We start from the raw sequence: 48,851 nt of genomic DNA, 5'->3' as shown, positions 1-48,851 counted from the left end.
AACGTAGGAGCGAGCGCAGCTCGCGATGCGCCGCGCGGGCGGCGCTCGGTCCCCCAGGCGCCGAATACCTACAGCCAGGCCCATCGCGACAAAGCCCCTGCCGATCGCTCGACAGGGGCCCTGATGTTCGCCAACGACCGGTTACAGGCCGGCAGCGTCACGCAGCGACTGGGCGCGGTCGGTGCGTTCCCAGGTGAAGGTGGTGAAGGTGTCGTCGCCAACAGTCTTCTGCTGCGGGGTGCGGCCGAAGTGGCCGTAGGCAGCGGTTTCCTGGTACATGGGGTGCAGCAGGTCGAGCATGGTGGTGATGGCATACGGGCGCAGGTCGAAGCACTCGCGCACCAGCTGGATGATCTTGTCGTCCGACACCTTGCCGGTACCGAAGGTGTTGATCGAGATCGACGTCGGTTGCGCCACGCCGATGGCATAGGACACCTGAATCTCGCAGCGCTCGGCCAGCCCGGCCGCCACGATGTTCTTGGCCACGTAGCGGCCGGCGTAGGCGGCGGAACGGTCGACCTTGGACGGGTCCTTGCCGGAGAACGCGCCACCACCGTGGCGGGCCATGCCGCCATAGGAGTCGACGATGATCTTGCGCCCGGTCAGGCCACAGTCACCCACCGGGCCACCGATGATGAAGTTGCCGGTGGGGTTGATGTGGTATTGGGTACCTTTGTGCAGCAGTTCGGCCGGCAGGGTGTGCTTGACGATCAGCTCCATCACCGCTTCCTGCAGGTCTTTCTGCGACACCTCAGGGTTGTGCTGGGTCGACAGCACCACGGCGTCGATGCCCACTACCTTGCCGTTTTCGTAGCGGCAGGTGACCTGGGACTTGGCGTCCGGGCGCAGCCAGGGCAGCAGGCCAGACTTGCGCGCTTCGGCCTGGCGTTCTACCAGACGGTGCGAGAAGCAGATAGGCGCCGGCATCAGCACCTCGGTTTCATTGCTGGCATAGCCGAACATCAGGCCCTGGTCGCCAGCACCCTGGTCTTCAGGCTTGGAGCGGTCCACGCCCTGGGCGATGTCCACCGACTGCTTGCCGATGATGTTCATCACCGCGCAGGTGGCACCGTCGAAGCCCACGTCGGAGCTGTTGTAGCCGATGTCGATGATGACCTTGCGCACCAGGTCCTCGAGGTCGACCCAGGCCGAGGTGGTCACTTCGCCGGCGATGATCGCCACGCCGGTTTTAACCAGCGTTTCACAGGCTACGCGGGCGTATTTGTCCTGGGCGATGATCGCGTCCAGAACGGCGTCCGAAATCTGGTCGGCGATCTTGTCCGGATGCCCTTCGGACACGGACTCGGAAGTGAAAAGGGAGTATTCGCTCATCTCGAGGGTTCCTGAAATTTACCGATGGTGTATGTCGCCAGCCGTCCGCTGGAAATGACGAACCTGGATCTGGAAACCGTTGCGCAGGCCTACGTACAGGCTGTCTGCGTGGGCCAGCCCGGCCGCATGGGCCCAGCGGGCCAGGTCGTCCTGTTCGAAGCCAAGCCACAGGTCGCCGCAGGCTTCGCGCGCCCACCCCTGGTCATGGCTGCACAGCTCGGTGACCAGCAGGCTGCCGCCTGCCTTCACCCGCTTGGCCAGCTGGCGCAATGCCAGGGCCGGGTCGCTGAAGTGGTGCAGCACCATGTTCAGCACAACGCAGTCGGCGGCCACATCCGTTGCACACAGTGCATCGCCCAACTGCAGGTTTACGTTGCCCAGCCCGTCGCGCTGGCACACCTGGCGCGCCAGTTCGAGCATGGTCGGGCTGTTGTCCAGTGCCGTGACCTGGGCGAAGCGCCGAGCCAGGTCGGGGAGAAACCCGCCATCGCCGGGGCCGACTTCCAGGGCGCTGGCACCGGGTTGGAAGTGCAGCTTGTCGAGCAGCGCCAGGAGGCTCTCGCGGTATTGCGGCAGGCCTGCGATCAGGTCTTGCTGGGCACGGAATTTTTCTTCCACGCGCAGGAAAAAGTCCTGGCTGGTGGCGGCGCGGCGCTGCTGCACCTGGGCAATGCGCGCTTGAACATCGGCGGGCAGGGCCAGGTCATCGACCTCGTCGAGCAGCGCCGCATGCAGGCGCCCGCCCAGGCGCAGGCTGTCGGGCAGGGCGCGGCGATAGAAGATGGCATTGCCCTCGCGGCGAGTGGCCACCAGGTCGGCCTGGGCCAGCACCTTGAGGTGGTGGCTCATGCCCGACTGGCCTATGCCGAAGATCTGCGCCAGTTCCAGCACGCCGAAGGAGTCGTTGGCCAGTGCCCGCAGCACATTCAGGCGCAGCTCATCGCCACTGGCCTTGCACAGGGCGGCCAGTGTTTCGCGTTGTTCCGGTATGGCGTGGGCGGGGGCATTCATGGTGCGGCAGTCTAGACAGGCAGCGCTGCCCTAGCAAGGCCAATATCAAAAAGTTTTGATATTGGGGGTGAGCGGCAAGCTGCAAGCTGCAAGCGGCAAGCTTGAGAGCGGGCTGAATCGGGCTCTGCTTCATCGCTTGCAGCTTAAAGCTTGCCGCTTGAAGCTCAAAGCGTGCCGCTTGCAGCTTTAAAGTTTGCCCCAAGCCCCCACAGTGGGCGAAAATGGCTGCCTTTCTTGTGTCACTCCCTATTCAAGCCCCCAGGAGATCAGCGATGCCCAGCCGTCGTGAACGTGCCAACGCCATTCGTGCCCTCAGCATGGATGCCGTGCAAAAGGCCAACAGCGGCCACCCAGGTGCCCCCATGGGCATGGCGGATATCGCCGAAGTACTTTGGCGCGACTACCTCAAGCACAACCCGAGCAACCCCAAGTTCGCCGACCGTGACCGCTTCGTGCTGTCCAACGGCCATGGCTCGATGCTTGTCTATTCGCTGCTGCACCTGACCGGCTACGACCTGTCGATCGACGACCTCAAGGGTTTCCGTCAACTGCACAGCCGCACCCCGGGTCACCCGGAATACGGCTACACCCCAGGCGTTGAAACCACCACCGGCCCACTGGGCCAGGGTATTGCCAACGCCGTAGGCTTCGCCCTGGCTGAAAAAGTCATGGCCGCGCAGTTCAACCGTGACGGCCACACCATCGTTGACCACAACACCTATGTGTTCATGGGCGACGGCTGCATGATGGAAGGCATCTCCCACGAAGTGGCGTCGCTGGCCGGCACCCTGGGCCTGAACAAGCTCATCGCCTTCTATGATGACAACGGTATTTCCATCGACGGCGAAGTGCACGGCTGGTTCACCGACAACACCCCGGCCCGTTTCGAAGCCTACAACTGGCAGGTGATCCGCAACGTCAACGGCCACGATGCCGAAGAAATCAAGATGGCCATCGAGACGGCGCGCAAAAGCGACCGCCCGACCCTCATCTGCTGCAAGACCACAATCGGCTTCGGTTCGCCGAACAAGCAGGGCAAGGAAGAATCCCACGGTGCGCCGCTGGGCAACGACGAAATCGCCCTGACCCGCCAGGCCCTGAACTGGAACCACGGCCCGTTCGAAATCCCGGCCGACATTTATGCCGAGTGGGACGCCAAGGCCAATGGTGCCAAGGTGGAAGCCGAGTGGAACCAGCGCTTCGACGCCTACGCCAAGGCCTACCCGGAGCTGGCCGCCGAATTCAAGCGCCGCAGCGCCGGCGAACTGCCAGCCGACTTCAGCGAGAAGGCCCAGGCCTACGTCAACGAAGTGGCGGCCAAGGGTGAAACCATCGCCAGCCGCAAGGCCAGCCAGAATGCACTGAATGCCTTCGGCCCGCTGCTGCCGGAATTCCTCGGCGGCTCGGCTGACCTGGCCGGCTCCAACCTGACCCTGTGGAAGGGTTGCAAAGGTGTGGAAGCGGCCGATGCCAGCGGCAACTACGTGTTCTACGGCGTACGCGAGTTCGGCATGACTGCCATCATGAACGGCGTAGCCCTGCACGGCGGCCTGGTGCCTTACGGCGCCACCTTCCTGATGTTCATGGAATACGCCCGCAACGCCGTGCGCATGTCCGCACTGATGAAGCAGCGTGTTATCCACGTGTACACCCACGACTCCATCGGCCTGGGCGAAGATGGCCCGACCCACCAGCCGATCGAGCAGCTCACCAGCCTGCGCACTACCCCGAACCTGGACACCTGGCGCCCCGCCGATGCCGTGGAATCGGCAGTCAGCTGGAAAAACGCCCTGGAACGCAAGGACGGCCCATCGGCGCTGATCTTCTCGCGCCAGAACCTGCAGCACCAGGCGCGCGACGCCCAGCAGATCGCCAACATCAGCCGTGGCGGCTACGTGCTGAAGGACTGCGCCGGCGAGCCGGAAGTGATCCTGATCGCCACCGGTTCCGAAGTGGGCCTGGCTGTTCAGGCACATGCCAAGCTGACCGAACAGGGCCGCAAGGCGCGCGTGGTATCCATGCCCTGCACCAGCGTGTTCGACGCCCAGGATGCCGCCTATAAACAGTCCGTGCTGCCGCTTGAAGTGGGTGCGCGCATTGCCATCGAGGCTGCCCACGCGGACTTCTGGTACAAGTACGTGGGCCTGGAAGGCCGCGTCATCGGCATGACCACCTATGGTGAGTCGGCCCCGGCGTCGGCACTGTTCGAAGAATTCGGCTTCACCGTGGACAACATCCTGGGTACTGCCGAAGAACTGCTGGAAGACTGATGTAACGGTCTGCGGGCGGTGTCGCCTGCATTGGCGGGCAAGCCCGCCCTCACTGGGTTGCATGTGCATCCAGTGGGGGCGGGCTTGCCTGCGAATGCCACACCGCAATGCCCGCAGGCTGACGAAAACAACATTGTCTCGTGAGCCCCGAATGCCCCACCTGCGTCCCTACAAAGTTGCACTCAACGGTTACGGCCGTATCGGCCGTTGTGTTCTGCGCGCGCTGTTCGAGCGTGGGGCGCGGGCCGGTTTCGACATCGTTGCGCTCAACGACCTGGCCGATCAGGCTAGCCTCGAATACCTCACTCGCTTCGACTCCACCCATGGCCGGTTCCCCGGCGAAGTCAGGGTCGATGGCGATTGCCTGCACATCAATGGCGACTGCGTGAAGGTGATGCGCAGCGCCACGCCAGAGGGCATCGACTGGGCAGCCCTTGGCATCGACCTGGTGCTGGAATGCTCCGGCGCCTACCACACCCGGGCCGATGGCCAGCGCTTTCTGGATGCCGGCGCGCCACGCGTGTTGTTCTCGCAGCCCATGGCCAGCGAGGCCGATGTGGATGCCACGGTGGTGTACGGCATCAACCAGGCGTGCCTGACAGGCAGCGAACGCCTGGTGTCCAATGCCTCCTGCACCACCAACTGTGGCGTGCCGCTGTTGCGGGTACTGGACCAGGCGTTTGGCATCGAGTACGTGCAGATCACCACCATTCACTCGGCGATGAACGACCAGCCTGTGATCGACGCCTACCACCACGAAGACTTGCGCCGCACGCGTTCGGCCTTCCAGTCGGTGATCCCGGTGTCCACCGGTTTGGCGCGCGGTATCGAACGCCTGCTACCGGAACTTGCCGGGCGAATCCAGGCCAAAGCGGTACGCGTGCCCACGGTCAACGTGTCGTGCCTGGACATCACTCTGCACACCGCCCGCGACACCACGGCGGCCGAGGTCAACAGGGTGCTGCGCGAGGCCGCGCTGGAAGGCCCGCTCAAGGGCCTGCTGGCCTATACCGAGCTGCCGCACGCCAGTTGTGATTTCAACCATGACCCGCATTCGGCCATTGTCGATGCCAGCCAGACCCGCGTTTCCGGCCCCCGGCTGGTCAACCTGCTGGCCTGGTTCGACAACGAATGGGGGTTTGCAAACCGTATGCTCGACGTTGCCGACCACTTCCTGCACGTCGTTCACCCAACCCGCAACAAACAGCCCTGAAGGACTGCATTCATGACCGTGTTGAAGATGACCGACCTCGACCTGAAAGGTAAGCGCGTACTGATTCGCGAAGACCTCAACGTGCCTGTGAAGGACGGTGTGGTAACCAGCGACGCGCGTATCCAGGCCGCACTGCCGACCATCAAGCTGGCCCTGGAGAAGGGCGCAGCGGTCATGGTCTGCTCCCACCTGGGGCGCCCCACCGAGGGCGAGTTCTCTGCCGAGAACAGCCTCAAGCCGGTTGCAGACTACCTGAGCAAGGCCCTTGGCCGCGATGTGCCGCTGGTGGCCGATTACCTGAACGGTGTGCAGGTCGAGGCCGGTGACCTGGTGCTGTTCGAGAACGTGCGGTTCAACAAGGGCGAGAAAAAGAACGCCGACGAGCTGGCGCAGCAGTATGCTGCCCTGTGCGATGTGTTCGTCATGGACGCGTTCGGCACCGCTCACCGCGCCGAAGGCTCGACCCATGGCGTTGCCAAGTTTGCCAAGGTTGCCGCCGCCGGCCCGCTGCTGGCGGCAGAGCTGGATGCCCTGGGCAAGGCACTGAAAGCCCCGGCCAAGCCGATGGCGGCCATCGTCGCCGGCTCCAAGGTGTCCACCAAGCTGGACGTGCTGAACAGCCTGAGCACCGTATGCGACCAGCTGATCGTGGGTGGCGGCATCGCCAACACCTTCCTGGCCGCTGCCGGGCACCCGGTGGGCAAGTCGCTGTACGAGCCGGACCTGGTCGAAACCGCCAAGGCCATCGCGGCGAAGGTGAGCGTGCCGCTGCCGGTTGACGTGGTGGTCGCCAAGGAATTCGCTGAAAGCGCCGAAGCCACCGTCAAGGCCATTGCCGACGTTGCTGCCGACGACATGATCCTGGATATCGGCCCGCAGACGGCTGCCCAGTTCGCCGAACTGCTGAAGTCGTCGAAAACCGTGTTGTGGAACGGCCCGGTTGGGGTGTTCGAATTCGACCAGTTCGGCAACGGCACCCAAGTGCTGGCCAAAGCCATCGCCGACAGCGCTGCGTTCTCCATTGCCGGTGGCGGTGATACCCTGGCAGCCATCGACAAGTATGGTGTCAGCCAGGATATCTCCTACATTTCTACCGGTGGCGGCGCGTTCCTCGAGTTTGTCGAGGGCAAGGTGCTGCCAGCCGTGGCGATTCTGGAAGAGCGGGCCAAGGCCTGATGAGCTCGTCGTCTGGCAAAGGGAGTGGCCTCATGGTCAAGCAATTGCCTGTCATGCTGTTGGCTGGCCTGCTAAGCGCCTGCGCTGGCAGCCCGGCGTCGCAGGACGACCCGGCGCAGCCGCCCAAGGGCGGCTGCTACCAGTCCGAGTGGCAAGCCGAGACGGTGCCGGTGATCAGCAAGCGCGCGGGCCCCGACGGTTTGGAAAAGTACGACGAGGAACACCAGCGCAAGGCGCCAGGCTGCCCTTGATCGGCTGCCTGGCAACCTGAAGGCAGGTTTGTGGTCTTGTGAGTGGGCCCGCCCGCTTACGCGCTTTATGTGGCAGCCGGCTTGTCAACGCGACGAAGCGCGCTGACGGGGTGCAAGGTAGCCCAAACCGAGGAAACAGAATGAAAGCGTTTCTGGCCGTAACGGCCCTGGCAACCCTGGCAGGTTGCTCGCTGCTCAAGCCAGCGCAACCTGCCCCGGCAGACAACTGGACCCGCTGGGTCTGCGATACACAAACCGAAGTGCTGTGGCGCTTCGCCGACCCGCAGCAGGACCAGGTTGATGTCCGTCTGGGCGGCGGTGACCAGGTCTACCGCCTGAAGGCCGAGCCGGGTGCCTCGGGTGCGCTGTACAGTGACGGCATGCTGGCCTTCCACACCAAGGGTGATGAGGGCCTGGTGTACTGGGTGGCGACCAACGATCTGATTGGGCGGGGCTGCAAGGCACCGTGACTGGCCGGGCCGCAAGGTGGCCCACACAACTTGAACAGCAACCGCCCCTGCGGCAGGCTTGCACGAAACAACGACGCTTGTCGGGAGAGAGATACACAATGGCACTCATTAGCATGCGCCAGATGCTGGACCACGCCGCCGAGTTCGGTTACGGCGTACCGGCTTTCAACGTCAACAACCTCGAGCAGATGCGCGCCATCATGGAAGCGGCCGATAAAACCGACTCCCCGGTGATCGTGCAGGCCTCCGCCGGTGCTCGCAAGTACGCCGGTGCGCCTTTCCTGCGCCACCTGATCCTGGCGGCCATCGAAGAGTTCCCGCACATCCCGGTGTGCATGCACCAGGACCACGGCACCAGCCCCGACGTATGCCAACGCTCCATCCAGCTGGGCTTCAGCTCGGTGATGATGGACGGCTCGCTGGGCGAAGACGGCAAAACCCCGACTGACTACGAGTACAACGTTCGCGTCACCCAGCAGACCGTGGCCATGGCCCACGCCTGCGGCGTATCGGTTGAAGGCGAACTGGGCTGCCTGGGCTCGCTGGAAACCGGCATGGCCGGTGAAGAAGACGGCATCGGTGCCGAAGGCGTCCTGGACCACAGCCAGATGCTGACCGACCCGGAAGAAGCGGCCGACTTCGTCAAGAAAACCCAGGTAGACGCCCTGGCCATCGCCATCGGCACCAGCCACGGCGCCTACAAGTTCACCAAGCCGCCTACCGGTGACGTGCTGGCCATCGACCGCATCAAGGAAATCCACAAGCGCATCCCCAACACCCACCTGGTGATGCACGGTTCTTCCTCGGTACCGCAGGAGTGGCTGGCGATCATCAACCAGTACGGCGGCGACATCAAGGAAACCTACGGCGTGCCGGTCGAAGAGATCGTCGAAGGCATCAAGTACGGTGTGCGCAAGGTGAACATCGACACCGACCTGCGTTTGGCATCCACCGGTGCGATTCGTCGCCACATGGCGGTCAACCCAAGCGAATTCGACCCTCGCAAGTTCTTCGCCGAAACCGTGAAGGCCATGCGCGACGTGTGCATCGCCCGTTACGAAGCCTTCGGCACTGCCGGCCATGCCTCCAAGATCAAGCCGATCTCCCTGGAAGGCATGTTCCAGCGCTACGCCAAAGGTGAACTGGTGGCCAAGGTCAACTAAGCCACCGGCGATTGAAAAACCCGCAGCGATGCGGGTTTTTTTTGCCCTCAGAAAAGGCACGCCGCGCTTTAGGGCGCGGATTATGTCGGCGAGATGACTGCCGTTCGTCTACCTTGATCTCAACGAGTGATAGCTTTCTGATTGCAGTGCGTGCTATCGGCGTGCGTCTGGAGTACAACTGGATCAGGCGGTATTTTTGAAGTCGGTCACAAAATAGAGAAGCAGCATGGATGGCGCTCAACTCCAACACCTGTCACAGGATGGCAGCTCGATTCTTCTGGTAGTCGATGATTACCCCGAGAACCTCATCAGCATGCGGGCGCTGTTGGCCCGTCACGATTGGCAAGTGCTGACCGCCGCTTCCGGGCTGGAGGCCTTGAACGCACTGCTGGCAAACGACGTAGACCTGGTTTTGCTGGATGTCCACATGCCGGAGATGGACGGCTTTGAAGTCGCACGCCTCATGCGCAGCAACCATCGCACGCGCTTCACCCCGATCATATTCCTCACCGCCAATGAGCAGTCCCAGGAGGCGGTGCTGAAGGGCTACGCCAGCGGCGCAGTGGACTACATGTTCAAGCCGTTCGACCCCAAGATCCTCAAGCCCAAGGTGCAGGCCCTGCTCGACCAGCAACGCAACCGGCGTATGTTGCAGGGGCTGACCCGCGAGCTGGAGGCGGCGCGGGCATTCAATGCGTCCATTCTGGATAACGCTGCCGAAGGCATTCTGGTGGTGGACGAGCAAGGCATCATCCGCTTTGCCAACCCCGCCATCTGCCGCCTGCTCTCGGCGCCGGTCCAGCAACTGCAGGGGGCCTACCTGTTGGGGCTGGTGCAACTGGCCAGCGCCACATTGTGGCAGGAGTCGGAGTTCTACCAGGCCTACCTGGCCCGGCGCATCTTCCGCGTGCACGATGCCCAGCTGCGCCGGTTGGGCGGTGAGCTGCTGCCGGTCGCCTTGTCGTGCGCGCCACTGCCAGCTGACCAGCAGGCCATGGTGGTGACCGTGCTGGACATGTCGGCGGTGCACAACCTGCACCAGCAACTTGAGTATCAGGCCATCACCGACCCGCTCACCGGGCTGCTGAACCGGCGCGGGTTCTACCAGGCTGCCGAAAGCGCGTTGCTGCGCAACGAGCGCTCTGACCGGGCCAAGGCACTGATGTACATGGACCTGGACGGCTTCAAGCGCATCAATGACTCGCTCGGCCACGATGCCGGTGACCGCGTGCTGCGCTGGGTGGCGGACCAGCTCAAGGACTGCCTGGGCAATGAGGCGCTGCTGGCGCGCATGGGTGGGGACGAGTTCACTGCCTTGTTCGACGGCCTGCCTTACCCGGAGCAGGCCGGGCGCTATGCTGAACGTTTGCTCGAACGCATTTCCATCAGCCATCAGGTGGATGGGCTGGATGTGTGCCTTGGGGTCAGTATCGGCATCGCCACGTACCCGGACTGCGGGGCGAATGTAGAAGGCCTGCTGCGTGCAGGCGATGCGGCCATGTACGCGGCCAAGCAGCAGGGGCGCCAGCAATACCGCTTCTACGATGAGGAACTCAACGGGCGGGCGCGGTCGCGGCTGATGCTGGAGGACGGCGTGCGCTCGGCCATCGAGCAGCAGGACTTCACCCTGGTCTACCAGCCGCAAGTGGCGTTCGCCGATGGCCGCCTGCGTGGCTTCGAAGCCTTGCTGCGCTGGCAGCACCCCAGTGTCGGTGACGTACCCCCGGGCCTGTTCATACCCCTGCTGGAAGAAGCCCGGCTGATCAATCGGCTGGCCAGCTGGATCTACGGGCAGAGCGCGGCCCAGCGCAAGGCCTGGTACGCGCATTTTCCCGAGGAGCTGGTGCTTGGCATCAGCCTGAGCCGCGCTCAGTTTGCCGCGCCTGGGTTAGTGGACGAGCTGGAGCGGGTGATCCAGCGTTACCAGCTGCAACCGGCACACCTGGAAGTGGAAGTGGCAGAAACGTCCCTGATGTACAACATTGACGCTGCTGTTAAACAGATCGACCGGCTGCGCACGCTGGGTGTGAGGGTGGCCCTGGATGACTTTGGCGCAGGCGACTGCTCGCTGCGCATGCTGCGTGACTTGCCCATCGATACCCTCAAGCTCGATCGGCACCTGGTGGCGCGCCTGCCGGATTCGGCGGTGGATGCGGCGCTGGCGCGCAGTGTGCTGGGGCTGTGCGCCGACTACGGCATAACGGTGATCGCCGAGGGCGTGGAAACCCAAGCCCAGGCTGATTGGTTGAAGGCCAGTGGCTGCGCCTATGTGCAGGGTTTTCTGGTGGCGCACCCGATGACTGCCAGCGACGCCGGCAGCTTCCCGGCGATTTTCCCCTGGCCAGCGACGTGATTGGCTAGAATCGCCATTCGTTTCGCCAACTGTGTTGCCATGAACGCCTTACGTTACTTGCAAGCTTACCCCCCGCACCTGCAGCAGCAGGTGCGGCAGATGATCGATACTGACCGCCTGGGCGAGTACCTGCAGCGGCGCTACCCCGACCGCCACGCTGTGCAAAATGACAAGGCGTTGTACGGCTATGCCCAGGAGTTGCGCCAACGCTACCTGCGCACCGCCCCACCCCTGGACAAGGTGCTGTTCGACAACCGCCTGGACCTCACCCACCGGGCGCTGGGCCTTAACACTGCGGTGTCGCGGGTGCAGGGGGGCAAGCTCAAGGCCAAGAAGGAAATCCGCATCGCGTCGCTGTTCAAGGAAGCCGCGCCGCAGTTTCTGCGCATGATCGTGGTGCACGAGCTGGCGCACCTGCGCGAGCGCGACCATAACAAGGCCTTCTACCAGCTGTGCCAGCACATGGAGCCGGACTACCACCAACTGGAACTCGACCTGCGCATCTACCTGACGTACCGGGAACTGCCAGGCAACTGTTAAGGACCACGCAGCATGGAAGTGAGCAAGACCAAGAGCAGCTTCTACCGCCGCCTGTACGTGGCCTGGCTGATCGACAGCCAGACCGCGACCAGCGTGCCCGCCCTGATGGAGGCGACCGGCATGCCGCGGCGCACCGCCCAGGACACCATTGCCGCACTGGCCGACCTGGACATCGCCTGCGTTTTCGAACAGCAGCCAGGGGCGCGTAACCATGCCGGGCACTACCGTATACAGGACTGGGGAGCGATTGACCGGCAGTGGATTGGCCGCCATTTGCAGCAGTTGCGCGAGGTGCTGGGTTACCCCTGAGTGGCATGCGCCGCCCAGCACTTTGCATATGAAAAATCCAGGCTTCGGCCAGAATAGAGGCTAAATGACACTATTGGCCGCTGCCCTCGCCAGGCGCTTTGTGTAAGCTCAGCCGCAGTGTGCCCCTCCACGGCGAAAGGACTTGAACATGCGGCCATTGCTTTGTGTGCTCGGGTTGTTGGCAATGACAGTGGCGCTGCCCGCCACCGCACACGGCAAACTGCGTCTGGTGGCGGACCGCTGGCCGCCGTTCACCGATGCCAGCTTGCCCGGTGGGGGGCTGGCAACCAGTATCGTCACCACCGCGCTGGCCCGGGCCGGCTATAGCAGCGGCTTCGAAGAAGTGCCTTGGTCGCGGGCGCTGCTGGGCGTGAGCGAGGGGCGTTACGACGTGCTGATCAATGCCTGGTACAACGACGCGCGCACCCAAAGCGGGCTGTTTTCAAAAGCCTATCTCACCAACCGCATTCGCCTGCTGGAACGCAAGGGCAGCAGTTTTCGCTATCAGCGCATGGCCGACCTGTACCCCTATAGCATCGCCGTGGTTCGCGACTACGCCTATTCGGCCGAGTTCGACAGCGATCCACGGCTGCACAAGGTTCCCGTAAGCACCTTTTCGTCAGCTGTGCGCATGCTGGCGGCAGGGCGGGTGAGCCTGGCGATAGAGGACGAGTACGTGGCCCGGTATCACCTGCAGCGCGAACCCGAACAGGTGCGCGACACCGTTACCCTGGTGGAGCCGCCGCTTGCCGAAAACACCTTGCACATCCTGGTCAGCCTCAAGCACCCCGAGCATGCACGCATCGTCGCCCGGTTCGAGCGGGCGATCGCGGCGATGAAGGCGGACGGCAGCTACGAGCAACTGCTTCACCGATACGGGTTATGACCCCCGTCAAAGGGCCGGTGCATCTTTCTTCATCAAGTGTGCAGCCAGGGTGCGCAACGGCCCCAACTGGCGGCAGATCAACGCCAGTTGGGTTTGCACCAGCCTTTGATGCTCATCCACGTCCTCGGGCATCTGCTCCAGGGCATTGGCCAGGGCTTCTTCGGCATCGCTGTGAATGTCTACCGGCAACCCCGCCGAGAGGCCGTTGGCGATTTCGTCGAGGCTGTTGGCCAGGCTACCGCCTGCGCCTTCGATCAGTTGCTCCTGCACTTCGGCCGGCAGGGCTGTGTCGCGGTGGGCGCCCAGCCCGGAGAGGTAGCTGAGCAACGTGTGGGACAGCACCAGGAAGCGGAAGCCCACGTCCGCTTCCTTGCGGAAGTGCCCAGGCTCCATGAGCATGTTGGCCAGGGTGGTGGACAGCGCTGCATCGGCGTTGTGGGCGTTGCGCCGTGCCAGGCGATACGCCAGGTCATCGCGCTTACCGTAGGCGTACTGCTGCATGATCTGGCGCAGGTACACGCTGGCGCAGGCCAGGGTGTTGGCCAGCGCCTTGTTCAGCCGCCGCCCCTGCCAGTCGGGCAGGAACAGGAATACCGCCATGATGGCGATCAGGCTGCCCACCAGGGTGTCGAACAGGCGCGGCAGGAACAAACCATAACCGTCGCCGATCTGGTTGAAGCAGAACAGCACCATCAGGGTGATCGCGGCAGTGGCCAGGGTATAGCGGGTGGTACGGTTGACGAAGAACACCACCCCGGCCACCACGGCGAACAACGACTGGATGACCGGGTTGGGGAACAGGTCGAACAGCGCCCAGCCGACGGTCAGGCCAACGGCAGTCCCGATGATCCGCTGCACCAGCTTGCGCCGTGTTGCACCGTAGCTGGGCTGGCACACGAACAGGGTGGTGAGGATGATCCAGTAGCCCTGGGTAGGGTGAATGAGGTGCACCATGCCGTAGCCGATCGACAGCGCCAGCGGCAGGCGCAGCGCATGGCGGAACACCAGGGACGTGGGCGTCAGTTGCGTACGCAGCCGCTTCCACACGTCCTTGAGGGTGCGCGGCGAGCGGTCCAGCAGGCTGCTGTCGCTGGCGTCCGCCAGGCTGTCCGGGTTGCTGGCCGCACTGAGCAGGCGGTCCAGCGTGGCCAGGTTAGCCGCCAGCGCCCGCAGTGAGCGCAGCAGCCCGCGCCAGGCCGGGTTGTTCTGGTTGCGCAGGTACTCCAGCGACGCGTTGAGGTCTTCGAGTGCCTCGGCAAAGCCGCTGGCCAGCACGAACGGCTGGCGCAGGCGTATCGAACGGGCCAGTTCCTGGCAGGACGAGCCTTGTTTGCGCAGCAGCCGCTGGCAGCGGAACATCACGTCGCTGTGGAAAAACGCCTCGGTCAGGGCGTTGTAAGGGTAGTGCGAGGCGCTGACCCTTTCGTGGATGTCCTGCGCCAGGAAATACAGCTTGAGGTAGCGGCTGACCTTGGAGTTGGGCTGGCTGTTGCCCACCCGGTGCAGAATGATTTCCTTGGCGGCGTTCAGCGCCGCCACTACCTTGCCGTTCTGCTGGGCCAGCTCCAGGCGGCGGGCCTCTACATCCAGGGTGCGGATGGGCTCGAACAGGCTGGCCTTGAGCTTGAGGTAGGTGCCTAGCTCGAAATACAGCTTGGCCAGGCTTTGCTGCACCGGCTGGTTGGAAAACAACGCCTGCCACAGCACGGACAGCAGCCCATACCAGGCGGCGCCGGCCACCAGCAGCATGGGCTCGTGCCAGAAGTCCGTCACCATGCCACCGCGCTGGTCCACCCCGATCATGGTGTAGACGGCGGTAATCAAGGTGGCAGAGGCGATAGCGCCATAACGCTCGCCCAGCGCGCCCAGCATGGTCAGCGCGAACGCGGCCAGGGCGAGTGCGGTCACGAACAGCAAGGGGTAGGGGAACAACAGTTCCACGGCCAGGGCGGCAATGGCAAAGCACACCAGGGTGACGGCCAGGGCACTCAGGCGGCCCTGCCAGCTGTCGTCGGTCTCGGCCAGGGCGCTGGCGATAATGCCGAGGAACAGCGGGATCAGCAGGCCCATTTCGTTCTGGTGCCAGCACAAGGCCAGGCTGCCGGTGAGGGCGATGGTTACCCGGATGCTGTAGCTGAACTTATCCTGGCCCCACAGGCGACGCAGTGACTGACGCAACGAGCTCGATGACATGATGGCCTGCTAGGCAGTGATCGAATGAATGCATTGAGCACGGACCAGCAAGAAGCGTTCCGTGCTGCGCAATGAATTCTACTCTACACGAACTGCGCTGCGGCATTGGCCGAGGCCCAGGCCCACTGGAAATTGAAACCGCCCAGGTGGCCGGTCACATCCAGCACTTCGCCAATGAAGTACAACCCCGGGCTCTTGAGCGATTCCATGGTCTTGGACGACACCTCGCGGGTGTCCACCCCGCCCAGGGTTACCTCGGCGGTGCGGTAACCCTCGGTACCGGCCGGCACCACCTGCCAGTTGGCCAGCGTGTCGGCGATGTGCTGCAGCTCGGCCGGGGTGTACTGCTTCATGGGCCTGGAGCTGAACCACTGCTCGGCCAGCAGGGTGGCCAGCTTGCGGGTGAACACATCGCCCAGCACCGTCTTGAGTTCGGCGTTGGCGCGTTCGGCCTGCATCTGTTGCAGCCAGCCCAGTGCGTCGCGGTCGGGCAGCAGGTTGATCTCGACGGTGTCGCCGGCTTCCCAGAACGATGAAACCTGCAGGATGGCCGGGCCACTCAGGCCTCGGTGGGTAAACAGCAGGTTCTCGCGGAAGCTGCTGCCGTTGCAGCTGGCTGTGCAGTCCAGCGAGGTGCCGGACAGCTCGGTGCACATGGCCTTGAGTTGCGGCTCGGTGATGGTGAACGGCACCAGGCCGGCGCGGGTGGGCAGCAGCGTGTGGCCGAACTGGCGCGCTACCTGGTAGCCAAACCCGGTGGCACCCAGCGTGGGGATGGACAGGCCACCCGTGGCGATCACCAGGGACTGGCAGGCGAAAGTGCCGCCGCTGGTTTGCAGCCGGTAGCCGCTTTCGGTTTTCTCGACCTGCTCGATGCTGGTGTGCATGCGGATTTCGGCACCGGCTTCATCGCACTCCGCCAGCAGCATGTCGAGGATGTCGCTGGCCTTGTTGTCGCAGAACAGCTGGCCGAGCTTTTTCTCGTGGTACGCCACGCCATGCTTGCAGACCAGCTCGATGAAGTCCCACTGGGTGTAGCGGGCCAAGGCTGATTTGCAGAAGTGCGCGTTGTGCGAAAGGAAGTTGCCCGGCTCGGTGTACAGGTTGGTGAAGTTGCAGCGCCCGCCGCCGGACATGAGGATCTTTTTGCCGGGCTTGTTGGCGTGGTCGAGGACCAGCACCTTGCGGCCACGGCGGGCGCTGAGCTGGGCACACATCAAGCCGGCGGCGCCGGCGCCGAGAATGATTACATCGGTGGAGTGCACGTTCTGAACCTTCAGAGTTGAAATGCCAAGCCCTGTGGGGCCTTACAAAATACGGACTTTCAGGGACCGACCCTTGATCTTGCCGCTGTTGAGCCGCTGCATGGCCTGCTTGGCCAGTGCCCGTTCCACGGCAACGAATGCCTGGAAGTCGAAGATGGCGATTTTACCGACCTGCTTGCCCGGGATGCCCGCATCCCCCGTCAGCGCACCCAGAATGTCGCCCGGGCGCAGCTTGTCCTTGCGCCCGGCGGCGATGCACAGGGTGCTCATGACTGGCAGCAGCGGCTCGCCGCCCTTGTTCTTCAGGCTGTCCAACTGGTCCCAACGCAGCGGGCTGTTCTGCAAGGCTTCAATGGCCTGGGCCCGGTGGCCCTCGGCCGGCGCTACCAGGCTGACGGCAATGCCCTTCTCGCCGGCACGGCCGGTGCGGCCCACCCGGTGCACGTGGATCTCGGCGTCGCGGGCCAGCTCCACGTTGATGACCATGTCCAGGCCGTCGATGTCCAGGCCACGGGCTGCCACGTCGGTGGCCACCAGGACCGAGCTGCTGCGGTTGGCGAACAGGGTCAGCACCTGGTCGCGGTCACGTTGCTCCAGGTCGCCGTGCAGCGCCTGGGCGACGATGCCCTTGGCGGTGAGGTGGGCGACCACATCCTCGCATTGCTGCTTGGTGAAGCAGAAGGCCACGCAGGACTGCGGGCGATAGTGGCCCAGCACGCGGGTCACCGCCTCCAGGCGCTGCTGGGGGTCGATCTCGATGAAGCGCTGTTCGATCTGGTTGTCGGTGTGCAGGCTCTCGACCTTCACCTGCTGCGGGTCACGCATGAAGTCTGCCGCCAGTTGCTTGATGCCGGCCGGGTAGGTGGCCGAGAACAGCAGGGTCTGGCGACGTGCCGGGGTCTTGCCGATGATGCTGGCGATGGCATCGAAGAAGCCCATGTCCAGCATGCGGTCGGCTTCGTCCAGCACCAGTGTGTTGAGCCCGCTGAGCACCAGGGTGCCTTTGTCGAGGTGTTGCTGGATACGCCCCGGCGTGCCGACGATGATGTGCGCGCCATGCTCCAGCGAAGCGATCTGCGGGCCCAGGGACACCCCGCCGCACAGGGTGAGGATCTTGATGTTGTCCTCGGCCCGCGCCAGGCGGCGCAGCTCTTTGGCCACCTGGTCGGCCAGCTCGCGGGTGGGGCACAGCACCAGGGCCTGGCAGCCAAAATAGCGCGGGTTGATGGGGTTGAGCAGGCCGATGCCGAAGGCGGCGGTCTTGCCGCTGCCGGTCTTGGCCTGGGCGATCAGGTCCTTGCCTTTGAGAATGACCGGCAGGCTCTGGGCCTGGATGGGCGTCATCGAGGCATAGCCCAGGGCGTCCAGGTTGGCCAGCATGGCGGAAGACAGCGGCAATGTGGCAAAGGCGGTGGAGTCGGTGGTCACGAGGCGGGCCTGCGGTGCGAAGCGAAAAATGCCGCACAGTCTACCAGCCTCGATGCCATTCCCCCTAAGACTCCATGTGCTGTTCCGGACGACGGGCACGCCTTCCGTCCGTGGGCGCCAGCTGCAGGAAAATCGCCGCAGCCAGCATGGCCATGACGCCGATGGTGAAGAACGTCAGCTGGAAGGCGCCAAGGGTGGTTTCAACGCCTTCGGCGCTGCCCGCCGCCGTGAACCCGCCCAGCAACGCGCCAGCACAGGCAACACCCAGGCTCAGCGACAACTGTGCCACCACCGACAGCAGGCTGTTGCCGCTGCTGGCGCTGGCATCGTCAAGGTCGATCAGCGTTACCGTGTTCATGGCGGTGAACTGCAGGGAGTTCACCGCCCCCAGCAGGCCCAGTTGCACCAGCAGCAGCCAGTAGGGCGTCTGCTCGTCTACAAGGCCCAGGCCGGCCAGCAGCAGCCCCAGCAGCAACGTGTTGCCGGTGAGGATGATGCGGTAGCCCAGGCGCTCGATCAGCGGCCGGGCGATGGACTTGGCGAGCATGGCGGCGGCGGCCAGCGGGATCATGCTCATGCCGGCCTGGGCCGGCGAGTAGCCAAGCGCCACCTGCAGCAGCAACGGCACCAGAAACGGCAGGGCACCGCTGCCCAGGCGGGCGAACAGGTTGCCGAGGATGCCGATGGCAAAGGTACGCACGCGGAACAGGCTGGGTGAGAACAACGGCTCCGGGTCGCGCCCGGCGCGCAGCCAGTACGCCGCCAGGCAGGCCATGCCGGCGAACAGCAGCAGCATCACCCGCAGGTGGGGCAGGTGCAGCTCGCCCAGGCCTTCCATGGCGATGGTGATCAGCACCATCGCCGCGCCAAACAGCACAAAGCCCGGGCCGTCGAAGGTGGTGCGCTCAGCGCCGCGCAGGTCGGGGATGAACTTCCATACCGCATAGCAGCCAATCAGGCCTACCGGCAGGTTGAGCAAGAAGATCCAGTGCCAGCTCAGGATTTCCACCAGCCAGCCGCCCACCGTGGGGCCAAGCAACGGGCCGAGCAGGCCGGGGATGGTGATGAAGCTCATGATCCTTACCAGCTCGGTGCGCGGGTATGCGCGCAGCACCACCAGCCGGCCAACCGGCAGCATCAGCGCCCCGCCCAGCCCCTGCACGATGCGCGCGAAAATCAGGAAGCCCAGGCTGTTGGCGACTGCGCACAGCAGCGAACCGAAGCTGAACAGCAAGATGGCACTGAAGAAGATGCGCTTGGTGCCGAAGCGGTCGGCGATCCAGCCCGAGGCCGGGATCAGCAGGGCGACGGTGAGCATGTACGAGATGATCACCCCCTGCATGCGCAGGGGGTCTTCGGCCAGGGACCGGGCCATGGCTGGCAGCGCGGTGTTGAGGATGGTGCCGTCCAGCGACTGCATGAAGAAGGCAATGGCCACCACCCACGGGATCCAGCGGGCGGTGACAGGGTCCAGCGGGGTGCGTTCGGGCATGACGTCCTCGTTTGTCGTTACCGGCCGCATTGCGGGGCTGTGGCGCACGCCCGTGTGGCGGTGGGCTTGCCCGCGATGAGGCCGCTAATGCCAGTCACAATGTCAGGTTAAGCCCTTTGACCAGTGCCCCCGGCAAATGACTCGATCCGGTACTGCGCTGCCCATAGGTACTGGTCGACAGGATCATCTCCCGCTCCTGGGTCAAGTCTTCCAGTTGGCTGCCCAGCAAACTGTACAGGCTGTCGTCGAAGCGCATGGTATTCACCGGCCCCTGTATCGCCCCGTTCTCGACCCAGAACGTGGCAAAGCGGGTTAGCCCGGTCATGCGCGCTGCGGGCAGGTCGGAGTAGTTCAGGTACCACAGGTTGCTGATATACAGGCCGGTGCCGAGGCGCTGCAGTACCGCTTCGCTGGGCAGGTTCCCGCCGGCCATGCTCAGTGCACAGTGCGATTCGTAGCTGTCGGCGCCATTGGCCACCCGCTGGAACTCTGCGGCGCTGCGTGCACTGGTCAACTGCTGGCGGGCCTTGCCGTGCTGAATCAGCGGCACGTCCATGCGCGGCGAGCCTTCATCGGAAAACGCCGGGCTCAGCGAGCCGCTGACCTGCTCGCTGAAACTCACCAGCGGGCTCAATTGCCCATCGCCGTTGTACAGGCGCTGCAGGGCACTGTTACCGGTGGCCAGGGCCTGGGCCGAAAAGCCTCCCCAGCACAGCATCCCGGCAATTTCGTCCATGGCTGCAGGCGCGAGGTACGCACGATAGCTGCCAGGCTTGAGGGTAATGGCCGGATGGCCCAAAAAGCCCAGCTGGTCACGGGCCTGGCGTAGGCGGTGGGTGAAATCACCCGCATTCCAGGCTTGCCCGGCATAGTTGGCTTTGACGGCCTGGCCATTCTCGTGGAACAGGCTCCAGTCCATGTTGAAACTGTTGGCCTGGTGCCAGCCGAAGGCGCCGAACGAGCTGGCAAAGCCACGGTACACAGGGCCGGCGGCATAGATACCGACCAGGTCCAGGTCACCTGCCTCGCGTTCGATCAGCGCCAGTACTTCATCAAGCGCCGGCAGCGGTGCTGCCTGGCAGCTCAGGCTATTCCAGGGGGCGGTGTTCAGTTGCAGATACGGGTCTATTGGCAGCAGGGGTAGCGTCTGGCGTAGCAACTGCATGGCAGCCTCCAGCCGCTGGCTGTCTACCTGTGCCTCCCCGCTCAGGGTGACCAACTGCTCGGCCTGGCGGCCGTCGCGGATCAGCCGCAGGTGCGCGCTGGCCTGGCTTACATCTCCCGCCTGGCGCACCTTGGCGTGGTTCAAACGCACAAATCGAGACTGCTCGGCGCTGTAGCCGAGGGTGAATTGCTCGCCGGCGTGCAGGGCGTTGTGCGCCACCCCCACCAGGGCTTCGAAAGCATGTTGCATCAGGCCTGCCCTCCGAACACGTCGATTTGGCGGAACACGCAGGCTGGCGCCGCATGGCCCACCCTTACCACCTGGTTAGGCTCGCCCTTGCCGCAATTGGGCGTGCCCAGCACCTGGAACGTGCTGCGGTCGCCGACGGCGGCCAGGTTGCGCCAGAACTGCGTCGAGATACCGCGGTAATTGGGGTTCTTGACGATGCCCTTGAGCTCGCCGTTCTCGATCAGTTGCCCCCATTCGCAGCCGAACTGGAATTTGTTGCGGGCGTCATCGATCGACCAGGAGCGGTTGGTGCGCATCAGGATGCCGTGCTCGATACCCTGCACCAGTTGTTCCAGTGACCGATCACCCGGCTCGATGTTCAGGTTGGCCATGCGGTCGATGGGCGCCCTGTTCCAGCTACAGGCACGGCTGTTGGCAACGCCCTCCAGGCCAGAGCGGTACTGGGACAGCGCGCCCCCCAGCGGGCGCAGCAACACGCCGTCACGGATCAAGAACTGCTTGGTTGCCGGGGTGCCGTCGTCATCGAAACCATAGCTGGCCAGTTCTTCGCTTATGGTCGGATCGAAGGTCACGTTCAGCAATGCCGACCCGTATTGCAGGTGGCCAAAATCACTGGCTTTTATGAAGCTGGTGCCCGCGTAGTTGCGCTCATCGCCCAGGATGCGGTCCATTTCCAGGGGGTGGCCGATGGACTCGTGAATCTGCAGCATCATCTGGTCGGGCATCAGCAACAGGTCACGCTGGCCTTCAGGGGTATTGGGCGCCAGCAGCAGTTGCAGGGCCTGGTCGGCTACCCGCTGGGCTGCGCCTACCAGGCCGCAACGCTCGACGACCTCGAAGCCACCCTGCTGGCCGAAGTTTTCCCGGCCCAGGCTGCGGCTCTGGCTGTCCTGGCCATCGCTGGCGGTGACGCTCAGGCCGGGGAACAGAAAGCGTTGAGCATGGCGCAGTTCGGCGCCAGCAGAGTTCAGGTAGGTTTGCTCCACCACACTCACGCCCAGGCTGGCTTGCCAGTCCACCAGGCGCTCATCGGCGGGCACGCTGGCTGACTCTGCCGCGAGCAGGGCCAGGCAGTTGGCAAGGGAGGGTATGGCCTCATCGAAATGGGGCGAGACAACGTCATGCTGCCCAGTGGGAACGGCCTGCCCGCGCAGGTCGAGCAGGCTGTGCCGGGCGATTTGCCGCGCCAGCGCCTCGGCCTGTTCCAGTGCACGCTGCAGGCCTGCCTGGCTGAGGTCGGCAGTGGCGGCGTAAGCCTCTACTCCAGCCACCCGTGCGGTCAGCATGGCGCCTTCGTCCTGGCTGAAAAACGGTGGTTCGGCTACGTTGCGCCGCACCGACAGCGCCTGGTGCGACTGTTTGACGTGACGCAGGGAAAACACCTCGGCCGAACTGCGCAGCGCGGCGAAGCGCTGGCGCAGCAAGGCGCTGGAATCGAACATGGGCAGGCCTCCGTTTGCGCGGTGGCTCCCCCTTAGAACCACTCATCCTGCATGCCGAGGCAGGTCGCATCGCGGGCCTCGAGCAGTGCCAGGTCATTATGGCAGCCAGGCACCTCCCAGGTCAGGAAATAACGCGCCGCCTGCAACTTGCCCCGGTAGAAGTCGCGGTCACCGTCATTCCCCTTCAATAACCCGAGCTCGGCGTGGATGGCTTGCTCCAGCCAGCGCCAGCCGATCACGCAATGGCCGAACACTTTCAGGTACAGGGCCGAGTTGGCCAAGGCCTGTGCAGCGTGGCCCTGCGCGAGGTCGCCAAGCAGGGCCAGGGTTACCGCCTGCAGGCGGTTGACCAGGTGTTCGAGCGGCTCGCGCAGCGGGTCCAGGTTGGGGTGGTGGCTGGCGCGTTCGCCGGTGGCTGCCACCAGGCGCATCAGTTGCTTGAGGCCGGCGCCGTTGTGCTGCGCCAGCTTGCGGCCGAGCAGGTCGAGTGCCTGGATGCCTTCGGTGCCTTCGTGAATCGGGTTCAGGCGGTTGTCGCGGTAGTACTGCTCCACGGGGTACTCACGGGTGTAGCCGTGGCCGCCCAGTATCTGCACCGCCAGCTCGTTGGCCTTGAGGCAGAAGGCAGAAGGCCACGACTTGACCACAGGGGTGAGCAGGTCGAGCAACTGCTGGGCCTGCTCGCGTGTAGCCTGGTCGCGGGCTGTGTGGGTATCGTCGAACAGGCGCGCCGCATACAGCCCCAGGTCGAAAGCGCCTTCAACGTAGGCCTTCTGTGCCAGCAACATCCGCCTCACATCGCTGTGGGCGATGATGGGCACGGGTGGGGTGTGCGGGCTCCTGTCTTCCAGTGGCCGGCCCTGGGGGCGCTGGCGGGCATATTCCAGTGAATACAGGTAGCCCGCGTAGCCTAGCATCACAGCGCCCATGCCCACGCCGATGCGGGCTTCGTTCATCATCTGGAACATGCAGGCCAGGCCTTGGTGCGGCTGGCCGACCAGGTAGCCGACGCACTGGCCGTTGTCGCCGAAGTTGAGCGCGGTGGAGGTGGTGCCACGCCAGCCCATCTTGTGGAACAGCCCTGCCAGCAGCACGTCGTTACGCGGGCCCAGGCTACCGTCGGGGTTGACGCGGAACTTGGGCACGATGAACAGGGAGATACCTTTCACCCCGGGTGGGGCGTCCGGCAGCTTGGCCAGCACCATGTGCACGATGTTTTCCGACAGCGCGTGATCACCGCCGGAGATGAAGATCTTGTTGCCCTTGAGGCGGTAGCTGCCATCGCCCACCGGCTCGGCGCGGGTGCGAATATCGGCCAGTGACGAGCCTGCGTGAGGTTCGGTCAGGGCCATGGTGCCAAAGTAGCGGCCTTCGATCATGGGTTGTAGAAACAGCCGCTTCTGTTCCTCGTTGCCGAAACTCTCGATCAGGTTGGCGGCGCCCATGGTCAGGAAGGGGTAGGCAGTGGTGCCGGCGTTGGCCGCCTGAAAGTGGGCAAAGCAGGCCTGTGACACCAGGCTGGGCAGTTGCATGCCGCCGGCTTCGAAATCCCTGTTGGCGTTGAGAAAGCCTGCCTGGAGAAAGGCGTCGACGGCGGGTTTGACCTCGGGAATCAACTCGGCGCAGCCGTTCACATAGCGCGGTTCGTTTTCATCGGCCTTGCGGTTGTGCGGTGCGAAGCATTTCTCGGCAATGGTGCGCGCCGTGGTCAGCGCCGCGTCGAAGGTTTCGCGGCTATGCTCGGCGAAACGCGGGCGCTGGGTGAGGGCTTCGGCGTCGAGGACTTCGTAGAGTTCGAAGGTGAGGTTGCGGGAGCTGAGCAGGGTCTCGGGCATGGTCGCGGTCCTGAGGCGGAATGCGGCGAGTGTAGGGGGGTGGTTATGGGAGGGACAGGTTAATAGGTGTGGGTGATATGGGTTTAGAACGTAGTAGCGGTATGCCGGTGCTTGCCGTGGTGTTTTCTGCGCTTGTGAGATCGAGCGCCGCCCGCGCGGCGCATCGCGAGCTGCGCTCGCTCCTACGTTTGTTGCGGGCCAGTTATGCCTGTGTCAGAGGCGTTACTGGCCCCAGACCGTAGGAGCGAGCGCAGCTCGCGATGCGCCGCGCGGGCGGCGCTTGATCTCACAGGCGCTGAACATCTCAACCCATACGCCCATAAACAAGGAGAGCCGAAGCTCTCCTTTTTTTACCAGCAGCGATCAACCAATAGTCATCAAACTGGCATTACCGCCCGCCGCCGCAGTGTTCACACTCACCGCCCGCTCAATCACCAGCCGCTCCAGCGCAATCTGGTGATCCCCGCTGGACAGCCCATGTACCCCCACGATGGCCCCGGCGCGCTTGGCGACCTGCTGGCACACCCCGCGCAGCTGGTCCGAGTCACCATGGTGGATCACGGCGTCGAACGCCACGTCATCCTTGCTCCAGTCCGCGGTCAACCGGACCTTGTCCTGCAGCTCGCGCGGCAGGCGATTGCGCAGGGCCTTGCCGGGTTCGCTGTCGGCCCACACAGCCGAACTGCCCACCGCCAGCACCGCAGCAAGCTGCGCGAGCAGGTCGGCCTCGTTGTCGGCCAGGCACAGCACATGCTCGCGAGGCAGGATGGTGTAGGTGTTGCGTTCGCCGGTCGGGCCAGGCAGCAGGCGTGCGATGCCGCTTTGCGACTGGGTGGCGAACTGGCTGCACAGCGTGGCCAGCTCGCTCAGCTGGTTGCTTTGTGCCCAGGCCTTCAATGCATGCAACGGCTTGACCAGTTGCCCATGCAGCGCACGGTCAGGCTTGCCGTCGCCGTCCTGCTGCTCGAAGTGCTGGCCGATGGCATCTGCCGGGCGGGTCGACAGCAGGCGGTACAGGTACAGCGGGCCACCCGCTTTCGGGCCGGTGCCCGACAAGCCTTCACCACCGAATGGCTGTACCCCGACCACGGCACCGACAATGTTGCGGTTGACGTACATGTTGCCGGCGTTGGCGCTTTCCACCACCTTGGCGATGGTTTCGTCGATACGGGTGTGCACACCCAGTGTCAGGCCGTAGCCGGAGTTGTTGATCTGCTCGATCAGCTGGTCCAGGTTGCGCCGGTTGTAGCGCACCACGTGCAGCACCGGGCCGAAGATCTCGCGCTTGAGCTCGTCGAAGCTGTCCAGCTCGATCAGGGTTGGCATCACGAAGGTGCCGCGCTTGAGCTCGGTGGCATCGGCGATGGCGACCTGGTACACCGCGCGGCCTTTCTCGCGCATGCCCTGGATGTGCTTCTCGATACCCGCCTTGGCTTCGCCGTCGATCACCGGGCCGATATCCACGGCCAGGCGGTCCGGGCAGCCGAGGCGGCTTTCAGCCATGGCGCCCTTGAGCATTTCGATCACGCGGTCGGCGCAGTCTTCCTGCAGGCACAGCACGCGCAGGGCAGAGCAGCGCTGGCCGGCGCTGTCGAAGGCCGAGGACACGACGTCGATCACCACCTGCTCGGTCAGCGCCGATGAATCCACGATCATCGCGTTCTGGCCGCCGGTTTCGGCAATCAGCGGAATCGGCCGGCCCTGGTTGTCCAGGCGCCCGGCCACATTGCGCTGCAACAGGCGGGCGACCTCGGTGGAGCCGGTGAACATCACCCCTTTGACCCGCTCGTCGCCCACCAAGCCGGCGCCCACGGTTTCGCCGCGACCTGGCAGCAGCTGCAGCACACCTTCCGGGATGCCTGCTTCCAGCAGCAGGCGAACGGCCTGGGCGGCGATCAGCGGGGTTTGCTCGGCTGGCTTGGCCAGCACCGGGTTGCCTGCTGCCAGGGCTGCCGCCACTTGCCCGGTGAAGATTGCCAGCGGGAAGTTCCATGGGCTGATGCACACCACCGGGCCCAGCGGGCGGTGGGCGTCGTTACTGAACGCGTTGCGCGCCTGTACGGCGTAGTAACGCAGGAAGTCCACCGCTTCGCGCACTTCGGCAATGGCGTTGGCGAAGGTTTTGCCCGCCTCGCGAATGAGCAGGCCCATCAGCGGCTGGATTTCGGCTTCCATCAGGTCGGCAGTGCGTTCCAGGATGGCTGCACGCTCGGCGGGCGGGGTGGCCTGCCAGATAGGCGCTGCATTCAGGGCGCACTGGATGGCGTTGTCCACGTCGGCGGTGGTGGCCTCCTGCACATGGCCCACCACATCGCGGTGGTCGGCGGGGTTCAGCACTTCAGCTACCGTACCCTCGCTGGCAGCGCAGGCCAGCAGTGGCGTGGCCTTCCAGTCATTGTTGGCGGTCGCCAGCATGGCGCAGGACAGCGACGCCAAACGGTGTTCGTTGGCCATGTCGATGCCCGCCGAGTTGTCACGCTCGCTGCCGTACAGTTCGCGCGGCAGTGGGATGCGCGGGTGCGGCAGGCCGATGCTGCCTTCCTGGGCCCCCATGCGCTCGATGCTCTGCACCGGGTCGGCCACCAGTTCCTGAATGGAGATGGAGTGGTCGGCGATACGGTTGACGAACGAGGTGTTGGCGCCGTTTTCCAGCAGCCGGCGGACCAGGTAGGCCAGCAGGGTTTCGTGCGTACCCACCGGGGCATACACCCGGCATGGCCGGTTCAGCTTGCCGTCGGCAATCTTGCCCACCACCTGCTCGTACAGGGGCTCGCCCATGCCATGCAGGCACTGGAATTCGTACTGGCCGGGGTAATAGTTCTGGCCAGCAATATGGTAGATAGCCGACAAGGTGTGGGCATTGTGGGTGGCGAACTGCGGGTAGATGGCCTCCGGCACGGCCAGCAGCTTGCGGGCACAGGCCACGTAGGACACGTCGGTGTACACCTTGCGCGTGTAGACCGGGTAGCCTTCCAGGCCTTCGACCTGGGCACGCTTGATTTCGCTGTCCCAGTAGGCGCCCTTGACCAGGCGGATCATCAGGCGGTGGCGGCTGCGCTTGGCCAGGTCGATGACGTAGTCGATCACGTACGGGCAACGCTTCTGGTAAGCCTGGATGACAAAGCCGATGCCGTTCCAGCCCGCCAGCGCAGGCTCGAAGCACAGGCGCTCGAGCAGGTCGAGCGACAGCTCCAGGCGGTCGGCCTCTTCGGCGTCGATGTTCAGGCCGATGTCGTATTGCTTGGCCAGCAGGGTCAGCGCCAGCAGGCGCGGGTACAGCTCATCCATCACCCGCTCGTACTGGGCGCGGCTGTAGCGCGGGTGCAGCGCCGACAGCTTGATCGAGATGCCAGGCCCTTCATAGATGCCGCGGCCATTGGAGGCCTTGCCGATGGAGTGGATGGCCTGCTCATAGGAGGCCAGGTACTTCTGCGCGTCGTGCTCGGTAAGGGCGGCCTCACCCAGCATGTCGTACGAGTAGCGGAACCCTTTGGACTCGAAGCGAGTGGCGTTGGCCAGTGCCTCGGCAATGGTTTCGCCAGTGACGAATTGCTCGCCCATCAGGCGCATGGCCATGTCCACACCCTTGCGGATCATCGGCTCGCCGCTCTTGCCGATGATGCGTGTGAGCGACGACGTGAGGCCTGCCTCGTTATGCGTGCTGACCAGCCTGCCGGTAAGCAGCAGGCCCCAGGTGGCGGCGTTGACGAACAGCGATGGGCTGTTGCCCAGGTGGGGCTGCCAGTTGCCGTTGCTGATCTTGTCGCGGATCAGCGCATCGCGGGTGCCCTTGTCGGGGATGCGCAGCAGGGCTTCGGCCAGGCACATGAGTGCCACGCCCTCTTGGGACGACAGCGAAAATTCCTGCAGCAGCCCCTGAACGATACCGGCGCGCCCGCCGGCGCTTTTCTGGTTACGCAGTTTTTCTGCGATGCCGGCGGCCATCTTGTTGGTGGCCTCGGCGAGTGGTGCGCTCAGGCGGGCCTGTTCCAGCAGCATGGGCACCACTTCCTGCTCGGGGCGGCGGTAGGCTGCAGTGATTGCCGAGCGCAGTACCGACTGGGGCAGGATGCTCTCGGCAAACTCCAGGAAGCACTGGTGGCCATGGTCGACCGGGGCGTCCCCGGCATCCTCTGCCAGGCCACTGGCCTGGCCGTTGATTTCGTTCAGGGTCGCGCCACCCTCGAGCTTCTCCAGGTAGTTGAAGATCGCCTGCTTGATCAACCAATGCGGCGTGCGGTCGATGGACTGCGCTGCGGCCTTGAGTCGTTCGCGGGTAGGGTCATCGAGTTTGACCCCAAGGGTGGTCGTCGCCATTTCTTATCCTCGTTATTGCCACGAATGTGGCGTCAGCTGGCGCCAAGATTATCCGCAGGGCGAACCGGGTGCAACCAGGTGCAACCCGAATTTCACGACAGCTGGGTGCAACTCGTCTGGCGGTCGTTTCCGAAGTTTCTGAAAGCGACATGAATCGTCGTTTCGTTCTAAAAATGCGCTTCCCATGCACTAAACAGGAGCAAAAAACAGGCTTTATCTGAAAATGCACGGGCAGGTGCAACTTGCAAATGAAAAATGGTTGCACCCCATTTGCGTTGTTGCATAGCATTCCCCGCCTGGGTGCAACCGCCTCGACCGGTTGCACATGAAATAACAACAAACACCAGGGCACACGTATGGGTAACCCAATCACGATCACGTTTGTGATCTACATCGCCGCAATGGTGCTGATCGGCTTTGCGGCCTACCGCGCCACTAAAAACCTTTCTGACTACATCCTGGGCGGTCGCAGCCTGGGCAGCGTGGTCACCGCGCTGTCTGCGGGGGCCTCCGACATGAGCGGCTGGCTGCTGATGGGCCTGCCGGGCGCCATCTACTTCGCGGGCCTCTCCGAAGCCTGGATCGCCATCGGCCTCACCGTGGGTGCCTACCTGAACTGGCTGTTCGTGGCTGGCCGCCTGCGCGTGCAAACCGAGCACAACGGCGATGCACTGACCCTGCCGGATTACTTCACCAGCCGCTTCGAAGACAAAAGCGGCCTGCTGCGCATCATCTCGGCCGTGGTCATCCTGGTGTTCTTCACCATCTATTGCGCCTCCGGCATCGTGGCCGGCGCCCGCCTGTTCGAGAGCACCTTCGGGATGTCCTACGAAACGGCGCTGTGGGCCGGTGCGGCAGCCACCATTGCCTACACCTTCGTCGGTGGTTTTCTGGCGGTGAGCTGGACCGATACGGTGCAGGCAACGTTGATGATCTTCGCGCTCATCCTCACCCCGGTGATCGTGCTGATCTCAACCGGTGGTTTCGACCAGACCTTCGCGGCGATCGAGGCGGTCAACCCGGCCAACTTCGACATGCTCAAGGGTGCCAGCTTCATCGGTATCATTTCGCTGATGGGCTGGGGGCTGGGCTACTTCGGCCAGCCGCACATCCTGGCGCGCTTCATGGCGGCCGACTCGGTGAAATCGATCGCCAACGCTCGCCGCATCTCCATGACCTGGATGATCCTGTGCCTGGTTGGCACCTGCGCCGTCGGTTTCTTCGGCATCGCCTACTTCTCCGCCAACCCGGAGCTTGCCGGGCCGGTTAACGAAAACCACGAGCGGGTGTTCATCGAACTGGCCAAGATCCTGTTCAACCCCTGGATTGCCGGTGTGCTGCTGTCGGCCATCCTGGCGGCGGTCATGAGTACCCTGAGCTGCCAGCTGCTGGTGTGCTCCAGCGCCCTGACCGAGGACTTCTACAAGGCTTTCCTGCGCAAGAATGCTTCGCAGGTGGAGCTGGTGTGGGTTGGCCGGTTGATGGTGCTGGCCGTGGCGTTGGTGGCCATCGCCCTGGCTGCCAACCCGGAAAACCGCGTACTGGGCCTGGTGGCCTACGCCTGGGCAGGCTTCGGTGCAGCGTTCGGCCCGGTGGTGCTGATGTCGGTGCTGTGGAAGGGCATGACCCGCAACGGTGCGCTGGCCGGCATCGTGGTTGGCGCTTTGACTGTCATCCTGTGGAAGCAGATTGACCCGTGGGGTCTGTACGAAATCATCCCAGGCTTCCTGCTGGGTACCCTCGCCATCGTGCTGTTCAGCAAGCTGGGCCGTCCGAGCCAGGCGATGGTGCAGCGCTTCGAAACGGCTGATGCTGCCTATCACGCCGAGAAGTAAGGCTGGCGCAGCGGTGCCGGCCTTGCCGTCGGCACCCACCAGCAGCCAGGCCTGACGCGGCCGGCAAGGCAAGGTAAACTTGCCGCCCGCGCAGGAGTTGCCATGAACTATCGTCACGCCTTCCACGCCGGCAACCATGCCGACGTCCTCAAGCACATCGTGCTGACCCGCCTCATCGCCCTGATGTCGCGCAAGGAACAGCCGTTCGCCTACATCGACACCCACGCCGGCCTGGGGTTGTATGACCTTCAGGGCGACCAGGCGAGCCGTACCGGTGAGTACCTCGACGGTGTCGCGCGCCTGTGGGGCCGTGACGACCTGCCGGTGATGGCTGCCGATTACCTCCGCATCATCAAGCGCCTGAACGCTGATGGCGAGTTGCGCTATTACCCCGGTTCCCCCGAACTGGCCCGCCGCCTGATGCGCCAGCAGGACCGTGCCCTGCTCAACGAGAAGCACCCTGAAGACGGGCCGCTGCTCAAGGAAAACATGAAGAAGGACCCGCGCGTGGTCGTGCACCTGGGCGAGGGCTGGCACGTGCCCCGGGCCCTGCTGCCGGTGCAGGAAAAGCGCGCGATCATGCTGATCGACCCGCCGTTCGAACAGGCCGATGAGCTCAAGCGCTGCACCAGCTCCATGAAAGAGGCAATTGGCCGCATGCGCCAGACGGTCGCGGCCATCTGGTACCCGATCAAGGACCAGCGCTCCCTTACCCGTTTCTACCAGGACCTGACCAGCACTGGCGCGCCCAAGCTGCTGCGGGTGGAGCTGTATGTGCACCACCAGGACAGCCCGCAGGGGCTCAATGGCTCCGGCCTTGCCATTGCCAACCCGCCTTGGGGGCTGGAGGAAGAGCTCAGGGAGCTGCTGCCCTGGTTGGCCCGCGAGCTGGCGCAGACGGCGGGTAGCTACCGCATGGACTGGTTGATCGCCGAGTAACGTGCCTGGCCTGCCGGCGATAGGGCCAGTTGGAATTCTTTGCGTTATAATCTCGCCTTTTAGCCGCCACCCGCCCCCGAGGCCGCTGGCGCATTTCTACAGAATGAAGAGGCTCATCCCTTGGCATTGACGATTCTTGGCCTGTCGGGCGCCCTTAGCCATGACCCTTCCGCGGCGCTGTACATCGACGGCAAGCTGATTGCCGCCGCCGAAGAAGAGCGCTTCGTGCGTGACAAGCATGCGAAGAACCGCATGCCCTACGAGTCGGCGAAGTTCTGCCTGGAGCAGGCCGGCATCAAGCCGTCGGACGTCGACGTGGTCGCCATCCCGTTCGCCCCCATCAGCCTGTTCGGCAAAGCCCGCTGGCATTACGCCAAGCGTTACTGGTACGCCCCGGACCGCGCCCTCGACGCCATCCTGATGGGCAACCGCCGCTACAAGCGCTACCGCAAGAAGATCGTCTGGTGCCTGGAGCAGCTGGGCTTCGACCCGAAAAAAATCAAGATCGAACCGGTCGAACACCACCTGGCCCATGCGTCCAGCGCCTACCACTGCTCGGGTTTCAAGGAAAAAACCGCGATCCTGGGCATCGATGGCAAGGGCGAATACGCCACGACCTTCTTCGGCTACGGCGAAAACGGCAAGATCCACAAGATCAAAGAGTTCTTCGACCCCGATTCCCTGGGTGGCCTGTACGGTGCGATCACCGAGTTCCTGGGCTTCGAGATGCTCGACGGCGAGTTCAAGGTCATGGGCATGGCGCCGTACGGCGACGCCAGCAAATACGACTTCTCGCGTTTGGCCAGTTTCGAGAACGGCGAGTTGGTGATCAACACCGAGTACGCCAACGTTATCGGCTTGCGCCGCCATAAAGAGAAGGGCAAGGGCTTCTATTTCTCGCCCAAGCTCATCGAATGGCTGGGGCCCAAGCGCGAAGGCGATATCGCCGACGAGCCGTACATCCACTATGCCGCCAGCATGCAGGCCTTGTTTGAAAAGATCGCCCTGCAGATGATCGACCACTACCTGGGCGACACCCTGCGCGAAACCGGCAAGCTGGCATTTGCCGGTGGCTGCGCGCTGAACGTCAAGCTCAACCAGAAGATCATCGCCCGCTCCGACGTCAAGGAGCTGTTCGTGCAGCCGGCCTCCGGTGATGCTGGTACCGCCGTGGGTGCTGCGGCCTACGTGTCCCACGCCCGCGGTGTGCCGGTAGAGAAGATGGAGCACGTCTACCTCGGCCCTTCGTATTCCAACGAAGACGTGATCGCCGCCTGCGCCCGTCACCCGAATGCGCCCAAGTGGCGCAAGCTGGACGACATGCCGCAGCGCATCGCCAAGATCATGGTCGAAGGCAACCCGGTGGCCTGGTTCCAGGGGCGCATGGAGTTCGGCCCGCGTGCCCTCGGTGGCCGTTCGATCATCGGTTGCCCGAGCGTGCCGGGTGTGGCCAACCGCATCAACGAGCAAATCAAGTTCCGCGAGCGCTGGAGACCCTTCTGCCCGTCGATGCTCGACACCGTCGCGCCGCAGATGATCAAGGTCGATCACCCGGCGCCGTTCATGACCTTCACCTTCGAAGTGGCCGAAGAATGGAAAACCCGTGTACCCGAAGTGGTTCACGAGGACGGTACGTCGCGTGCCCAGGTACTCAAGCGCGAGTACAACCCGCGCTACTACGACATGATGAAGGCTCTGGAAGACCTGACCGGCAACGGTGTATCGCTGAACACCTCGCTGAACCGCCGCGGTGAGCCGATGATCTGCTCGCCAACCGACGCCCTGAACATGTTCTTCGGTTCCGACCTGCAGTACCTGATCATGGAAGACATCCTGGTTGTGAAGGACGGCGCTGCCGCGTATGACCAGCCGCTCTGAACCGCGCATCCTGCAGTTCTGCCATGGCTATGACGGGCCGTTCCTGGACTGCGCCCGTCAGTACGCCAGCCTGTTCCAGGGCAGCGGCTACAAGGTCACTACCGTGTTCCTCACCGGTGCACCCGACCCACAGGTTGCGGCGGGCTGCGCCTCGGATGAAGTGCTGTTTCTGGGGTTCAGCTCCAAGGCCGTGCGTGGCCTGAAACTCGGCGCCATCCGCGCGCTGCGGCGCATTGCCGCCGAGCGCCAGTTCGCCTTCTGCATCGCCCACCGCTTCAAGCCCATCTATGTGGCCTTGCTGGCGACCGGTTTGCCGGTGATCGGCGTTCACCATGCTTTTGGTGATTATCAGCGCAAGGGGCGGCAGCTGTTCGCCAACCTGTTTGCCAAGCGCCTGAGCCTGCTGGGTGTGTCCGATGCGGTGCGTGACGACATGCGCCGCTGCCTGCCGAAGTGGCCGGCCGAGCGGATCCAGACCTTGTACAACCGCATCGATATCCAGGTCTTGCAGGCCGCCCTGGTGCCGCGCGCCGAGGCTCGTCAAGCCCTGGGCCTGGGCCCGCAGGCCTGGGTGGTGGGGAACGTCGGCCGCCTGCACCCCGACAAGGACCAGGCCACCTTGCTGCGCGGCTTTGCCCAGGCGCTGCCCGGGCTGCCGGCAGGTGCCCGCCTGGCGATCCTGGGCAAGGGGCGGCTGGAACCTGTGCTCAAGGCCTTGGCCAGCGAGCTGGGTATCGCCGGGCAGGTCGATTTTCTGGGCCAGGTGCCCGATGCGCGCCGGTATTTCCAGGCGTTCGATGTGTTCGCCCTCAGCTCCGACCATGAACCGTTCGGCATGGTCCTGCTCGAAGCCATGGTCGCCGGCGTGCCGGTGCTGGCAACCGCCTGTGGCGGTGCCCGCGAAGTGGTCGAAGGTGTGGGCATGCTGTTCCCGCTGGGTGACGCGGCGCAACTGGCCGAGGGCCTCAGGCACATGGCGCTGCTGGATGGCCAGCAACGCACGGCTTGCGCCGAACACATGTTGCAGCGCCTGGCGGAGCGCTTTTCTGACCAGGCGGTGCGCGAGGCCTTCTGGCAACTGCCCCAGGTGCGCGCGTTGGTGGAGGCCTGATGCTCAATCATGTAAAGGCCCTGCGCGAGCGCGGCTGGCAAGCCATCGACGGCGAAGCCTACGCCCAGGCCTGGGCGCGTTTTGGTGGCAGCGTCGCGACCCACCCACAGGTGGTGCAACAGCTTGCCGACCTGGCCGGTATCCCGGTGCGCTACCTGGGCTGGCACCAGGCCGGCGAGCTGAAGGCGGCCATCCCCACGTGGGGGCGGCACCTGGCGCTGTCCAAGGACGTGCTCAAGCGAGCCGGCAAAAAAGCCCTGTTCGACCTGGGCAATGCTGAAATCATCCTGCCCGCGGCGCCTGATGCCGGTGCCCCTTTGCGCCATGCCGTGCGTTACCTGTCCGAGCTGAACCAGGGCCGTTTCAGCGGCCTCAGGGTGCAGAAGGAGCAGTTGGCCATGGCCCGGGCGCCAGAAGACTTGTCCAAGAAGTTCCGCTACAACCAGCGCCGCGAACTGCGGTTGCTGGAAGAGGCGGGCGGTGTGGTACGGCCCATCAGCGATTTCAGCGCCCAGCAAATCGCCGACATGTACTGCGACCTGTTCCTGCGTCGCTGGGGCTTCCCGGCCACCGGCGCCCAGCAGATGGGTAAGGTGCTGGGGCGCTTGCACAACCTGTTGATTGGTTCGGTGCTGCTGCTGGGCGACAAACCCATTGCCATCCAACTGGTGTACCGCGTGGAGGCGCCAGAGTGGATCAGCGTCGAGTACATCAATGGCGGTGTCGACCCCGAAACAAAGGCCTTCAGCCCCGGCAGCGTGTTGAGCTTTCTCAATACCCAGGCCGCCTGGGAACACGCCCGCGCCCTCGGCAAGCCGCTGCGTTTCTCGTTCGGCCGGGCCGACCGCGAGTACAAGGACCGTTGGTGCAACCCTGTGCCGGTGTATCAGGCGTGAGCCGCAAGCAGCAGTTGCTCAAGCGCCACCGGCGCAACAAGCGCCTGGGGCTGTTGATGGCCCTGGTGGTGCTGGTTGCGCTGGGGGGCTTCATCTGGTGGCTGCCGCTGGTGCTGTTGCCGCTGCTGTGGGTCGCCCACGAAGCGTGGCTGGCCGACCACCTGTTCTATGGGGCAGGCGAGGACTATACCTACCGTTTCCCAGCGGCCGATGAAATCCCCGGCGTGAGCCTGCAGGGCGGTCGCCTGATGGCTGAGGGGTTGCAGCCGCATCACGACGGCACGTTGCTGTTGCAGGTAGTGCTGCGCTGTGGCGTGCTCGGGCGCCTGTTCGACCCAGGCGTGCGCATTCAGGGCCCACAAGGCGAAGACCTGCAGGTGTTCGAGCGGGGTGTGCGCGGTGTGCGCTTCGTGAACCTTACCGGCCTTGGCCAGGCGCTGGCGGACGGCAAGGTGACCCTGCGCGGCCGCCATTGCCGGTTGGTTGGCCAGCCCCGGCTGTGGGCGTTTGCCCAGGAGGATCTGCGGCGCAAGCGCGTCATGGTCATCGCGCCCCACGCCGATGACGCCGAGCTTGCTGCCTATGGCCTGTACAGCCAGGCCGACGAAGCCTGGGTGGTCACCCTCACGGCCGGCGAGATCGAAGCGGAGCACTACCAGGCCATGGGCCTCTCGGCTGTGGAGGCTGCGCGCCTCAAAGGCAGGCTGCGGGCCTGGGACAGCATCACCGTGCCGCGCTGGGCCGGGGTGCCAGAACGCAATTGTGTGCAACTGGGCTATTTCTGCCTGCAACTGCCTGCCATGCGCGATGCCCCGGCTTCACCTTTTGGCTCCCGTGAAGCCGACATGGCCGACACACGGCCGTTCCGCACGCTGAACCAACTGGCCCTGCCCGGCGACGATGGGGCGCCCACCTGGCACAACCTGCTGGCCGACTTGCGCGCTGTGCTGCGCGAGGCACGCCCGCAGGTCATCGTGATGCCCCACCCGGTCCTGGACCCGCACCCCGACCATGTGGCTGCCCAACAGGCGCTGCACGAGGCGTTGCAAGGGCTGGACTGGCAGCCTGAAACCCTGCTGGGCTACGCCAACCACCTGCACGACAACGACCGCTGGCCCATGGGCGACAGTGGCGCGGGCGTGGCCCTGCCACCCATGACCGGCGACCAGCCTGTAGGGCGGCCCTGCACACTGATGCTGGACGCACGCCTGCAGCGCGACAAGGCCATGGCGCTGGGTATGATGCATGACTTGCAGCCTCGGCCACCGTTCAAGCGGCGGCTGCGCCGTTTCATTCAGCGCTGGCTGGCCGGGCGGCGCCTGTCGCCGTATGGCGAAAATGAATTTTTCCGCAAGGCCGTGCGCCGTCACGAGCTGTTCTGGGTCTTGAAGGGCCGCCACCAGGGTGTTGATCGGGAAACCGTATGAAGCGCTACAAAGTCCTGCAACTGCAACCGGACTACAACATCAAGCAACACGACTTTGCCGACCTGGCCGAACAGATCTTCAAAGCGCTGCCGGCTGACCGGTTCGAAACCACCATGGCGTTCCTCAAGGGCCGGCCGCAAGCGGGCCAGCCGGTGAGCCGCGCTGACCATTCTGTGTATTTCGATTTCGCCGACAGCGCTCTCAAAGGCATGCGCCTCAAGGCTCTGTGGCAGTTGTACCGGTTTTGCCGGCGCGAGCGCTTCGACGTGGTGATCTGTAACCGCTTCAAGCCGGTAAACATGCTGTTGCAGCTCAACCGTTGGCTGAAGATTCCCCTGTGCATCGGTATTTCCCACGGCTTTGGCGAATACGACCGGTTTTATCGTCGGCGCCAGACACAACGGCTGATCGACCAGCACTGGCAGTTCGTGGGGGTATCGCCTGCCGTGAAGCAGTACCTGCTCGATTGCCGCTGCGGCTTCACCGACAGCAACACCCACGCCATCACCAACGCCATCGACACCGATCAGGCCACGGCCTTGCAACTGACGCGCACCGAGGCCCGTACGCAACTGGGCCTGGCCCAGGATGTGCGGCTGGTGGGGGCACTGGGCCGGCTGGTGCCTGTGAAGGGGCACACCTACCTGCTCCAGGCGTTCGCTGCGTTGAAGGGCAAGTACCCCAACGCACAGTTGGCCATCATTGGTGCCGGTCGCGAACAGGCGCGTCTACAGGCGGAAATCGAACGCCTTGGGCTGGCAGGCCGTGCGCACCTGCTGGGCTTCAGGGACAACGCCTTGCGTTATGTGCGGGCGTTTGACATCTGGGCCATGCCGTCGCTGGCAGAAGGCCTGGGCCTGGCGTTGCTCGAGGGCATGAGCGGGCGCTTGCCGGTCATCGCCAGCGATGTACCTGCCATGCTGCCGCTGATTACCGGCGCAGGCGGCGAAGTGATCAAACCGGCAGACGTGGCCAGCCTTACCGCCGCGCTGGACCGCTACCTGGCGCTGGATGACAACGCGCTGCAGGCCAAGGGCGAGCAGGCGTTCGACTACCTCAACCACAACCATGACATCACGGTGTTCCGCCAGCAGTACCTGGCGCTGATCGAGTCTGGCCTGGCTGCCAAGGAGGCAAAATGAGCGCCGAGCAAACCCTGGTGACGGTGATCATCGCATCGTACAACCACGGCCCCTACATCGAGCAAAGCATCCTCAGCGTGCTTAACCAGACCTACCCGCATATCGAATTGCTGGTGATCGATGACGGCTCGTCGGATGACAGTGTCGAGCGCATACAGCGCCTCCAGGCCCAGCATGGTTTCGACCTCCGCGTGCAGCGCAACCAAGGCCTCACGCAAACCCTGAATGACGCCATTGCCCGTGCCAGGGGTGAGCTTATTGCCCCGTTCGGCTCGGACGACATCATGATGCCGGACCGTATCGCCATCCAGGTGCAGTACATGGCCGACAAGCCCGAAGTGGGCATCTGCGCTGGCAACATCGAGCTGATCGACGCCCAGGGCGAACTGTTCCCTGAGGCCCGCCAGCGCCGTGACGTACCGTTCCGGCGCCTGGATTTCGAGGATATGTTCCTCGAGCGCAAACCGTACCCGCCCGCACCCACGCTGCTGATCCGCCGTGAGGCGCTGCAGAAGGTTGGTGGGTTTGACCCGGATGTGCGCCTGGAAGACCTGATGATCGAGCTGAAGGTGACCCACGCCGGTTACTTCATCGATGGCTTGAGCGTGGTCATGGCGCGCTACCGCAAGCACGCCAGCAACACCTACAAGAATCACCGTTTCATGATCGACAACATCCTGCGCACCTACGCCAAGTTCAAGGACCACCCGGCCTACGAAGAGGTGAAGTTCAAGGCCTTGAACTCGATGTTCCTCAAGGTGGCCAACCGTGATCGCAAGCTGGCCCGTGAGCTGTTGGCGCAGATCCCCCTGCGGGCCTACACACGCAAGACCTGGCGTGGCCTGGGGCGGTTGTTGTTCTCGCCGCTGGAAAAGGCCTGATCGGCCATGGGGTGGATTTCGCGTTACCTGGCGAAGCGGGCCAAGCGGGCCATTCGCAAGCTGCCGGCGATTGAGCGTGGCCAAGCGCGGTTTGCTGCGCGCTACCCGCAGTATGCCTTTGGTGTGGGGAGCTACGGCGTGCCTGAGGTGCATGACTGGAATGAAGGTGCAACCCTGCGCATTGGCGCGTATTGCTCCATCGCCGAGGGCGTGCAGATTTTCCTCGGTGGCCATCACCGCGCGGACTGGGTCACCACCTATCCGTTCCCGGCCATGCTCAAGGAAGCAGCTGGGATCGAGAACTACGCCTTCAGCCGTGGTGATGTCTGCATCGGCAACGATGTGTGGCTGTGCTCCAACTGCACCCTCCTCTCGGGGGTGAGCATTGGCAGTGGCGCGGTGGTAGCCGCGGGTGCGCTGGTGACCCGTGATGTGCCACCTTACGCGGTGGTGGGCGGCAACCCGGCGCAAATAGTGCGTTGGCGCTTCCCGGAAGAGGTGCGCGCCCAGCTGCTGGCCAGCGCCTGGTGGGACTGGCCGCCAGCCGAAATTGCCCAGGTGGTGGGCAAGCTGTGCAGCGAGGATATCCAGGGGTTTCTGGACTACGCCCGGCAGCGCGGGTCAGGCGCGGTTCGCTGAGCCTGGTTCCAGCTGTGCACCGGGTGCCTGGTGTCGGCGGGCAAGGCGCTTGCCCAGGGCTATGCCGGGTTTCTCCAGCAGCAGGAAGGTCGCGCTGCTCAGGGCTACCAGCGCAATGCAGGCCACCACCACCAGCGCCATGAATGCCCCGGTGTCGTCATAGCTGAACCCGTACCGAGGGTACAGGTAGTAAGCCAGCCACCACAGCACCAGCCCATGCAGCAGGTACAGGCTGTAGCTGATTTCCCCCAGCCAGCGTGCGCTGCGCAGGCGCAGGGCGCCGAGCAGGTCGTTGCCGGACACCACGATGCAGAACACGATGCTGAGCAGCAGCAGCGGGAACACTGCAAAGGTCTTGTTCAACCCCAGCATGACCACGGCCAGCAAGCCCACGGCCACCCAGGTGCCCTGGCGGCGCTGCGCCCACTGCACCAGGGCCGGCCTGCGTACCCAGTACACGGCGGCAATACCGCCTGCGAAGCTGAGCAGGTACTTTTTCTTCAGGGCATGCTCCCAGCCGACCAACTGCGCCAGCCCGTACAGGGCAACCAGGCAGATCAAGGTTCTGAGCAGCGTGCCTCGGTAGACGAAGGCCATGCCCAGCAGCGGCAACGCCAGGTAGAAGTAGATTTCGTAGTTCAGGGTCCAGGTCACGTTCGAGATCAGGTTGCCGGTGCCCGCCAGCTGGTTGATGTCAGGGCGATGAAACGCCAGCCACCCGGCCAACTGGCCGACCAGGGCCAGCGGCGTGTCCAGCAACGCCCAGCCCTGCAGGTAGAACACGCTCAGCAGCACCACCGCCAGCAGGCCCAGGTACAGCGGGTACAGGCGCATCACCCGGGAGATGGCAAAGGCCCGCCAGTCAAATTGCCGGCCTTGCTGCAGCAGCCGGTTCCAGAACAGGAAACCGGTAATCATGAAGAACAGCGCCACCCCCACCTGGCCGACCTGGGCGAAGAACCGCTCGGGTGGCATGCCGATCTGGCCGGTGTATTGGTAATGCCAGGCAATCGCGGCGTGGTGGATGAACACGCCCAGGGCCAAGTAGCCGCGCAGGCCATCAAGGGTGGCCCAGCGGCCGGCGACTGGCGCCAGGTGGCGAGCGACCAGGTTGCTGCGCAACAGCAGACGGGCGCTCAGCAGCGCCAAGGCAAAGACCAGGGCGCCCAGCAGGGGGGGCAGCAGCGCCATGTCAGCGCTGCGCCCCGTGGGACAACTGCACTTGTTGGCGCACGGCGCGGCTCATGCTGCGGTTGGCCGACAGGTCATAGCCCTCCAGCAGGGCCTGAACGTTTTCTTCGAACAACCACTGGCGGTCTTCGTCGTAGCGCTGCATGTGCCGCAGGTTGCGCTGGCGCAGTTCGGCGGACAGGGGCGAGGGCAGCAGGCGCATGTCGGCCAGGTCGATCAGGCCGAACTCACCGTTGTCCAGCAGCAGTACGTTGCCCAGGTGCAGGGAGCGGAAGTACACCCCTTGCTGGTGCAGGCGGCCGATGAACTGGCCCAGGCGCCCGACCAGGGCCTGGCGCTCAGCCAGCGCCGGGCAGGCCTGCAGGGCCTGGCGCACGGTGCGGCCTGCCAGTGGCAGGTAACGCACGCCCTGTGAGCCGTCGGCATAGTTCAGCAGCTCGACTACCTGGGGGGTGGCAATGCCTTCCAGGGCCAGTTGCTGGCTGTTTCTGACGAAGCGCCGGGCATAGGGGTAGAAGCTGCCGGCCGTGTACCAGGGGCGGGCACGGAACAGCTTGAGGAAGCTGCCATCCTGCAGCAGCAGCACCTTTGGCCCAAGGCCATCTTCTTCGATGACCTTGGCGCCCTGGTGCAGCGCTTGCACCTGTGCAGGGGTCAAGGTGTGGCGAGTGGCTGCAACCAGGCGGCCGCCTCGGCGGGCGATGTTCAGCCCGGCGACAAGGGCCAGCGGGATCCACAGCAGGAACCAGTGCTCCTTGGGCCGCGAGAGGATGCCACCGCCTTCGGTCAGGCCTGCGCCGATGCCGAATACCAGCAGCGCCGTGGCCATCTGCAGGGCAGGGTGCCTGCGGTATTTCCAGCCGTTATACAGGGCGTAGCCAAGCATGCCAAGCCAGGGCAACATGCCCAGGATGCCAACGTAATACAGGACGCCCATGGCGAAGCTGTGGGGTTCGCTGAAGGGGTAACCCACCCCCACATCGATGCTCAGCGGCGCGTCATAGCCATGGCCGATCAGCGGATGCTGCAGGAACAGCTCCCAGGTGGTGTGCCAGATCTGGAAGCGGTACGAGTCGCCCCGCGCCGTAATCAGTTGCGGGTCAACCAGCAGCACCAGCACGATGAACACCGGCGCCGCCAGGAACAACGGAATGGAGCGGCGGTCCAGGCACAGCAGGGCAATCCAGTTGACGGCCAGGGTCATGGCCACCAGCGGTGTCCTGGAGCCGGTCGCCACCACGGCGGCGAACATCACCGCGAACGCCGCCGTGCACAGCGCCACGGTGAGTGCACGCTTGCTGTTGACCGCCATCCACAGCCAGTACACACCGAAGAAACCGAACAGGTGAGAGCTGAGCAACGGGTTGTCCAGTGCCCCTGCGCCGATCAGCCGGCTACCTGGCTGGTAGGTCAGCACGAACGTGGACAGGTCGCGCAGGGTGGCCACCAGGGCCAGCAGGGCAGCCCCCAGAAACAGCGCCTTGAGGGCTTCGGGGCGGTAGCGCAGCATCAGGCCAGTACCCAGGAACAGCATCAGGGTGTGCAAGGGGCGCTTGATCAGGTTGTCGGCCTCGGTGGGCGAAGGCGACCAGGCCAGGCTCAGCACGGCATAGCCGGCAAACAGCAGGAACAGCCACAGCAGCGGCTCGCGCAGCAAAGGCTTGAGTGCACTTGGCCGCACGCACAACGCCAACAGCGTCGGGATGCTGAACAGGCCGTAGTACAGCTTGTGATGCAGGCTGCGATCGGGCAGGAAGAACAGCGCACCCAGCAGCGAGAGCATGCCGGCGGGCAGCAGCCACAGGCACACGAAATCGTAGAAGCGGTTGCCGACGTTCTGGAGGCTGCTTGGGGACATGAGCGAAACGGGCCTGGGTGTGAAGAACGGGCAATGTTAACCCAGCTTTGCACGCATTGCTGCTGGTAAGCGCCTGGTCGTCGGTAACCGACGTGCAAGGCAACCTGTGCTAAAGTCAGCACCCCATTTTCAGCATGTTCCGTGATATGACAGACGCCAAAGGCTCCAGCAGTTCATCGAGCATGAAGATCTACCTCCGTCTACTTGGCTATGTCCGCCCCTACATCGGCGTGTTTCTGCTTAGTATCCTGGGCTTTCTGATCTTCGCTTCGACTCAGCCCATGCTGGGCTATATCCTCAAGTATTTCGTCGACGGCCTGTCCAACCCGGACGCCTCGCTGTTCCCCAACGTCCCTTACCTGCGCGACCTCAACCTGCTGCACACGGTACCTGGGCTGATCATTCTGATCGCCGCCTGGCAAGGGCTGGGTTCGTTTCTAGGCAACTACTTCCTGGCCAAGGTCTCCCTGGGCCTGGTACACGACCTGCGGGTGCAGCTGTTCAACAACCTGCTGACCCTGCCCAACCGCTACTTCGACCAGAACAACTCCGGGCACCTCATTTCCCGCATCACGTTCAACGTGACCATGGTCACCGGCGCTGCCACCGACGCCATCAAGGTGGTGATCCGCGAAGGCATGACCGTGATCTTCCTGTTTGCCTCGCTGCTGCTGATGAACTGGCGCCTGACCCTGGTGATGCTGGCTATCCTGCCGCTGATCGCCTTCATGGTGGGCCGCGCCAGCAAGAAATTCCGCAAGCAGAGCAAGAAGATCCAGGTGGCCATGGGCGACGTCACCCACGTGGCATCGGAAACCATCCAGGGCTACCGGGTAGTGCGCAGCTTCGGCGGCGAAACCTATGAGCAACGGCGCTTCCTCAAGGCCAGCCAGAGCAACACCGACAAGCAGCTGCGCATGACCCGCACCAGCGCCATTTATACGCCGCTGCTGCAGTTGGTGATCTACGTGGCCATGGCGGTGCTGATGTTCCTGGTGCTGTACCTTCGCGGCGACTCCTCGGCGGGTGACATGGTTGCTTACATCACCTTGGCCGGTCTGCTGCCCAAGCCGATTCGCCAGCTCTCGGAAGTCAGTTCGACCATCCAGAAGGGCGTCGCCGGTGCTGAAAGCATCTTCGAGCAACTGGACGAGCCGCGTGAGCTGGACAAAGGCACTGTCGAGCGCGATTCGGTCAAGGGGCGCCTGGAAGTGCGCAACCTCAGCTTCACGTACCCAGGTACCGAACGCCAGGTGCTGCGCGACATCAACTTCACCGTCGAGCCCGGGCAGATGGTGGCGCTGGTGGGCCGTTCCGGCAGCGGTAAATCCACCCTGGCCGGCCTGATTCCGCGCTTCTATCACCACGACACCGGTGAGATTCTGCTCGATGGCGTGGAAATCGAAGACTTCAAGCTGCTGAACCTGCGCCGCCACATCGCCCAGGTCAACCAGCACGTCACGCTGTTCAGCGACACCATCGCCAACAACATTGCCTATGGTGACCTGGCCGGTGCCCCGCGTGCCGATATCGAGGCGGCCGCCGAGGCGGCGTTCGCCAAGGACTTCGTCGACCAGTTGCCCAAGGGCTTCGATACCCAGATCGGTGAAAACGGCGTGCTGTTGTCTGGCGGCCAGCGCCAGCGCCTGGCAATCGCCCGTGCGTTGCTGAAGAATGCACCCTTGCTGATCCTGGATGAAGCCACCTCGGCGCTGGATACCGAGTCGGAACGGCACATCCAGGCCGCCCTGGACCGCGTGATGGAAGGCCGCACCACCCTGGTGATCGCGCACCGTCTGTCGACCATCGAGAAGGCCGACCAGATTCTGGTCATGGACCAGGGTTGCCTGGTGGAGCGTGGCACCCACGCCGAGCTGCTGGCAGCCAATGGCTATTATGCCCGCCTGCATGCCATGGGCCTGGATGAACCGGCCAAGGCCGATATCACCTGAAACCCGCCACACCGGGGCCCTGGCGGCCCCGGTTGTATCCGGATATTCCCAGGGTGATCTGGCCGTAAAGCCACCGTTCACCCTGTGCTAATATCCCGTCCCTGTTCACTATTTTCATATGGGTTGCCCATGAAGTTGTCCATGCCGCGTTTCGATCAAGCCCCGGTACTGGTGGTCGGCGATGTCATGCTCGACCGCTACTGGCATGGCGGTACCTCGCGTATCTCGCCTGAAGCGCCAGTGCCGGTGGTCAAGGTCGATCAGATCGAGGATCGCCCGGGCGGCGCGGCCAACGTTGCGTTGAACATTGCGGCGCTGGGTGCGCCTGCGTCGCTGATCGGTGTCACCGGGCAGGACGAGGCCGCCGACAGCCTGGCCAACAGCCTGCACGCGGCGGGTGTGCGCTCGGTGTTCCAGCGCATCGCCCATCAGCCGACCATCGTCAAGCTGCGGGTCATGAGCCGCCACCAGCAGTTGCTGCGTATCGATTTCGAGGAACCCTTCGCCACCGACCCCCTGTCACTGGGTGCGGAAGTGGACAAGCTGCTCGAAGGCGTCAAGGTGCTGGTACTGTCGGATTACGGCAAAGGCGCCTTGAAGAACCACCAGAGCCTGATCCAGGCAGCGCGTGCCAAGGGTATCCCGGTGCTGGCCGACCCCAAGGGCAAGGATTTTTCCGTGTACCGCGGTGCCAGCCTCATTACCCCCAACCTCAGCGAATTCGAAACCATCGTCGGCCGCTGCGCCGACGAGGCCGAGCTGGTAGCCAAGGGCCTGCAGCTACTGCATGACCTGGACATGGGCGCCTTGCTGGTAACCCGTGGCGAGCACGGCATGACCCTACTGCGCATCGGCCAGCCGCCGCTGCACCTGCCAGCGCGGGCGCGCGAAGTGTTCGACGTCACCGGTGCCGGTGATACGGTGATCTCTACCCTGGCTGCCGCCATTGCGGCCGGCGAGGAGCTGCCCCATGCGGTGGCCCTGGCCAACCTGGCGGCAGGCATCGTGGTCGGCAAGCTGGGTACCGCCGCCATCAGTGCGCCAGAGCTGCGCCGGGCCATTCAGCGCGAAGAGGGTTCCGAGCGCGGGGTGCTGGGGCTTGAGCAACTGCTGGTAGCCATCGATGATGCCCGTGCCCACAACGAGCGCATCGTCTTTACCAATGGCTGCTTCGACATTCTGCATGCCGGGCACGTGACCTATCTCGAACAGGCCCGTGCCCAAGGGGACAGGCTGATCGTTGCAGTCAATGACGATGCTTCGGTCAGCCGCCTGAAAGGGCCGGGCCGGCCGATCAACAGTGTCGACCGCCGCATGGCGGTACTGGCTGGCCTGGGGGCGGTGGACTGGGTGATCAGCTTCTCGGAAGGCACGCCGGAAAACCTGCTGAGCCAGGTGAAGCCCGATGTGCTGGTAAAGGGTGGCGACTATGGCATCGACCAGGTGGTAGGTGCCGATATCGTCAACGGCTACGGCGGCACCGTGAAAGTGCTGGGGCTGGTCGAGAACAGCTCGACCACTGCCATCGTCGAGAAAATCCGCAAGCACTAATGCTACGTCGGGGCCATCATGGCCCCGGTCATGGGCTCTGGTTGCGCAGAGACGTCCTGGCCCGCCGCAACAGGGCCCGCGCCTTGGCACCAAAGCGCTGCAGGTGGCTGGCCCGCGCGGGCTTGGTTTCTACCAGGCCTTGCTGCTTCACCCAATCCCGCCAGCGCACCCGCTCATCCTTCACCACCCAGCCTTCCTGCTGGGCAAAGCTCTCGGCCAGGTACAGGCCGCGTGTGCTCGCCGGCACCAGCTCGTCCTTCTTCAGGGTGTACAGCTCGGCCAGGGGCTGGCCGTCCTTCAAAGGCATCAGGTACAGGTCTGGCCGCTTGCGGTTCAGCCGCGCCACCAGTTGGTCGCCTTCCAGCCGCTCATCGACGTGGAACAGGCTGAGCTTCTTGGCGTCCCGCGGCACGTCCAGGCGCATGTCGTAGATCAGTTGCAGCGATGCCGTGGGCAGGTGCACATAGGCCCTGGGCCGCTCCAGCAACACCTGCTGGCCGCAGTGCACCGGGCGCGCCGCGCCGGACTGCGGGGCCAGCTGGAAGTGCGGGGTTTCGCGGTAATGCAGGGCGGCTGCGTAGGGCACGGGCAGCCAGGTTTCGTTGAAGCGCCCACCCAGCCACCCTTCGGTGGTTTCCAGCAGGCATTCTTCGGCCACTTCCTGCACCGCCGTGTGCAAGGGCAGGTTCAGCTCCTGCGCCGGTACATAACCTGAGATCAGTTTCAGTACCACGTCGCCGCGGTCTTGTCGGCGCTGGCGCACCAGCACCCAGTAATCGCGGTTTTGCCAGTGCAGGGTGAGCCGAACCGAGACGCCCAGGTTGGCCAGCTCGGCGACGAAACGCTGCGGGTCATCCACCTGGATGGGCTTGCGCCGTTGTTGGGTCTGGGCAAAGTTGAGGGGCACGCCGATGCTCTGGTACACCAGGCCCTCGGCGGTGGCTTCTACATGCAGTGGCAGCGTCTTGAAGTTGCTCGGGTTCTTGCGGATCAGCGTTCGCGCCACGTGGCTTCTCCTTGCGTCGGCTCAGTTGCCCGGCCATGGCCAGGGGCAACTCACTGCTGGCCCAGGATGCGGGCGACGGTGGCCACGTTGTGGGCCAGGTGCAACGGGTTGATGGTGCCCACGATAGCACTGCTGACGCCCGGGTGGGCAAACAGCAATTCGAAGCTGGCCCGCACCGGGTCCACACCGGGTGCCAGGCATACGTGGCCGCTGGCCAGGGCCTTTTTTACCAGGATGGCCTTGCCGTGTTGCGCAGCGTAGTCCAGCACGGGGCGCTCTGCCTGCTCGTTCAGGTTGTAGGTGACCATGGCGCAGTCGCCGTGCTCCAGGGCCTTCAAGCCGCCAGCAACCGTCTTGCCGGAGAGGCCGAAGCCCAGGATCTTGCCCTCGCGCTTGAGCTCGGCCAGGGTCTGGTATACCGCTTGCTGCTCCAGGATGGCCAGGTCGTTGCCGTCGGAGTGCACCAGTACCAGGTCGATGCGGTCGGTTTCCAGCCGCTGCAGGCTACGTTCCACCGACCGGCGGGTGTGGGCGGCACTGAAGTCGAAGTGCGACAGGCCGCCCTCGAACTCTTCACCCACCTTGCTCACAATCACCCATTCATCGCGTTGCCCGCGCAGCAACGGGCCGAGGCGTTCCTCGCTGCGGCCATAGGCGGGGGCGGTGTCGATCAGGTTGATACCCAATTGGCGGGCCTGGGCCAGCAGCAGGCGGGCATCTTCATCGCCGGGGATGGTGAAACCGGCGGGGTATTTCACGCCCTGGTCGCGGCCGAGCTTTACGGTGCCAAGGCCCAGGGGCGACACCTGCAGGCCGGTGCTGCCCAAGGGGCGATGGAAATTGTGCAGGGTGGGTAGGCTCATGGCAGCAGTTGCTCCCAGGCTGGCATGCCCAGAGGCGGGCGTGGCAGGCCGGACAGGTCAGGGTGGGCCTGGGGTTGAATGCCGTCGCGCTGCAGCTGGTTGATGACCCGGTCACTGAAGTCCGGCGCCAGGGCCAGCTTGGTCGGCCAGCCCACCAGCAGGCGCTGCTGCTCGGCCAGGAAGGCGTTGTCGGGGCGCACCAGGCCCGATTGCGCGGGTTCTGCGCGGTCGACGCGCAAGGTGGCCCAGCGTACCTGGCCCTGGTCGACCCAAGGCAGCAGGTTGGCCACTTCCTGCTGTGCGGCGGCGATCTGCGCGGCGCTGTCGCGGGCCACGCCATCGGCTTCGGCCAGGTCGCCACCCAGGTACCACACCCACTGGCCGTCGGCAGCCGGGTGGGTGGTGACGGTCATGCGCGGCTTGGGCCCGCCGCCCAGGCAGTGCGCATACAGGGGTTTGAGGTTAGCGCCCTTGGCCATCACCATGTGCAGGGGGCGCGTCTGCATGGCTGGCTGCTGCAGGCCCAGGGCGTGCAGCAGGTCTTCGGTGCCGGCCCCTGCGCTGAGGACGATGCGCTGGGCGATGATGCTACGCCCATCCACCTGCAGGCCCACCAGTTCGTCGCTTTCACGCAGCGGGGTGATGCGTTCGCCTGCCAGCAGGCTGTCACCGGCCAGTTCTGCCAGGTTGGCCAGCAGGCTGGGCACGTCGATGACCAGTTCTGCCAGCCGATAGACCTTGCCCTTGAAGGCCCGGTCCTGCAGGGCCGGGGGCAGTTGATCGCCCTTGACCTGGTCGACGCGGCCGCGCACCGCCTTGCTGGCGAAGAAGCTGGTGAGGTTGCCGGCCAGCGTGCCGGGGGACCACAGGTAGTGGGCCTCGGACAGCAGCCGGGTGTTGGCCAGGTTGAGCTCACCGTTGCCGGCCAGCGCCTCGCGCCAGCGCCTGGGCATGTCGGCGATGGCTTCGGAAGCGCCGGTCAAGGCGCCATGCAGGGCGTACTTGGTACCGCCATGGATGATGCCCTGGGACTTGATGGTCTGCTCGCCACCAAGGCTGGCGCGCTCCACCAGCACTGTCGAGTAGCCCAGCCGACGCAGGCGGGCATTGAGCCACAGGCCTGCGACCCCGGCGCCGACGATCAGCACGTCAGTGGTAATGGCAGATGGCATGGTGGTACCTCGAAGACTGGGACAGCGGGCAAGTATACAGGGTCGGGCCTGGGTGGGCAGTTAGCCGGGAGTGTTCGCCTGGCAGTTGCGGCGCTCGATCTCCCAGGCGCTGCACCTGTAAAGGCGAACACCCGCCAGCCCAACCGCATT

General features: G+C 64.3%; 36 protein-coding genes. 21 read left to right on the top strand and 15 right to left on the bottom strand.

Annotation, left to right across the window (positions count from 1 at the left end):
- Nucleotides 1–141: 141 nt before the first annotated feature.
- Nucleotides 142–1,332 carry a methionine adenosyltransferase gene (metK, locus tag IAE38_RS17590; protein ID WP_003249375.1) on the bottom strand — a complete coding sequence of 397 codons (1,191 nt, stop codon included), beginning with the start codon at nucleotides 1,330–1,332 and terminating at the stop codon, nucleotides 142–144.
- 18 nt (nucleotides 1,333–1,350) lie between these two features.
- Nucleotides 1,351–2,343 carry an ArsR/SmtB family transcription factor gene (locus IAE38_RS17585; protein WP_201218456.1) on the bottom strand — a complete coding sequence of 331 codons (993 nt, stop codon included), beginning with the start codon at nucleotides 2,341–2,343 and terminating at the stop codon, nucleotides 1,351–1,353.
- A gap of 272 nt (nucleotides 2,344–2,615) precedes the next feature.
- Here IAE38_RS17585 and tkt point away from each other — a divergent pair, with 272 nt between their 5' ends.
- The 10 genes from tkt (at nucleotide 2,616) to IAE38_RS17535 (ending at nucleotide 12,974) form a co-directional block, all read left to right on the top strand.
- Nucleotides 2,616–4,613 (top strand): transketolase, encoded by a 1,998-nt coding sequence (tkt, locus tag IAE38_RS17580; RefSeq protein ID WP_201218455.1) that lies wholly within the window; start codon nucleotides 2,616–2,618, stop codon nucleotides 4,611–4,613.
- Nucleotides 4,614–4,764: 151 nt separating this feature from the next.
- Entirely contained in the window at nucleotides 4,765–5,826 is a 1,062-nt protein-coding gene (gene epd / locus IAE38_RS17575; protein ID WP_028631899.1) for an erythrose-4-phosphate dehydrogenase, read from the top strand.
- 12 nt (nucleotides 5,827–5,838) lie between these two features.
- Nucleotides 5,839–7,002, top strand: a complete 1,164-nt coding sequence (locus IAE38_RS17570) for a phosphoglycerate kinase (RefSeq protein ID WP_201218454.1) — start codon at nucleotides 5,839–5,841, stop codon at nucleotides 7,000–7,002.
- Nucleotides 7,002–7,253, top strand: a complete 252-nt coding sequence (locus tag IAE38_RS17565; RefSeq protein WP_201218453.1) for a hypothetical protein — start codon at nucleotides 7,002–7,004, stop codon at nucleotides 7,251–7,253. The genes IAE38_RS17570 and IAE38_RS17565 overlap by 1 nt, the downstream gene beginning before the upstream one ends.
- Before the next feature lie 140 nt (nucleotides 7,254–7,393).
- On the top strand, nucleotides 7,394–7,723 hold the full coding sequence (locus tag IAE38_RS17560) for an MliC family protein (protein ID WP_028631896.1): 330 nt from the start codon (nucleotides 7,394–7,396) through the stop codon (nucleotides 7,721–7,723).
- Nucleotides 7,724–7,821: 98 nt separating this feature from the next.
- A complete protein-coding gene (fba, locus tag IAE38_RS17555) occupies nucleotides 7,822–8,886 on the top strand; it encodes a class II fructose-bisphosphate aldolase (RefSeq protein WP_028631895.1) in 1,065 nt (354 codons plus the stop codon).
- Nucleotides 8,887–9,112: 226 nt separating this feature from the next.
- The gene (locus IAE38_RS17550) at nucleotides 9,113–11,239 is read left to right on the top strand and encodes a putative bifunctional diguanylate cyclase/phosphodiesterase (RefSeq protein WP_201218452.1); all 2,127 of its coding nucleotides are present in this window, start codon (nucleotides 9,113–9,115) and stop codon (nucleotides 11,237–11,239) included.
- Between the two features lie 39 nt (nucleotides 11,240–11,278).
- Nucleotides 11,279–11,779 (top strand): M48 metallopeptidase family protein, encoded by a 501-nt coding sequence (locus IAE38_RS17545; RefSeq protein ID WP_028631893.1) that lies wholly within the window; start codon nucleotides 11,279–11,281, stop codon nucleotides 11,777–11,779.
- Nucleotides 11,780–11,791: 12 nt separating this feature from the next.
- Nucleotides 11,792–12,088, top strand: coding sequence for a winged helix-turn-helix domain-containing protein (locus tag IAE38_RS17540; protein WP_028631892.1), 297 nt, complete (start codon nucleotides 11,792–11,794; stop codon nucleotides 12,086–12,088).
- 148 nt (nucleotides 12,089–12,236) lie between these two features.
- The gene (locus IAE38_RS17535) at nucleotides 12,237–12,974 is read left to right on the top strand and encodes a substrate-binding periplasmic protein (protein ID WP_201164531.1); all 738 of its coding nucleotides are present in this window, start codon (nucleotides 12,237–12,239) and stop codon (nucleotides 12,972–12,974) included.
- 6 nt (nucleotides 12,975–12,980) lie between these two features.
- Here IAE38_RS17535 and yccS read toward each other — a convergent pair whose 3' ends face one another.
- From yccS to putA, 8 genes are all read right to left on the bottom strand, one after another.
- Complete coding sequence (gene yccS / locus IAE38_RS17530; protein ID WP_201164530.1) at nucleotides 12,981–15,167, bottom strand: YccS family putative transporter; 2,187 nt, start codon at nucleotides 15,165–15,167, stop codon at nucleotides 12,981–12,983.
- Nucleotides 15,168–15,250: 83 nt separating this feature from the next.
- A complete protein-coding gene (locus IAE38_RS17525; RefSeq protein WP_201218451.1) occupies nucleotides 15,251–16,432 on the bottom strand; it encodes an NAD(P)/FAD-dependent oxidoreductase in 1,182 nt (393 codons plus the stop codon).
- A 42-nt stretch (nucleotides 16,433–16,474) separates the two neighbouring features.
- The gene (gene dbpA, locus IAE38_RS17520) at nucleotides 16,475–17,812 is read right to left on the bottom strand and encodes an ATP-dependent RNA helicase DbpA (RefSeq protein WP_236404150.1); all 1,338 of its coding nucleotides are present in this window, start codon (nucleotides 17,810–17,812) and stop codon (nucleotides 16,475–16,477) included.
- A gap of 112 nt (nucleotides 17,813–17,924) precedes the next feature.
- Complete coding sequence (mdtD, locus tag IAE38_RS17515; protein ID WP_028631887.1) at nucleotides 17,925–19,352, bottom strand: multidrug transporter subunit MdtD; 1,428 nt, start codon at nucleotides 19,350–19,352, stop codon at nucleotides 17,925–17,927.
- A gap of 94 nt (nucleotides 19,353–19,446) precedes the next feature.
- A complete protein-coding gene (locus IAE38_RS17510; protein WP_201218448.1) occupies nucleotides 19,447–20,766 on the bottom strand; it encodes a TldD/PmbA family protein in 1,320 nt (439 codons plus the stop codon).
- Entirely contained in the window at nucleotides 20,766–22,208 is a 1,443-nt protein-coding gene (locus tag IAE38_RS17505; protein WP_201218447.1) for a TldD/PmbA family protein, read from the bottom strand. The genes IAE38_RS17510 and IAE38_RS17505 overlap by 1 nt, the downstream gene beginning before the upstream one ends.
- Before the next feature lie 32 nt (nucleotides 22,209–22,240).
- Nucleotides 22,241–24,043, bottom strand: a complete 1,803-nt coding sequence (locus IAE38_RS17500; protein ID WP_201218446.1) for an acyl-CoA dehydrogenase — start codon at nucleotides 24,041–24,043, stop codon at nucleotides 22,241–22,243.
- 363 nt (nucleotides 24,044–24,406) lie between these two features.
- Nucleotides 24,407–28,360 carry a trifunctional transcriptional regulator/proline dehydrogenase/L-glutamate gamma-semialdehyde dehydrogenase gene (putA, locus tag IAE38_RS17495; RefSeq protein ID WP_201218445.1) on the bottom strand — a complete coding sequence of 1,318 codons (3,954 nt, stop codon included), beginning with the start codon at nucleotides 28,358–28,360 and terminating at the stop codon, nucleotides 24,407–24,409.
- A 356-nt stretch (nucleotides 28,361–28,716) separates the two neighbouring features.
- Here putA and putP point away from each other — a divergent pair, with 356 nt between their 5' ends.
- The 9 genes from putP to IAE38_RS17450 all read left to right on the top strand — a co-directional run bounded on the left by putP (nucleotide 28,717) and on the right by IAE38_RS17450 (nucleotide 39,108).
- Nucleotides 28,717–30,195, top strand: a complete 1,479-nt coding sequence (gene putP, locus IAE38_RS17490; protein ID WP_201211959.1) for a sodium/proline symporter PutP — start codon at nucleotides 28,717–28,719, stop codon at nucleotides 30,193–30,195.
- Between the two features lie 102 nt (nucleotides 30,196–30,297).
- Entirely contained in the window at nucleotides 30,298–31,134 is an 837-nt protein-coding gene (locus IAE38_RS17485) for a 23S rRNA (adenine(2030)-N(6))-methyltransferase RlmJ (protein ID WP_201164523.1), read from the top strand.
- Between the two features lie 120 nt (nucleotides 31,135–31,254).
- The gene (locus IAE38_RS17480; protein ID WP_028631880.1) at nucleotides 31,255–33,012 is read left to right on the top strand and encodes a carbamoyltransferase family protein; all 1,758 of its coding nucleotides are present in this window, start codon (nucleotides 31,255–31,257) and stop codon (nucleotides 33,010–33,012) included.
- Nucleotides 32,996–34,123, top strand: coding sequence for a glycosyltransferase (locus IAE38_RS17475; protein WP_201218443.1), 1,128 nt, complete (start codon nucleotides 32,996–32,998; stop codon nucleotides 34,121–34,123). Before IAE38_RS17480 ends, IAE38_RS17475 begins: the two co-directional genes overlap by 17 nt.
- Entirely contained in the window at nucleotides 34,123–35,019 is an 897-nt protein-coding gene (locus IAE38_RS17470) for an antimicrobial resistance protein Mig-14 (protein ID WP_201218442.1), read from the top strand. Before IAE38_RS17475 ends, IAE38_RS17470 begins: the two co-directional genes overlap by 1 nt.
- Nucleotides 35,016–36,446 carry a PIG-L deacetylase family protein gene (locus IAE38_RS17465; protein WP_201218441.1) on the top strand — a complete coding sequence of 477 codons (1,431 nt, stop codon included), beginning with the start codon at nucleotides 35,016–35,018 and terminating at the stop codon, nucleotides 36,444–36,446. Before IAE38_RS17470 ends, IAE38_RS17465 begins: the two co-directional genes overlap by 4 nt.
- Nucleotides 36,443–37,588 carry a glycosyltransferase gene (locus IAE38_RS17460; protein WP_201218440.1) on the top strand — a complete coding sequence of 382 codons (1,146 nt, stop codon included), beginning with the start codon at nucleotides 36,443–36,445 and terminating at the stop codon, nucleotides 37,586–37,588. Before IAE38_RS17465 ends, IAE38_RS17460 begins: the two co-directional genes overlap by 4 nt.
- Nucleotides 37,585–38,469 carry a glycosyltransferase gene (locus IAE38_RS17455; RefSeq protein WP_201218438.1) on the top strand — a complete coding sequence of 295 codons (885 nt, stop codon included), beginning with the start codon at nucleotides 37,585–37,587 and terminating at the stop codon, nucleotides 38,467–38,469. The genes IAE38_RS17460 and IAE38_RS17455 overlap by 4 nt, the downstream gene beginning before the upstream one ends.
- Before the next feature lie 6 nt (nucleotides 38,470–38,475).
- Nucleotides 38,476–39,108: a CatB-related O-acetyltransferase gene (locus tag IAE38_RS17450; protein WP_060480709.1), complete on the top strand. Its 633-nt coding sequence runs from the start codon at nucleotides 38,476–38,478 to the stop codon at nucleotides 39,106–39,108.
- Here IAE38_RS17450 and IAE38_RS17445 read toward each other — a convergent pair.
- Nucleotides 39,091–40,299, bottom strand: a complete 1,209-nt coding sequence (locus tag IAE38_RS17445; RefSeq protein ID WP_201164517.1) for an acyltransferase family protein — start codon at nucleotides 40,297–40,299, stop codon at nucleotides 39,091–39,093. The genes IAE38_RS17450 and IAE38_RS17445 overlap by 18 nt on opposite strands.
- Nucleotide 40,300: 1 nt before the next feature.
- Nucleotides 40,301–42,157, bottom strand: a complete 1,857-nt coding sequence (locus IAE38_RS17440) for a bifunctional O-antigen ligase/aminoglycoside phosphotransferase family protein (RefSeq protein ID WP_201218437.1) — start codon at nucleotides 42,155–42,157, stop codon at nucleotides 40,301–40,303.
- Nucleotides 42,158–42,303: 146 nt separating this feature from the next.
- Here IAE38_RS17440 and msbA point away from each other — a divergent pair, with 146 nt between their 5' ends.
- Both msbA and hldE read left to right on the top strand, forming a co-directional pair.
- Complete coding sequence (gene msbA / locus IAE38_RS17435) at nucleotides 42,304–44,109, top strand: lipid A export permease/ATP-binding protein MsbA (protein ID WP_201218436.1); 1,806 nt, start codon at nucleotides 42,304–42,306, stop codon at nucleotides 44,107–44,109.
- Between the two features lie 129 nt (nucleotides 44,110–44,238).
- The gene (gene hldE, locus IAE38_RS17430) at nucleotides 44,239–45,660 is read left to right on the top strand and encodes a bifunctional D-glycero-beta-D-manno-heptose-7-phosphate kinase/D-glycero-beta-D-manno-heptose 1-phosphate adenylyltransferase HldE (RefSeq protein ID WP_028631871.1); all 1,422 of its coding nucleotides are present in this window, start codon (nucleotides 44,239–44,241) and stop codon (nucleotides 45,658–45,660) included.
- Nucleotides 45,661–45,688: 28 nt separating this feature from the next.
- Here the strand turns inward: hldE and IAE38_RS17425 are convergent, their stop codons facing one another.
- From IAE38_RS17425 to IAE38_RS17415, 3 genes are read right to left on the bottom strand one after another with little or no spacing between them, the layout of a single operon-like run.
- Nucleotides 45,689–46,666 (bottom strand): hypothetical protein, encoded by a 978-nt coding sequence (locus tag IAE38_RS17425; protein ID WP_028631870.1) that lies wholly within the window; start codon nucleotides 46,664–46,666, stop codon nucleotides 45,689–45,691.
- Nucleotides 46,667–46,716: 50 nt separating this feature from the next.
- Nucleotides 46,717–47,529 carry an aldo/keto reductase gene (locus IAE38_RS17420; protein ID WP_028631869.1) on the bottom strand — a complete coding sequence of 271 codons (813 nt, stop codon included), beginning with the start codon at nucleotides 47,527–47,529 and terminating at the stop codon, nucleotides 46,717–46,719.
- Nucleotides 47,526–48,701 (bottom strand): NAD(P)/FAD-dependent oxidoreductase, encoded by a 1,176-nt coding sequence (locus IAE38_RS17415; RefSeq protein WP_201218435.1) that lies wholly within the window; start codon nucleotides 48,699–48,701, stop codon nucleotides 47,526–47,528. Before IAE38_RS17415 ends, IAE38_RS17420 begins: the two co-directional genes overlap by 4 nt.
- Between the last annotated feature and the right edge of the window lie 150 nt (nucleotides 48,702–48,851).

Origin of the sequence: Pseudomonas sp. S32 (assembly GCF_016648095.1) — a bacterium.
Classification (GTDB): Bacteria; Pseudomonadota; Gammaproteobacteria; order Pseudomonadales; family Pseudomonadaceae; genus Aquipseudomonas; species Aquipseudomonas parafulva.
This window is presented reverse-complemented; position numbering and strand designations above follow the sequence as displayed.

Coding starts and splice junctions, on each gene's coding strand:
- IAE38_RS17535 (WP_201164531.1), top strand. CDS start 12,237: ATGCGGCCATTGCTTTGTGTGCTCGGGTTGTTGGCAATGACAGTGGCG.
- IAE38_RS17450 (WP_060480709.1), top strand. CDS start 38,476: ATGGGGTGGATTTCGCGTTACCTGGCGAAGCGGGCCAAGCGGGCCATT.
- IAE38_RS17440 (WP_201218437.1), bottom strand. CDS start 42,157: ATGTCCCCAAGCAGCCTCCAGAACGTCGGCAACCGCTTCTACGATTTC.
- IAE38_RS17485 (WP_201164523.1), top strand. CDS start 30,298: ATGAACTATCGTCACGCCTTCCACGCCGGCAACCATGCCGACGTCCTC.
- IAE38_RS17550 (WP_201218452.1), top strand. CDS start 9,113: ATGGATGGCGCTCAACTCCAACACCTGTCACAGGATGGCAGCTCGATT.
- IAE38_RS17585 (WP_201218456.1), bottom strand. CDS start 2,343: ATGAATGCCCCCGCCCACGCCATACCGGAACAACGCGAAACACTGGCC.
- IAE38_RS17570 (WP_201218454.1), top strand. CDS start 5,839: ATGACCGTGTTGAAGATGACCGACCTCGACCTGAAAGGTAAGCGCGTA.
- msbA (WP_201218436.1), top strand. CDS start 42,304: ATGACAGACGCCAAAGGCTCCAGCAGTTCATCGAGCATGAAGATCTAC.
- IAE38_RS17460 (WP_201218440.1), top strand. CDS start 36,443: ATGAAGCGCTACAAAGTCCTGCAACTGCAACCGGACTACAACATCAAG.
- mdtD (WP_028631887.1), bottom strand. CDS start 19,352: ATGCCCGAACGCACCCCGCTGGACCCTGTCACCGCCCGCTGGATCCCG.
- fba (WP_028631895.1), top strand. CDS start 7,822: ATGGCACTCATTAGCATGCGCCAGATGCTGGACCACGCCGCCGAGTTC.
- IAE38_RS17475 (WP_201218443.1), top strand. CDS start 32,996: ATGACCAGCCGCTCTGAACCGCGCATCCTGCAGTTCTGCCATGGCTAT.
- IAE38_RS17455 (WP_201218438.1), top strand. CDS start 37,585: ATGAGCGCCGAGCAAACCCTGGTGACGGTGATCATCGCATCGTACAAC.
- tkt (WP_201218455.1), top strand. CDS start 2,616: ATGCCCAGCCGTCGTGAACGTGCCAACGCCATTCGTGCCCTCAGCATG.
- hldE (WP_028631871.1), top strand. CDS start 44,239: ATGAAGTTGTCCATGCCGCGTTTCGATCAAGCCCCGGTACTGGTGGTC.
- IAE38_RS17565 (WP_201218453.1), top strand. CDS start 7,002: ATGAGCTCGTCGTCTGGCAAAGGGAGTGGCCTCATGGTCAAGCAATTG.
- IAE38_RS17470 (WP_201218442.1), top strand. CDS start 34,123: ATGCTCAATCATGTAAAGGCCCTGCGCGAGCGCGGCTGGCAAGCCATC.
- IAE38_RS17420 (WP_028631869.1), bottom strand. CDS start 47,529: ATGAGCCTACCCACCCTGCACAATTTCCATCGCCCCTTGGGCAGCACC.
- IAE38_RS17415 (WP_201218435.1), bottom strand. CDS start 48,701: ATGCCATCTGCCATTACCACTGACGTGCTGATCGTCGGCGCCGGGGTC.
- IAE38_RS17445 (WP_201164517.1), bottom strand. CDS start 40,299: ATGGCGCTGCTGCCCCCCCTGCTGGGCGCCCTGGTCTTTGCCTTGGCG.
- IAE38_RS17540 (WP_028631892.1), top strand. CDS start 11,792: ATGGAAGTGAGCAAGACCAAGAGCAGCTTCTACCGCCGCCTGTACGTG.
- yccS (WP_201164530.1), bottom strand. CDS start 15,167: ATGTCATCGAGCTCGTTGCGTCAGTCACTGCGTCGCCTGTGGGGCCAG.
- IAE38_RS17560 (WP_028631896.1), top strand. CDS start 7,394: ATGAAAGCGTTTCTGGCCGTAACGGCCCTGGCAACCCTGGCAGGTTGC.
- putA (WP_201218445.1), bottom strand. CDS start 28,360: ATGGCGACGACCACCCTTGGGGTCAAACTCGATGACCCTACCCGCGAA.
- IAE38_RS17510 (WP_201218448.1), bottom strand. CDS start 20,766: ATGCAACATGCTTTCGAAGCCCTGGTGGGGGTGGCGCACAACGCCCTG.
- epd (WP_028631899.1), top strand. CDS start 4,765: ATGCCCCACCTGCGTCCCTACAAAGTTGCACTCAACGGTTACGGCCGT.
- dbpA (WP_236404150.1), bottom strand. CDS start 17,812: ATGCTGGCCAACCTGGACGCCCTGGGCTATGCCTCGATGACGCCCATC.
- putP (WP_201211959.1), top strand. CDS start 28,717: ATGGGTAACCCAATCACGATCACGTTTGTGATCTACATCGCCGCAATG.
- IAE38_RS17545 (WP_028631893.1), top strand. CDS start 11,279: ATGAACGCCTTACGTTACTTGCAAGCTTACCCCCCGCACCTGCAGCAG.
- IAE38_RS17500 (WP_201218446.1), bottom strand. CDS start 24,043: ATGCCCGAGACCCTGCTCAGCTCCCGCAACCTCACCTTCGAACTCTAC.
- metK (WP_003249375.1), bottom strand. CDS start 1,332: ATGAGCGAATACTCCCTTTTCACTTCCGAGTCCGTGTCCGAAGGGCAT.
- IAE38_RS17505 (WP_201218447.1), bottom strand. CDS start 22,208: ATGTTCGATTCCAGCGCCTTGCTGCGCCAGCGCTTCGCCGCGCTGCGC.